Below are 50,025 nucleotides of genomic sequence, written 5' to 3'. Positions count from 1 at the left end.
GGGTTTAGAGGGTGCAGTTGATGAGGACTGGCTCGGGGTGCAGGGTTACGCCGAAGCGGGCGTGGACCTGGTCGCGGATGGTGCGGGCCAGGGTGAGCAGGTCAGCGGTGTGGGCGGTGCCGCTGCGGTTGGTCAGCGCCAGGGTGTGCTTGCTGGAGATGGCCACCCCACCCTCGCCGGGGTGACCCTTGGTGAAGCCGGCCTTGTCGATCAGCCAGGCGGCGCTCACCTTCACCAGGCCGTCCGCCCCGGGCCAGGCGGGCGGGTCGCCCAGCTCGGTGGAGCGTTCCAGGAGTTGTTCGTACGTCGCACGGTCGAGCACCGGGTTGGTGAAGAACGAGCCGACCGAGCGAGTGTCCGGGTCGTTGGCGTCGAGCACCATCCCCTTGCCGGCACGCAGCCGCAGCACCACTGCTCGGGCGTCCGCCAGCGGCACCTGGTCGCCCACCTCGACACCGAGGGCTCTGGCCAGCTCCGCGTAGCGCACCGGCCCGGAGAGTGGGGACCTGGTGAGCCGGAAGTCGACCGAGAGCACCACCCAGCGGTCCACGTACTTGAAGATGCTGCCGCGGTAGGCGAAGCCGCAGTCGGCGGCGGGGATGACCTGGCGGGTGCCCTCGATCCGGTCGTACACCTCGACGCCGGTGATCGTCTCGGCGACCTCCTGGCCGTACGCGCCGACGTTCTGGATGGGGGTGGCACCGGTCGAGCCGGGGATGCCGGAGAGGCACTCCAGCCCGGCCCAGCCGTTGGCGACCGTGGTGGCGACCAGCTCGTCCCACGGCTCGCCGGCGTCGACTCGTACGGTGACCGAGGTGGTGTCTTCGGCGATGACCCGCAGGCCACGGGAGCGCACCAGGACGACGGTGCCGGGGAAGCCGGCGTCGCCGATCACCACGTTGCTGCCTCCGGCCAGGATCAGGACCGGCTCCGCCGCGGCCTGGACCGCCCGGACGATCTCGTCGGCATTGCCGGCGGCCACGATCCGCTCTGCCGGCCCACCCGTTCGTAGAGTGGTGTAGCCGGCGAGTGGACCGGGGGTGGCACGATCGGCGTCGGTTGTCGGCTGGGCGGAGGCGTCTGGCACGCCCTTCACCTTAGGCTGACAATTAGCCGTGGCACCCACTGGTCGCCCGGCACCCCCGGGAGGATGGCGATGAGCAGACTGCAGGGCAGCAAGGATTTCTGGATCGGGGCCCTTCGGACGGAGGGTCCGGCTTTCGCTGCGGCGGTGGCCGAGGCACCGCCGGAGACACCGGTGCTGTCCTGTCCGGGCTGGACGGTCAACGACCTCACGCTGCACATGGCCGGCATCTACCACTGGGTTTCGTCGTTCGCCGGAGCGGGCCAGACCAGTCGACCGCCTCGCCGGGAGAAGCTGGAGGCCGACCCGGGCGTGAACGCCCTCCAGTTGTGGCAGCAGGGTTACGACCGGGTGATGACGGTCTTTGACGGGCTCGATCCGGAGGCGCCGGCGTGGAACTGGGCCCCGCAGCCGAAGAAAGCCGGTTTCTGGCCGCGTCGGATGGCGCACGAGACGGCTGTGCACCGTTGGGACGCGCAGCTCGCCATCGCTGCTGGTGACCCGGTGGAGGCGAAGCTCGCGGCCGACGGGGTGAGCGAGGTGCTGGACACCTGGCTTCCGGCGGGCCGGCGGCAGGTGCCGGGTAGTTGGCACGGGGTGGTGCAGCTCTGCGCTACCGACGCGGCTCAGGAGTGGTATCTGCGGCTGCGCGGCGAGGGGGTGGCGCTGCTCGACACCGCGACCATCTTCGACCACGACGATCACCACGCCCGCGCCCAGGTCAGCGGCACCGCTAGCGATCTGCTCCTGGCACTGTGGGGGCGGGTGAGCTTCGAGACGTTGGATGTCGTGGGCGACAGCGCCCTGCTGGACGGTCTGCGCATCGACTGACGGACGTGCCACGAACGAGGGCGTCACCCCGGTAGGGGTGGCGCCCTCGTCGGCTTCGGGGTGGAGGTCGGAACGGCGAGAGAGCGCTCTCTTGACAGCGGGTCGAGGACCCACCACCCTGTCGTGAGAGCGCTCTCAGAATCATCTGCCACCACCCGCCCGCCTTGAGAGAGGTCGAAACCCATGGCTGTCCTCCCGCGCCGCCGCCTCGCCGCGGTGGCCCTCGCCGCCACCACCGCCCTACTCGTCACCGCTGGCTGCGGCGGCGGCGACGAGCCGGGCGACGGACCGGTCACCCTGACCGTCGACGTCTTCGGCCAGTTCGGCTACGAGCAGCTCTACCAGGAGTACATGGCCGCGAACCCCGGCGTGAAGATCGTCGAACGCGGCACCGGCACCAACCTCGACGAGTACTCGCCGAAGCTGACCCAGTGGCTCGCCGCCGGTCGGGGCGCCGGTGACGTGGTGGCCATCGAGGAAGGGCTGATGGTCGAGTACAAGGCCAACCCCGGCAACTTCGTCAACCTGCTGGACCACGGGGCCGCCGACCTCAAGGGCAACTTCCTCGAATGGAAGTGGAACGCCGGCCTGACCGCCGACGGCAAGCAGCTCATCGGCCTCGGCACCGACGTCGGCGGCATCGCCATGTGCTACCGCAAGGACCTCTTCGAAAAGGCCGGCCTGCCCACCGAACGCGACGAGGTCTCCAAGCTCTGGCCGACCTGGCCGGACTACATCGCCACCGGCGAGAAGTTCGTCGCAGCCAAGACCGGGGCGTCCTTCCTCGACGCGGCCACCAACACGTTCAACACCATCCTGTTGCAGACCGCCGGCAACAGCGACGGCTACAGCTACTACGACACCAGCGAGAAGCTGGTCGTCGACAGCAACCCGGCGGTACGGCAGGCGTGGGACACCACCATGGACATCATCGATTCCGGCCTCTCCGGCAAGTACGGGTCGTGGTCGGAAGAGTGGGTCTCCGCCTTCAAGCAGTCGAAGTTCGCGACCATCGCCTGCCCCGCCTGGATGACCGGCGTCATCGAGGCCAACGCGGGCACGGCCGCCCAGGGCAAGTGGGACATCGCCCGGGTGCCCGGCAACGGCGGCAACTGGGGTGGATCGCACCTCGCCGTGCCCAAGCAGAGCAAGCACCAGGCCGAGGCCATCGAGCTGGCCAAGTTCCTGACCAGTGCCAAGGGCCAGATCGGCGCGTTCAAGGCCAAGGGCCCGCTGCCCTCGTCGCCGCAGGCGCTCGACGACCCGGCGATCACTGGCGCGACCAACGCGTACTTTTCCGGGGCACCGGTCGGCTCGATCTTCGGCAGCGGCGCGAAGAGCCTGAAGCCGGTCTACATGGGCCCGAAGAACCAGGCCGTCCGGACCGAGGTGGAGAACGCCGTACGGACCGTGGAGCTGGGTCAGCGCAGCCCCGCGCAGGGCTGGACGGACGCGGTGACCAACGCCAAGAAGGCCGCCGCCAAGTAGCCCGAGCGAACGTGCGGGCGGGCCCCGGTCACCGGTACCCCGCCCGCACGGCGAAAGGAGTTCCCGGGCATGACCGTCCAGCTCGACGCCCGCCCGCCGGTCGCACCGAAGGCCGACAACCCTCGCCCCTCCTGGGGTCGGCTCAGCCGGCTCGACACCCGGTTCTCGCCGTACCTCTACATCGCCCCCTTCTTTCTGATCTTCGGCGTCTTCGGGGCGTACCCGCTGGCGTACACCTTCTGGGTTTCGCTGCACGACTGGGACCTGCTCGGCACCAACCACCCGTTCGTCGGGGCGGAGAACTACACCCGACTGCTGGCCGACACGGACTTCTGGCACGCGCTGGTGAACACGCTGGGCATCTTCGTGATCTCCACGGTGCCGCAACTGCTCGCCGCGCTCTGGCTGGCCAACCTCCTCAACCGGGGCCTGCGGGCCCGCACCGGCTGGCGGATGGCGGTGCTCGTCCCCAACGTGACCTCCACGGCCGCGGTGGCGATCGTCTTCGGGGTGCTCTTCGGCCGCGAGTTCGGGATGATCAACTGGCTGCTCGACCTGGTCGGGGTGGACGCGATCGGCTGGAAATCCAACCGGTTCGCCTCCTGGGTGGCCATCTCCGCCATGGTCGACTGGCGGTGGACCGGCTACAACGCGCTGATCCTCCTGGCCGCGATGCAGGCCATCCCCCGAGACCTGTACGAGGCCGCGGCGATCGACGGCGCCAGCCGGGTCCGACAGTTCTGGTCGGTCACCGTGCCACTGCTCAAGCCGACGATCATCTTCTGCACCATCATCGCCACCATCGGCGGGTTGCAGCTCTTCACCGAGCCCCGGATGTTCCACTCCGGCACCAACCCGATCCGCGGCGGACCGCTGCGTGAGTCGCAGACCCTGACCATGTACATGTTCGAGAACGCGTTCGCCCCGCACTACAACTTCGGGTACGGCTCCGCGGTGGCCTGGCTGCTCTTCGCACTCATCGCGATCGTCGCGGTGCTCAACGTGCTGATCCTGCGCCGGCTCGGCGGCGGCTCGGGGCCCAACGGACGGAAGGGAGCGGCGCGATGAGCCGGCTCTGGCGGGCCAGCCCGCTCACCTACCTGGCCCTGATCGTCGCGGCCGGCCTGTCGATCTTTCCGATCTGGTGGATGCTCGTCGTCGCCAGCCGCTCCAACGATGCTATGGGTCAACTGCCGCCCCCGATCACCCCCGGCGGCAACCTGGGCGCGAACATCGCCCGACTGTTCGACAACACCGACGCGTACTTCGCGACCGGTCTGATCAACTCGGTGATCGTCGCCAGCACGGTCACCATCTCCGTGGTGTTCTTCTCCAGCCTGGCCGGGTTCGCCTTCGCCAAGCTGCGGTTCCGTGGCCGCAACGCCCTGCTGCTGGTGATCATCGCGACCATGATGGTGCCGACCCAGCTCGGCGTGATCCCGCTCTACCTGCTCATGACCAAGCTGCACTGGAACGACCGGCTGCCCGCGGTGATCGTGCCGGTGCTGGTCACCGGGTTCGGGGTGTTCATGATGCGGCAGTACGCGGGCCAGGCCATCAGCGACGAACTGATCGAGGCCGCCCGGATGGACGGCTGTGGCACCGCCCGGATCTGGTGGCACGTGGTGCTGCCCGCGCTGCGCCCCGCCGCCGCCGTACTCGGCCTGCTCACGTTCATGACCACCTGGAACGACTTCCTGTGGCCGTACGCTGTACTGAACGATCCGGCGAACCCCACTGTGCAGCTCTCCCTGCGGGCGCTGTCAGACGGGTACTACCAGGACATGTCGCAGGTGTTCACCGGGACAGCGATCGCGACGCTGCCCCTCCTACTGGTCTTCGTGTTGTTCGGTCGGCAGATCATCGGCGGGATCATGGAAGGTGCGGTCAAGGCGTGAAAGAACTCCGGTTTCCCGAGCACTTCCTGTGGGGGGCGGCCACCGCCGCGTACCAGATCGAGGGCGCGGCCCGCGACGACGGCCGCGCTCCGTCCATCTGGGACACCTTCAGCCGCACGCCGGGCAAGGTGTACCAGGGCCACACCGGCGACGTCGCCTGCGACCACTATTACCGGTACGCCGACGATGTGGCGCTGATGGCCGAGCTGGGCCTGCGGGCGTACCGGTTCTCGGTCGCCTGGCCCCGGATCCAGCCCGACGGCACCGGTCCCGCCAACCCCCGTGGGCTGGACTTCTACGACCGACTCACGGACACCCTGCTCGATCGGGGCATCGACCCGATCGTCACGCTCTACCACTGGGACCTGCCCCAGGCCCTCGGTGACCGGGGCGGCTGGACCAACCGGGACACCGCCGAACACTTCGCCACCTACGCCACCGCCGTGTACGCCCGCCTCGGCGACCGGATCGACGTGTGGACCACGCTCAACGAGCCGTGGTGCTCGGCCTACCTCGGTTACGCCAACGGCGTGCACGCTCCGGGTGAGCGGGATGCGGCGGCGGCCTTCACCGCCGTACACCATCTGCTGTTGGGGCACGGCCTGGCGGCGCGGGCGTTGCGGGCGGCCGGCGCGCGCAGCGTGGGCGTCACTCTCAACCCCGCGGACGTGCGCCCGGCCGACCCGCAGAGCGCGGCCGACGCCGCCGCGGTCCGCCTGGTCGACGGCCTGCACAACCGGATCTTCCTCGACCCGCTGCTGGCCGGCGGTTATCCGGACGATGTCCGCGAGCACGTGTCCAGGATCGTCGAGCCGACGTTCATCCGCGACGGCGACGAGAAACTGATCGCCGCCCCGATCGACCTGCTCGGCATCAACTACTACGCCCCGAGTTACGTGGCCGGTCGCCCCGACGGCGCCGGTAACGACGCGTACCCGGGCACCGAGGGCGCTGTGCACTTCCTGCCGCCGGCCGGGCCGCTCACCGACATGGGTTGGATGATCGAGCCGGCCGGTCTCACCCGGCTGCTGGAGCGGATCGCCGCCGACTACCCCGGGGTGCCGCTGCTGATCACCGAGAACGGTGCGGCGTTCCCCGACAAGGCCGGCGCCGACTCGCCCGACGGTCCGGCACAGGTGATCGACACCGATCGCATCGCCTACCTCGACGGGCACCTCCGTGCGGCGCACGAGGCGATCTCCCGGGGCGTGGACCTGCGTGGTTATCTCGTATGGTCATTCCTGGACAACTTCGAGTGGGCGGAAGGTTACCGCAAACGGTTCGGAATCGTGCACGTCGATTACCTGACCCAGCGGCGCACACCGAAGGCCAGCGCCCGGTGGTACCAGGAGGTGATCTCCCGGAACGGGCTGTGACGAGCGGGGGGAAAGGCGCGATGACGACGGCGCAGCGGCCGACGCTCGAAGCGGTGGCAGCCCGGGCCGGGGTTTCCCGCGCCACCGTGTCCCGGGTGGTCAACGGCTCCACGACCGTCGCCGAGCCGATCCGCGAGGCGGTCACCCGGGCGGTCGCCGAGTTGGGGTACGTCCCCAACCTCGCCGCGCGCAGCCTGGTCACCCAGCGCACCGACTCGATCGCCCTGGTCATGCCGGAGGCGGCCACCCGGGTCTTCTCCGACGACCAGGTCTTCCCCGGCATCATCCGGGGCGTCAGCCAGGAGCTGGAGGCGGCCGACAAGCAACTGGTGCTGATGCTCGCCGGCTCGCCGGCCGGGCACCAGCGGGTCGAGCGGTACACCACCGGTCGGCACGTCGACGGCGTGCTCTTCGCGTCGCTGCACGGTGCCGACCCGCTGCCCGGCACGCTGGCCCGACTCGGCATCCCGGTGGTGGTCAGCGGCCGGCCACTCGGCGACGTGCCAGTTCCGTACGTCGACGTCGACCACGTGGCCGGGGTGACCGCAGCCGTCCGGCACATGATCGACAGCGGTCGTCGACGGATCGCGACCATCGCCGGACCACAGGACATGGTCGCCGGGATCGAACGGCTCAGCGGCTACCGCAGCACTGTCGCCGACGCGGGTCTGCCCGAGCTGATCGCCATCGGTGACTTCACCCGGGAATCCGGGTCGGCGGCGATGCGCCACCTGCTCACCGAGCATCCCGACCTCGACGGCGTCTTCGCCGCCTCCGACCTGATGGCGCACGCCGCCCTGCGGACGCTGCGCGAGGCTGGTCGGCGGGTGCCGGAGGACGTGGCGGTGGTCGGCTTCGACGACATCGAGACCGCCGCCTACACCGAGCCGCCGCTGACCACCGTCCGGCAGCCGATCGTGGAGCTCGGCCGCCGGATGACCCGCCAACTGCTCCGGCTGGCCGCCGGGGAGACCATCGAGCAGGCGGTCATGCTCCCCACCGAGCTGATCCGCCGCGCCTCCGCCTGACCGCGCCGGGCGGTTAATGCGTCGCTCGGGCGGGCGATCATGGTTAGCCTCGCCGACATGCCGGATCCTGTCGCGCTGCTGCACGTCCCCGCCCTTTCCGACGCAGCCGAGTACGCGTACGCGGCCACCGTCGAGTCACCTGCCCGGTTGGTGTTCACCGCCGGGGCGTGCCCGCTCGACGCCGAGGGGCGCACGGTTGCGCCGGGCGATCACGCTGCGCAGGCCCGGCAGGTGATGACGAACCTGGCGACCGCTCTCGACGCGGCCGGTGCGCGGCTGACCGACGTCGTCAAGACCACGGTCTACGTGGCGTCGTCGCGACAGGCTGATCTGGTGACCGCCTGGGAGGTGGTACGGGACTTCTTCGGCGACCACGACCCGCCCAGCACCCTGCTCGGGGTGTCCGTGCTCGGCTACACCGACCAACTCGTCGAGGTCGAGGCCATCGCCGCCGTACGGATGGGGGCCTGACATGCGGATCCGAGTGGCGCAGCCGGATGACGCCCCGGGCGTGGTGGCCCTGCGGGCGATGGTCTACCCGTACCAGGTGCGCGGGGTCGAGTCGACCAGAAAAATGATCGCTGAGCCAATACCGGGAAGGGACTGGGTCGCCTTCGTGGCCGAGGTCGATGCCCAGGTCGTCGGATGGGTGACGGCCCAACGAAACACCTCGACCTCGGCGGCCGGGTTCGGTGACATCAACCTCCTGCACGTCCACCCGGAGCACCGGCGGCGCGGCATCGGCGCCGCGCTGCTGACGACCGCGACAGGTCACCTCGTTCCGCTGGGCGTCCACCGGCTCCGCGCCTTCGCCCAGCCGAACGCGCTGCCGTTCGCCCGTCGGCACGGCTACGAGCCCAGTCGTGAGCTGCGCTTCTCAGCGCTCGACCTGAATCCGGCACCCGCGCTGCCGGAGCCGCCCCCAGGCGTACGACTGCGCCAGATCGCGGAACTGGACCCGCACCGCCTCTACGCGGCGGACGTGGCCGCGGCGCTGGACGAGCCGGGCGACGTACCGGTCGACTCGATCAGCTACGAGAGCTGGCTGTACGACGTCTGGGACAACCTGGGCCTGGACAAGGATGCCAGCACCGCCGTCGAAGTCGACGGGGAGGTGGCCGCGTTCAGCCTGGTGAAGCGGGACGGGGACCGGATGTGGTCGGACTTCACCGGCAGCCTCCCGGCGTACCGCGGCCGAGGGCTGGCCCGGCTCGCCAAGGCGGCGGCGCTGCACCGGGCCGCCGCGAACGGCGTGCGCGTCGCGTACACCTCGAACGACGAGGCGAACGGACCGATGCTCGCCATCAACACCCGGCTGGGCTACCGCCCGGTGGCAGCCGAGTGGTCCTGCCTGGCCGACCTGACCTGATCACGAATCACCCTGCCCGGCCGATCGGCGGGCCAGGGACAGCCACCCGAGGAAGCGGGTGTGCAGCACGGCGGGATCCGGGCGACCACCCAGGGCGAACATGTCGTCGACGGCCTCTTGCATCGACGAGGCCAGGTAGAACGCCAGAGCGATCGAGTGACCGTAGAACTCGACAATGAGGTCGAGTTGAGCCGGACCGCAGGGCCAAGGCGCAGCGCAGTTGCGACACAGCCACGCGGGGCGCATCGGCAGGTGCGGCCGAGGGCGGGCGGTCATCCGACCCTCACCGGTCCACGGCGTACCTGCTGGCGGGCCGTCGGCCGGGCGGCTGGCAGCGGAGGGTCCTGCCAGATCAGCCCCGCCGTCTGCACGAACAGCGACCGCCGTACGACCGCCTCGCCCTTCGGGCCCAGCTCGTAGCCCTCAATCCAGAGCCAGCCGTCATACGTCACCCAGTCGGGAAGCCGGATCACGCGGACGAAGATCGGCCGGAGGAACTGCACACTCGCCGCGCGGGTCAGGTGCAACACGTCGCCCGACTTCACCTCCCGCGCAGATCCCCTCACCCGGCCACCCATCGATGCCTTCCTCTCTGATCGTTAGGAGGGGCCACACTGAGTTCTCGCCCAAGTGGCGGCCCTGGGTGGCTAGCACCGCCGCCGGGCGTCGCCTCCACCAGCGGTACTGCTCAACTGCACGGTCTCAGCGCGTATCGGACGCCTGCACCGTCCGTGTGCGACCATCGGGGACGTCTAGGAAAGGTCCCCTTACGATGACGCGAAACGACACCCTCGGACACGCTCTACGATCGACGGGCCTGACCGTTGCTGACCTCGCTGAGAAGTGCGGGGTGGACCCGAAGACGGTTGAGCGGTGGATCAGCAGAGGCCGCACTCCTCACCCTCGCTCCCGGATGCGGGCTGCGGGGGTGTTGGGTCAGGATGTAGAGGTGCTATGGCCCGAAGTCGTCCGCCGCGCTGTCAAGGTCGGTTCAGACCGTGAGTTGGTCGGCATGTACGCGCGCCGATCGGACCTTCCGCGTTCGCTGTTCCGCGAATTGATCGACAAAGCGGGTACCAGGTTGTGGTTCGGCGGATACACGAGTTACTTCGTATGGCTTGAGGTCCCCAACGCCGCCACCACGCTCAGCGCGAAGGCACAGAACGGCGCCGACGTGCGTTTCCTCCTCGGCGACCCTGGCGGCGAGGTCACTACGGCGCGAGAGCGTATCGAGGCAACTCCCCTCACACTCGCGACCCGCATCGCCATGACCCAGGCAGAGATCGCGAAGTCTCCGGAACCCCTTGCCGCCCGAATGTCAGAACGGCACGTTGCCATGTCCGTCTGGGTCTTCGATGACGAGGCGATTGTCGCTACGCACATCGGCGCGGGACTGGGGCAGGACTCGGTAACGATGCACTTCCGACGCCGGGAAGCCGGCGGTCCGTTTGATCGTTACGTGGAGCACTTCGAGTCCCTGTGGGATGACGCACGGGCGGCGTAGGCGCACCGTCCCGCAGTCACGATGACCTGATCGGTATTCCGGGATTTCGTTAGCGATCTCCCCCGGCGTGCGCCGATCTTGCAGTTCCTGTCGCCGGAATGCGCGAAATGCCCCCTATCTCGCAACAGAAAGTGCAAGATCGCGGAGCGGGCGCAGCCCAACCTCGTCGATCATGGCGTTATGGTGCCTTTTTTGGTGCGACACGGGCTTTTTGTTACCCACCACAACTCCATGATCGACGCGGCAGCGCGGGTGTTGGACTACTCAGCATCAAGTGATCACGGCGAAGGCAAGTGATCACGGGGAGGGTCGCTCCCCGATCACCTGGCGCGCGGTGGCATAGGCGTCAGGGCCGAAGAGCACCAGACGGGCCTCGGTGACGGCCGCTGGGGTGGCCGCGCGCAGCACCGCCAGCGCCTGACCGACCGCGTCGTCGACCGGCCAGCCGTAGATGCCGGCGGAGATCAGTGGAAACGCCACGGTGGTAGCGCCCAGCTCGTCGGCGACCGCGAGACTGTTGGCGTAACAGTCGCGCAGCAGCGCCGACCGGTCCTTAGTGGCCGACCAGACCGGCCCAACGGTGTGGATCACCCAGCGGGCCGGTAGTTCCCCTGCGGTGGTCGCCACCGCCTGACCGGTGGGCAGGCCCTTGCCGTAGCGGGACGCCCGCAGCGCCCGGCACTCGGCCAGGATGGCGGGCCCGCCGCGCCGGTGGATGGCGCCGTCGACCCCGCCGCCGCCGAGCAGGGACGAGTTCGCGGCGTTCACGATGGCGTCCACCCGCTGGGTGGTGATGTCCCCCTCGACCAGGGTGACCTCCATGTCAGCTCCCCTCGATCGACTGGCCCAACGAGCGGCGGGCCAGCAGGGTGGCACCGGCGACCGCGGCCGGCATGATCAGCACGGCGCCGAGCGGAATCAGGAAGCAGAGGAAGACCGCCACTCCGAAGCCGAGCGCGGTGGGCCGGTCGGCCTTCAGGATCGTCCGGCGCTGCGGCAGCCGCATCCCGCGCCGGTAGAACGGCGCACCGACCAGCTCCACGGCGAGGAACCAGCCGCCCACGGCCGCCCCGATCACCGGGACGACGGTCTGGCCGACCACCGGGATGAAACCGGCCAGGAAGAGAGGGATGCCGACCAGCGCCGTGAGCGCCACCAGGCGTACCGAGTCGGCGAGGCTGCGACGCAGCGACGACCAGAAGGGCACGTCCACCGCGCCCTGCGTGCCGCCGTACCGCTGCTCGACCTGCTCGGAGATCTTCTCGTAGAACGGGTCGCCGATGACCAGGGTGACAGCGGTGAAGGTGAGCACGCCGAGCAGGCCACCGAGCCCCAGGAAGGCCAGCCCGGCGATCACCCGGACCAGGCTGCGCGCGGTCTTCGACCAGTCGTCGGCGAACGGGGTGACCAGCGCGGCGAAATCGTCCACGAAGTACACCAGCGTGCCGAGCGCGGCCAGGAAGAGCGCGCCGGAGATCAGCGCCGGCACGATGCCGAGCAGCATCAGCCCCGGGCTGCGGACGTAGAGGCCCAACCCGCGCAGGAGCAGCCCAGCCCCGGCGAGGAAACGTCCGACGACCCCGGTCACCGGGCTGGCGATTCTGCTGACGTCCACGATCGAGCAGCCTAACGAGCGGTCATCGAATCCGCCGGGCGGAGCGTTAGCAGCGACTCCTCACGTTGCGCATCAACCGGTTGACGGATGAATGTGATCAACCGGGTCCGCCGGTGATCATCGCCGACCGGTCGATTCGCCGCCGGGCCACCTCGACAACCCTTGAGGGGTACGAGGCCAGCGACGGAAGGCGGCACCATGCCGGTCATCGAGGTGACCAAACTGCACAAGCGATACGGCGACCTGGTGGCGGTGGACGACGTGTCGTTCGCGGTCGAGGCCGGGGAGATCTTCGGTGTCCTCGGCCCGAACGGCGCCGGCAAGACCACCACCGTGGAGTGTGTCGCCGGGCTGCGCGTCCCCGACGGGGGCGGGGTGTCGGTCCTCGGGCTCGACCCCCGCCGGGACGCGGCCCAGCTACGCCAGCGGGTCGGGGTGCAACTCCAGGAGAGCCAATTGCCGGACCGGCTGCGGGTGGCCGAGGCGTTGGAGTTGTACGCGTCGTTCTACCGCAACCCGGCCGACCCGGCCACATTGATCGACAAGCTGGGTCTCGGCGACAAGCGGAACACCGCGTACAAGTTGCTCTCCGGCGGTCAGAAGCAGCGGCTCTCCATCGCGCTGGCCCTGGTGGGCAACCCGGAGATCGCCATCCTGGACGAGCTGACCACCGGGCTGGACCCGCAGGCCCGCCGGGACACCTGGGGCCTCATCGAACAGGTCCGCGACAGCGGGGTGACGATCGTGCTGGTCACCCACTTCATGGAGGAGGCCGAGCGGCTCTGCGACCGGGTCGCGGTGATCGACCGGGGTCGGGTGGTCGCCCTGGACAGCCCGGCGGGCATGGTGTCGACGGTGGCTCCGCAGCAGCGGATCCGGTTCCGGCCCTCGGCTCCGGTCGACGACCGGCTCCTCACCGACCTGCCCGAGGTGTCCGCTGTGCAGCGAACCGGCAGCCAGGTGGTGGTGACCGGCACCGGTGAGTTGCTGCACGCGGTCACCTCGGTGCTCGCCCGTCACCAGATCGTCGCTGCGGACCTGCGGCTGGAGCAGTCCACCCTCGACGACGCCTTCGTCGAGCTGACCGGGCACCGGCCCGCCAACTGAGAGGGAGCCAGCATGCACGCCTTCCGCAACATCCTGAGGATCGAGGCGCGGCTCTACCTGCGGGACCTGCCGACGCTGCTCACCACCGTCGGGCTACCCACCCTGATCCTGGTGGTGCTGGGGCTGGTCCCCGCGCTCCGCAAGCCCGATCCGACCTTCGACGGGCAGACCTTCGTCAGCTACTTCGCCCCGTCGCTGTTGGTGGTCACCCTCGCCATGGTCGGGGTGAACATGCTGCCCTCCGTGCTGGCCACCTACCGGGAACGCGGGGTGCTGCGCCGGCTGGCGACCACCCCGGCGCACCCGGCCGCGCTGCTCGCCGCCCAACTGGTGTTGGCCCTGGCCGGGATCCTGGCCAGCGCGCTGCTGCTCATCCTGGTCGCCCGGCTGGCGTTCGGGGTGCCGTTCCCGCGGCACCCGCTCGGCTTCACGCTGGCGTTCATCCTCGGCACGGCGGCGCTGCTGGCACTCGGCCTACTGGTCGCCGCCGTCGCCAGGACAGCGAAGGCAGCGCAGGCCCTGGCTGTGCCGCTGTTCCTGGTCGTCATGTTCTTCGGCGGGGTCTACCTCCCCCGGTTCCTGCTCCCGGACTTCGTGGCGCGGATCGGTGACTACACACCACCCGGGGTGCAGGCGCTCCTCGATGCCTGGACCGGCACCCCGCCGCAGCCGCTACACCTGGGGATAATGGCGGTGATCGCCGTGGCGGCCGGCGCCGGCGCGGCGAAACTGTTCCGTTGGGAGTGAGCGGGGATCCGATGACCAGCAGCGGTGGGCACGACCGTCTGACCACGTGGCGGGCGCGCGAGGCGAGCCTCTATCGCGTACTGCCCTATGGCGGGCTGGCTCTGGGCACCCTGCTGGCCGTCGTCGCACAGCCACCCGGCAGCCTTGCGACGCTGCCCACACTGGCCATCGCCGCGGCGGCCGGATGCTGGGTTGCCTGGTTCGTCACAGTGCACCCCGGCTGGCAGAGCCGCCTCAAACTGATGGCCGTCTACTACGCCGGCCTGCTCACGTTCGCCGCCGTGCTGGTCGTAGCCAATCCGTGGTACGGCTTCTTCGCCTGGATCGGTTACCTGCACGCCTTTCCGGTGCTGCCCGGGCGCTTGCGGATCGCCGGGGTGGTCGCCACGGCCGTCCTCGTGGCCACCTCTCAGGGCGGTGGTCTGGCAGTAGCGATCTCGCACTGGCCACTCTGGCTGCTGCTGGCGCTCTTCAACCTGGTGGTGGCCGGCTCGGTGACCTGGTTCGCGATGGTCGCCGAGCAGGAGGACGCCAAACGCAAGCGGTTGGTGGCGGAACTCGGCGAGGCCAACCGCCAACTCACCGAGACGGTCAGTGAGAACGCTGGGCTGCACGCCCAACTGCTGACCCAGGCACGGGAGGCCGGCGTGCTGGACGAGCGGCAACGGATGGCACGGGAGATCCACGACACCCTGGCCCAGGGGTTGACCGGCATCATCACCCAACTGGAAGCGGCCGAGCAGACCCGCGACCGGTCCGCCGACTGGCGCCGGCACGTCGACAACGCGCTCGCGCTGGCCCGGGAGAGCCTCACCGAGGCCCGCCGCTCGGTACAGGCGGTCCGTCCGGAACCGTTGGAGACGGCCCGGCTACCGGACGCCCTCGTCGAGCTGGGTGGGCGCTGGTCGGCCCTGAACGGGGTACGGGCCAAGGTGGCCACCACCGGCAACCCCCGCCCGCTGCACCCGGAGATCGAGGTGACCCTGCTGCGGGCCGCCCAGGAGGCGCTGGCCAACGTGGCCCGGCACGCCGCCGCCTCACGGGTCGGGCTGACCCTGTCGTACATGGCGGACGTGGTCACCCTGGACGTACGCGACGACGGGGCCGGCTTCGAGGTCACCGGCCAGCCGGCACCCCGCGAGCCGGGCAGCGGGTACGGGCTGACCGCCATGCGGCAGCGGGTGACCCGGGTCGGTGGCGAGTTGGCAGTCGAATCCGAGCCGGGCAGCGGCACCGCCATCTCGGCGTCCGTCCCCGCGCTACCCGGAGGTGCCGGTTGACCGCCCCGGTACGACTGCTGATCGTCGACGATCACCCGGTGGTGCGGGACGGGCTGCGGGGGATGTTCACCGGCGACAGCGATTTCGAGGTGGTCGGTGAGGCGGCGGACGGCTCGGAGGCGTTGGCGCTGGTCGCGACGCTGCGGCCGGACGTGGTGCTGATGGACCTGCGGATGCCCGGCATGGACGGGGTGACAGCCATCGGCAGGCTGGCTCGCGCCGGCAGCGCCGCCCGGGTGCTGGTGCTGACCACCTACGACACGGACGCGGACGTGCTGCCCGCGATCGAGGCCGGTGCGACTGGTTACCTGCTCAAGGACACACCCCGGGAGGATCTGGTGCGCGCGGTACGGGCGGCGGCCCGGGGTGAGTCGGTGCTCGCGCCGAGCGTCGCCGGCCGGCTGATGGGCCGGCTGCGCGCTCCCGCCGAGGAGCCGCTCAGTCAACGGGAGCTTGAAGTGCTCACCCTGGTGGCCCGGGGCGCCTCCAACCGGGAGGCGGCGGCCCGCCTGTTCATCAGCGAGGCCACCGTCAAGACGCACCTGCTGCACCTGTACGCCAAGCTCGGGGTCAATGACCGGGCTGCCGCCGTGGCCACCGCGTACGACAGGGGGTTGCTGACGCCCGGCGGGCGGTGAGCGGCACCGGGCAGGATGGGCGGGTGCGTGCGTCCCGACTGATCTCGTTGCTGTTGCTGTTGCAGTCGCGCGGATCCATGACCGCGAGCGAGCTGGCTCGGGAGCTGGAGGTCTCCGAGCGGACCGTCTATCGGGACGTGCTGGCGCTCTCCGCGGCGGGCGTGCCGGTCTACGCCGACCGGGGGCGGGCCGGCGGTTACCGCCTGCTCGGCGGCTACCGCACCCGGTTGACCGGGCTGACCAGGGACGAGGCGGAAGCGCTGTTCCTCGCCGGGCTGCCCGGGCCGGCCGGCGAGATGGGGCTCGCCGACGCTGTCGCGTCCGCCGAACTGAAGGTGCTCGCCGCGCTGCCACCCGCCCTGCGCGACGCGCCGGCCCGCGCCGGGCAGCGGTTCCACCTGGACGCGCCGGGCTGGTTCCGGGAGACCGCACCACCGCTCTGGCTGTCGGCGCTGGCCCGAGCGGTCTGGGGCGACCGGGTGGTGGAGTTGCGCTACCGACGCGGCGACCGGGAGGTGACCCGCCGGGTCCAGCCGTACGGCCTGGTTCTCAAGAGCGGTGTCTGGTATCTGGTCGGCCGGGTCGGCGACGATGTGCGCACCTACCGGGTGGACCGGGTCACCGGGGTCGAGGTGGGCGACGAGCACTTCGACCGCGACGAGGGCTTCGACCTGGCCGGGCACTGGCGCGAGCAGGCCGGGTCGTTCCTGCGGACCATGCTGCGGGCCGAGGTCACCGTCCGGCTGAGCCCCGCCGGCCTGCGCCGGCTCCGGCACCTGGTCGATGCCCCCTTCGTGTACGACGACCTGGTCGCCGCCGCCAGCGAACCCGACGGGCAGGGCTGGGTGGTGGCGCGGCTGCCCGTCGAGTCGGTCCCGGTGGCGTACCAGCAACTGCTGGGGCTCGGCCCCGAGGTGGAGGTCCTCGACCCACCCGAGCTGCGGCAGTTGTTGGCCGAGGCGGCCGACCGCCTCGGGGCGCTCTACCGGTAGCCGGTCACGTCCGCCGGTTTGCCCGCGTCGACCACCTCGGTGATGTAGCGGAACCCCTCGGGTTGGCTGCCGTCGAGGTCGGTGAACCCGTACACCTTGGACAGCGTGCCGGCATCGACGGATTTTCCGCTCCAGCGGGCCTTCTCCTCGTCGGCGGCGAGCGCGGCCACCGCCCGGCCGACGAAGGCCGGGGTCTCCGAGATGAGGAAGTTCGGGTCGGTGGCAGCACCGTCGCGCCAGTTCTCCTCGGTCACGCCGAAGTGCTCCAGCATCGCCTCGGAGCGGATCCAGCCGGGGGTGAGCGCCACCGCCGTGCAGCCGTGCGGTTTCAGCTCGTGGGCCTGGCTGAAGGCGAGCCGGTTGACCGAGACCTTGGCCAGGTCGTAGAAGACCGACAGTCGGTAGTTCTCGTCGTTGTACGCCTTGGTGCCGTCGCCCATCTCCACCACCAGTCCGCCCGGCTTGCGGATCAGCAGCGGCAGGGCGAAGTGGCTGGTGATGATGTGCGTGTCGACGGCCAGTCGCAGGGTACGGAAGCCGGCGTCGAGCGGCTGCTCCCAGACCGGCTTGTCCCAGGTGACCAGTGGGTCGCCGCCCCAGATGTCGTTCACCAGCACGTCGAGTTGCCCCTGCTCGGCGTCGATCCGGGCGACCAGGTCGCGGACCTGCTCGGGCACCAGGTGGTCGACCTGAACGGCGATGCCGGTGCCGCCGGCCGCGCTGACCAGCTCGGCGGTCTCCTCGATGGTCTCCGGTCGGTCCATCTCGGAACGGCCGGCCCGGGTGCTGCGACCGGTGGCGTAGACAGTGGCACCGGCCGCGCCGAGCTGAACGGCGATCTGTCGGCCGGCACCACGGGTGGCACCGGCGACGAGCGCGATCTTTCCTGTGAGCGGTTGCGTCATGCCTGCGACGTTGTCAGGAATACCTGACAACCGACGTCCGAATTCGGGACTCGATCTAGTCGACCAGTCGGACCCGGACCCGGCGGTTGGCGCGACCCTTGCTCTCCACCTTGACCACCTGCACCTTCCCGATCTGGGCGGTGGAGGCGACGTGGGTGCCGCCGTCGGCCTGCACGTCCAGCCCGACGATGTCGACGATCCGGACCTCCTGCTCATCCGGCGGGATGAGATTGGACTGGGTGCGGATGATGTCCGGCAGGGCCAGCGCCTCGGTGCGCGGCAGCACCCGGGTGGCGACCGAGCGGTCGGCGGCCACCTCGGCGTTGACCAGCTCCTCGATGCGGGCCTTGAAGTCCGGGGGCACCTCGGGGAGGTTGAAGTCCATCCGGGCCTCGCCCGGCTCCATGTTGCCGCCGGTGACGAGCGCGCCGAAGTCGCGGAACACCACACCGCAGAGCACGTGCAACCCGGAGTGGGTACGCATCAACCGGGTGCGGCGCTCGTCCTCCACCGCTCCGACGACAGCGGTGCCGACCGGCGGCAGCGGGTCACCCTCGGCGGGAACCAGGTAGGGGTCGTCGCCCTTGCGGGTGCCGACGATCCGGGTCTGCACGCCCTGCCAGAGCAGCACGCCGTGGTCAGGTGGTTGACCACCGCCGCCCGGGTAGAACGCCGAACGGTCGAGCACGATGCCCTGCTCCGCATCGGAGTGCAGGACCGTGCACGTCCATTCGCGCAGTGTCGGGTCGGCAAGGTCCAGCCGGTGCGTCCGGCCGTGCTGTGTGACGCCCATGACAGGGCAGGTTACTCGTTCAGGAAGCCGGAGATGCGGTCCCGCAGATCGGCGCGTTCCGACCAGAGCACGCCGGGCCGGTCGTACACGTGCAGGGTGGCCTGGGGCAGGGCTGCCGCGAGCCGCTCGGCGATGTCGACCGGGTGCAGGTCGTCGCCCGCGCAACCGATCACCAGCGCTGGCGCGGTGACCGCCGCCAGGTCACCGATCTGGCGCAGCGGTGTCTGATCGGTGAGCGTGGCCAGACCGTCGGCCAGACCGTCGCGGAGCAGTTGGTCGAGCCGTTGCCGCAGGTAGGCCCAGCCGGCCGGGGTGTTGCGCACCGCCGGGGGCAACTCCAGTGTGACGATGTCGGCGACCGCCGAGGCGTCCCCGCTCTCCACCGCCTCCAGCAGGTCGGTGACGCGTTCCCGGGCGGCCGGCCCGCGCGGCTGGTCGAGGACCGCCGGCAGGAAGAAGACCAGCTTGTCGAAACGCTCCGGGCTTTCCGCGACGAGTCGGCAGAGGGCACCCGCGCCGAGGCTCGCGCCGAACGCCCGGCTGGCGCCCCCGAGATCGGCGATCGCCCGCAGATCCCGGGCCAGGTCCAGGTAGTCCCACGGCCCGTCCGGGGCTTCGGAACGGCCGTGCCCGCGGAACTGGAAGAACACCTTGCGGCCGTTCACCCCACTGCCGAACGGGCGGGTGGTGGCGATGCCGTTGCCCAGCCCGTGGGCGAAGACGGTGACCGGATCACCGGTGCCGGTGACCAGCCGCTCCAGCTGTACGCCGTGCGGGGTGGTGACCAGCTCGGTCTCCGGCTCCGGCAGCGCCGGCCGGCCGGTACGTGGCCCACCCGGGCCGGGCCCCCACGTGCGGGGCCCACTGTCGGGTGGGGGCGGCCAGCGAAAACCTCTCACCAGAACCCTTTGCCGTCACTCAGGTCGCGCAGACCGACCCGGACGTCGAGCAGGTAGATCAGACCGGCGGCGATGCCGACCAGTCCGAAGAGGCTGATCGGACCGAAGCCGAGAAGCGTGAGCACGAGGCAGACCGCCAGGATGGCGATCCAGCCACCCTTGGGCAGCGTGCCGATGGCGGGGAAGGCATCAGAGCGCTGCGTGATCGCGTGCACCAGGGCGACGCCCTGGATGATCAGTGCGAAGACGAGCAGGATCAGCTCGATCACTTCACGGACGGCAAAGGCGAAGAGCGGCGCGGCGTTGGCCATGTCGGCAAGTTTATGTCCACGACCCCGGCTGCGTCCGACAAGGACGCCGCCGGGGTCGTCGACCGAGGAGCTACTCGGCGGCCGGGCGGGTCCGCTTGGTGGCCCGGGGCAGCTTCGCGGACGGGGTCTCGGCCTGCTTGACGGCCTTGGGCGCGCGGGCGACCTTCTTGACCGCGGCCGGCTTGGCCTCGGCCAGCTCGGCCACGTCGGCCGGGGTCGGCATGTCGACGGGGGCCGCGGCCGACGTGGCCGGGGTGGTGGTGGCCGGCGTCACGGCCTCGGTGGCCTCGATGTCGGCGTTGACGGTCTCGGCGGCCTCCAGCACGCCGGTGCCGACGACCCGCTCGCCTCGGGCGACCAGCGCGCCGTACGCGGCGAACGCGCGCTCCTGGGCGACCTGGGCGCCCGCGACCACCAGGGCGGCGTTGCGGGTCGCGGCGGCGCGCAGCTTGTCGATGTCGGTCACCTCGCGCAGCTTCGCCAGGTCGGCGGTCTCGTTGGCGGTACGCAGCGTCTCGGTGGCCTTCTGCTTCAGCTCGAAGCCGGTCAGCACGGCCCGACCGCCCAGGTCGGCGACGACCCGGGTGCTGAGCACGCCGACCATGGCAGGCAGCTTCCGCAACTGCTCGATGGCCAGCTCACCGGCGCCGGCTGCGGCGTAGATCGGGGCGGGGATGCGGTTGGTCTTCGGCTCGCTCATGACGTCTCCTCTTCGGCCGCGTCGGCGGCCTTCTTCTTCTGGGGGATGCTGGTGCTGCCCGGGGCGGGGGCGGTGCCCGCCTCGGTGACGGCGACCGACTCGAGCACGGCCTCGGTCGGGGTGCCGCCCACGGTGGTGGGGCCGGTGGCGGCCACATTGGCCAGGTCGGCGGCCTGACTGGCCGGCTGGTCCGCGGCTTGAGCTGCCCCGGCTTCGGCCTGGGCCGCCTCGGCTTCGGCCTGCGCCTCGGCCAGCCGGGTGTTCTCCCGGCGGAACGTCTCGTAGATCTGACTGAGCGACTGCTTCTGCGCCATCGTCAGGTCGGCGTCCACGGCGATGGCGGCGAGCACCCCGTGGCCTTCCTTGTCGTCGAGCAGACCGGCGCGCAGGTACATCGCCGGTGTGGAGACCCGTAGCGCGCTCGCCAGTTGCTGGAGCACCTCGGCGCTGGGCTTGCGCAGGCCGCGCTCGATCTGGCTGAGGTAAGGGTTGCTGACCCCCGCCTGCTCGGCGAGCTGCCGTAGCGAGATCTTGGCGTTGCGCCGCAGATCGCGGATGAACCCGCCGACGTCGGGAAGGTCCTTGGGTGTGGCCATGGCAGCGACGCTAATCGCTGGCGCTAACTCCTGCAAGCAAAACGCTAGCCATAGTTAGCAAGGTCTCAGCATCCCGTTTGCGCGCCGCTCGACCGATCCGTACGGTCCGTTCGTGCACAAGATCACAGTCAATGGAGCAAGCATCGCGTACGACGAGGCCGGCACCGGCTCACCCGTCGTCCTGCTGCACGCCGGCATCGCCGACCGGCGGATGTGGCGGGGGCAGTTGTCCGCGCTCGCCACCCGGCACCGGGTGATCGTCCCTGACCTGCGCGGCTACGGCGACTCGGAGCTCCCCCCGGCCCCGTTCACGCACCACGACGACGTGGCCGGGCTGCTGGACGCGCTCGACCTTCCCCGGGCCGCCCTGGTCGGCTGCTCCTTCGGCGGGGCGGTCGCCATCGACACCGCGCTGGCCCACCCCGACCGGGTGAGCGCGCTCGCGCTGTTCGACACGGCTGTCTCCGGCAACGAGTGGTCCGACGAGGCGAACGACCTCTGGGACGACCTGGTCGGAGAGGTCGACCCCGACGACTTCGTCGCGGGCGCGGCCGGAGAGGTGCGGTTCTGGGTGGTCGGCCCTCGACGCCAGCCGCAGGACGTCGACCCCGAGCTGGTCGCGTTCGCCCAGGAGATGGACCAGCGTGCCCTCGCCGCCGAGCTGGCGCTCGGCGCGGTCGAGGTGGGCGAGCTGACGCCACCGGCGATCGGCCGACTCGGCGAGCTGAAGATCCCCGTCCTGGTCACCGCCGGTGCCGCGGACGTGCCGGACATCAGTCGACTCGCCGACCGGATCGCCGCCGAGGTCCCGGGCGCGGTACGACTGCCCGACGTGCCGGACGCCGCGCACCTGCTCCCACTGGAGCGTCCGGAGCCGGTCAACGCCGCACTGCTCGACTTCCTGAGCTAGCCCGCGCGACGGGGCTGACGCCGCGACGAGCGCTATACCTCACAGTCATATTCACACCCGTGAGGTATAGCGCTCGATCAGACGTCGGCCGCCGAGTAGGGCCGCCGCACCGAAGACCGGCGGGCCGGTGGCATCACCAGAGGGGGCGGACCGCCCCGACCGGCAACCCGCCGCCGAAGAGCGGCACCTCTTCGTACTCGGCCAGCACCGGGGCGTCCACGCCGAGCCGACGCAGCGCGGAGACCAGTACCGGCATCCGCGCCCGGTCGGCGCCGTCGTCGATCTTCAGCGCGACAGCGCCGACACCCGGCAGCGCCACGGCGATCACACCCTCGGCACCGACCTTGGCCAGCAACCCAGGAACACCACGCATCAGCCGGGTGTCGTCGGCCTGGGTGCCACCCACGATCTCCGGGTACGCCCGCATCGCGTCGGCCACCCTGCGCGGCACCGAGCCGGGCTCGGCGTCAACCAACCGGAGGTACGCCCCGGCCAGGCCGGTCAGCGACACCGCGAGCACCGGGGCACCACAGCCGTCGACCCCCACCGCGGCCGCCTGCTCGCCGGTGAACTCCTCGATGGCGGCCCGCAACCGCTGCTGCAGCGGGTGCTCCGGCCGCCAGTAACCCTCCCGTGGCCAACCGGCGGCTTCGCAGGTCAGCAGCATTCCGCTGTGCTTGCCGGAGCAGTTCATCTGCACCCGGCTCGGACCGCCACCGGCACGCAGCACCGCCTCCCGGGCCGCAGCGCCCACCGGCAGGTCAGGCGGGCAGTGCAGCGCCGACGCGTCCAGCCCGGCGCGCTCCAGCAGGGCACCGACCCGGGCCAGGTGGAACTCCTCACCGGCGTGACTCGCCGAGACCAGCGCCACGTCGGCCGGGTCGGTCAGCGCCAGGCCCGCCCGGAGCATCCCGATCGCCTGCATCGGCTTGCTGGCCGAGCGGGGAAAGATCGGCGAGGCCACGTCCCCGGCGGACGCCACCGCGACACCGTCGGAGTCCAGCACCACCACCGAACCGCGGTGCGCACCCTCCACGAACCCGGACCGGACCACCTCGGCGAGCGGCGCGCCGCCCTCGTACGTCTTCGTCACGCGCTGGACGGTACCGACGGTCCGGGGGTGCCCGGCACCGGGGTGACCAGGAGATCCATCGCCCGGGTGACAGGAGCGCGGGACAGACCCGGCCTTACAGCCCGAGCAGCTCGCGGGCCTCGGTGGTGGTCAGCGGCGGGCGCTGGGCGAGCTGGGCGAAACCCACCGCGCGGGCGACCAACTGCATGTTGGACTCCACCGGGCGGCCCTTCGCGTACGTCACGGTGTCCTCCATGCCGACCCGCAGGTGCCCGCCCGCCGACAGCGAGGCCAACAGCACCGGAAGAGTGCTCCGACCGACGCCGGTGGCCGAGAAGGTGGTGCCCTCGGGCAGGTCCCGCAGCATCCGGTGGGCGGCGACCAGGGTTTCCGTGGTGCCCGGCATGCCGCCCGGCACGCCCATCACGAAGTCGACGTGCACGTGCCCGCCAGCCGGCAGCCCGTACTTGCCGAGCAACCGCTGCAACGCGGACAGGTGGCCCAGGTCGAAGATCTCGTACTCCGGCACGATCCCGCGTTCCTGCATCCGGGTGTGCAGGTCGACGATGAACTCCCAGCGGTTGAGGAAGACGTCGTCGCCGAAGTTGACAGTGCCCATGGTGCAGGAGGCCATGTCCGGACGGGCATCGAGGACGGCGAGCCGGGCGGCCTCCGGGTCGGTCACCGCGCCGCCGGACGAGAGCTGCACGATCAGATCGGTGCTCTCCCGCAGCGCCGCCACCGTGTCGGCCAGCCGCACCGGGTCGAGCGTCGGCCGGGCCTCGTCGTCGCGGATGTGGACGTGGATCACGGCGGCGCCGAGCGCCTCGCACTCCTTGGCGGTGAGCAGCAACTCGTCGAGGGTCACCGGCAGCGCCGGCACCTCCGCCTTGGCCGACTCAGCGCCGGTCGGGGCCACCGTGATCAACGTCCCTGTCGTCATGCCGGCGATCCTAGACGGCCCGCTCAGGACGGGTCGATCGCCGCCGCTGTCTCGCCGATCAGCAACGCGGCGTCGTCCGGGACGTTCCGCTTCAGCACCGCGAGGGCGACCTGACCCAGCTCGTGGTGCAGCACGGCGGTGCCGACGAAGCCGACCGCCCGGCCATCGAGGGTCACCGGCGTACCGGCCACCGGCGGCTGATCGGTGGTCACCCCGTCCAGGTGCAGCAGTACGAGCCGACGCGGCGGCCGGCCCATGTTGTGCACCCGCGCCACCGTCTCCTGGCCCCGGTAGCAACCCTTGTCCAGATGCACCGCCGGGGCGATCAGATCGACCTCGGCCGGAATGGTCCGGTGGTCGGTGTCCACCCCGACCCGAGGCTGCCGGGCGGCCACCCGGATCGCCTCGTACGCCCAGAGCCCCGCCACCGGCACGCCGGCACCGCGCAACTCCGCCACCACCTGGTCCATCGCCGACCGGGGCACCAGTAGGTCCACCCCGAGCAGGCCACGTCGGGCCCAGCCGCCGATCGGCAGCGGTTTCACGTCGTACTGAACGCTCGCCCGCTGTGGCACGGCACCGTGCGCGAACTTCGGACCGGGCACCGCGACCACGTCCGGTGCGGCCAGCCCGGTCACGCCGAGCGTACCGAGCGCCTCCATGGCCCCCGGCCCGACCAGCGACAACAGCGCCCGTTCGGCCGTCGCGTCGCGTGGTTCGACCTTGCTGAAGAACCGCATCTTCTCCAGGTAGGTCAGCAGCCCCTGGGTAGCACCGGGCTCGGTGTCCAGCCAGGCGGTCTCGCCGTCCTCGGCGACCATGGCGTGCTGCTCGACGTGGCCGTGCGGCGACAGCACCAGCAACTCGGTGCCCTCGCCTGCGGAGAGGGTGTTCAGGTGCTGCGAGGTGATCGTGTGCAGCCAGCCGGCCCGGTCCTCCCCGGGCACCGCGATGACCCCTCGATGCGACCGGTCGACCAGACCGACCTCCGTGTCGAGGGTGCGCTGCTCACGAAGCGGGTCGCCGTAGTGCGCGGCCACCCCCCGCACGCCGGCCGCGACGTGCGCCGGATCCGGCTGGTCGCGGCTGGCCTCGTCGATGCTCTCGACGGCCACCGCACCCGCGATGTCGATCATTTTTCGTCCCCGTTCTCGCAGCGTACGCAGACGCCGAAGAGTGACACGTGCCCGATGTCCACCCGGAACCCGCGCTGCGCGGCCAACTGGTCGGCGAGGGGGCGGAGCAGCTCCGGATCGATTTCGTCGATCGCGCCACACTCCCGGCAGACCAGATGGACGTGTTGGTGTTCACCGGCGGCGTGATAGGTCGGTGAACCGTGCGACAGGTGCGTGTGGGTGACCAGACCGAGCCGTTCCAGCAGCTCAAGCGTGCGGTAGATGGTGGTGATGTTGACGCCGGCGGCGACCTCCCGGACCGCGGTGTGCACCTGCTCCGGTGTGGCGTGGCCCAAATCGAGCACCGCCTGGAGGACAAGCTGCCGCTGGGCCGTCAGCCGCAGCCCACGGGCCCGCAGCATTTCCGCGAGGGAGGATTCGGACACGGTCCGATCATAGTTCGGCATTCGCACCGACCCCGTGCGAGCGACCGGTCGCCGCTACGCTCGGCGGTCATGGTGACGTCGTCCGCCGGCAATGCCCCGGCTTCTCCGGGCACACGGATCGCCGTGCTGGGGCGGGGGCTCATCGCGGCCGACGAGCCCGTGCTCCGCGGCGACGACCTGGGCGTCCTGCGCGGCGACGGGCTCTTCGAGTCCATGCATCTGCGCGAGGGCCGGCCGTGGCTGCGCGACGAGCACCTGGCCCGCATGGCCACGGCGGCGGCCGCCGTCGACCTGGACCTGCCTCCCACCGACGCGCTGATCGACCTCCTCGACACGGCGCGCGCGGGCTGGTCGGCAGAGGTGGAGGGCGCGCTACGGCTGGTCTGCACCCGAGGTTCCGAGGCCGGCGGCCCGCCTACGGTCTACGCCACACTGACCGAGGTGCCCGCGTCGTCGCGGGCTGCCCGCCGCACCGGGATCACCGTGGCGATCCTGCCGCTGGGGGTGCCCGCCGACGCGCGGACCGGGCTCGACTGGTTGCCCGCCGGCATCAAATCCACCTCGTACGCGGTCAACAGCGCCGCCCGCCGCTGGGCCCACCGGGCCGGGGTGGACGACGTGCTCTGGGTCTCCTCGGACGGGTACGCCCTGGAGGGGCCGATCGCGAACGTGGTGTGGCTCACCGGAGACACCCTCTGCACCGTGCCGGCCGCCAGCACCGGCATCCTGCCCGGCACGACAGTGGCCTGGCTGCTCGCCCACGCCCACGAGCTCGGCCTGAGCGCCGCCGAACGGATGGTCACGCCCGCCGAGCTGCACGACGCCGACGGGGTCTGGTTCAGCTCCTCGGTACGCGGGCTCGTCGAGGTCCGGATGCTGGACGGGGTGCGCCGGGACCACTGCCCGCGCACCCCCGCCCTGCAAGCCCTGCTGGGTTTCCCCGGCTAGTCAGCCGCCCGTCGAGGTCAGCCCCCGACCCGGACCAGCCGGGCCGAGAGGTGCGGGCTGAGCCCGTGCCCCATGGCGGCCATCTCCTGGGCGTAGAGCAGCGCACCCTCGACGATGCCGAAGAGCCGGTGCCCACCGGTGACCTCCTTGGCGGTCGGAGTCCGGATCACCACGTCGGTGGCGAACTCGACCTGCGTGCCGGTGCGCTTGCCCAGGTGCAGCTCCATCACCCCGGACGGGGTGGTCAGCAGCGCCTCCAACTCGTCGGTCGCCCGCCCATCGACCAGCACCGGCCGCCACCAGCCGACCTCGCGACCGGCCGGACGGACCGGCTTGCTCTGCTCGTCGAGGATCCAGGCACGCGACTCGTAATGCAGGAACGGCCGGCCGTCGTGGCTGATCCGGATCTCCTGCGCGTAGTCGAAATCCTCGATGGTGGGGAAGCCGCCCTTGCCCCGACCACGCCACAGACCGATGTACGGCAACAGGGCATCCAGCGCGGGGTGCAGCTTCGGCCCGACCCGCAGGTCGTGGCTCTCCTCGAACGGGTACTCCTCGACCGGCGGCGCGTTCAGCCACGGCGGCTGCAGCGGGTTCTCGCTCACAGGCGTCACCAGCGTCCTCTCGAAATCCTTACGGCAAGGTAGACGAGGCCACCGGCGAGCCCGCCCAGGCCAGCGACCAGCAGGCTGACAAACCCGATCTCGGTAACCATCCCGGCCATCCTATGCTGGGCCACATGGCCCGCACTCTCGTCGTCAAGGTCACCGCTGGGGCGGACGCCCCGGAGCGGTGCGCGCAGGCATTCACCGTCGCCGCGACGGCGGTGGCGGCCGGGGTGGACGTCTCGCTCTGGCTGACCGGTGAGTCGACCTGGTTCGCCCTGCCGGGTCGCGCCCAGCAGTTCGACCTGCCGCACTCCGCACCGTTGGCCGAGTTGTTGCACGTGATCCTGACCAGTGGCCGGGTGACCGCCTGCACGCAGTGCGCGGCCCGACGGGAGATCGGCCCGGACGACGTACTCCCCGGGGTCCGGATCGCCGGTGCCGCGGTCTTCGTCGAGGAGGCGTTGGCCGAGGGCGCGCAGGCGCTCGTCTACTGACCGCACGGCGGCGGTGGGTCGATCCGAGCGAGGTGTCGATACCGACCCGACATCTCGGACGACTGCCTACGATTCGGGTGTGACCGAGGCGGCGGAGAGGTTCTTCGAAGCACTGCCGTCCCGCGCCCCGGAGGTCCTGGGTGGCCTGGCCGACGGCACCCTCCAGATCGACCTCGGCGACGACCACCGGACCGAACACTGGCTGGTCCGGATGCGACCCGGGTCGGTGCGGGTCAGCCGCGAGCGCGGCCCGGCCGACGCCATCTGGTACAGCAGCGCCGCCCTCTTCGACCGGCTGATCACCGGCGAGGCCCAAGGGGTCGCGGCGGTGCTGCGCAACGAGAGCACGTTCAGCGGAAACGTGGTGCTCTTCCTCGCCTTCCGGCGGTTCTTTCCGGACCCGCCCGGCACCCGTGACCCCCGCGAGACGGCCCGTCGAGCAGCCGGGCGACTGCGATGAGGGACCTCGTCAGCATTCTGGACGGCAACACCTTCCTGGTCAGCGACCGGCGTGGGGACATCGAGCCGTCCTACGACTTCCCTACCGGGCTGTTCTCGTTCGACACCCGCTTCCTGTCCACCTGGGTGCTCACCCTGGACGGCCAACGGCTGCACGCCCTCTCCGTCGACGATGCCGAGTCGTACCGCACCACGTTCTTCCTCGCCCCCGGGGAACCCACGCACTACCTGGACGCGAAGGCGTCGGTGATCCGCAGCCGGGCGATAGTGGGCAGCTTCGAGGAGGAGCTGACCGTGCTGAACCACCTCGGCGCGGAGGTCGAGTGCACCCTCCGAATCGAGATCGGGGCAGACTTCGCCGACCTGTTCGAGATCAAGAATGCTCGGCGGAAGCGGGGCCGGACCACCGTCACGGTCGCCGAGAACGAGCTGCGGGCGGCCTACCGGCGGGAGGCGTTCCACCGGGAGATGGTGGTCAACACCACCGAGCCGGCAATTGTCGACGACACCGGGATGACCTTCCGGATCCGGATAGCCCGCAACGGCAGGTGGGCCACCCGGCTGCACGTGTCCAGCATCGTCTACGGGGCCCGCAGCGAGGACATCCGGGCCACCCTCCCGTACGGCGGCAGCCGCAGCGCCGACGCCATCCGGTCCGAGCAGCAGGAGCTGATCGACCGGGCGCCGAAGCTCGGCTGCGACTGCGAGCCGCTGGCCGGGGCGTACCGGCGCAGCCTCAACGATCTGGCCGCACTGCGCTACGAATCGATCGCCCTGGGCGTGCGGCTGATCGCCGCGGGGCTGCCCTGGTTCATGACCCTGTTCGGCCGGGACAGCATCATCACCTCGTTGCAGGTGCTGCCTTTCCTGCCGGAGCTGGTCCCGCCGACCATCCTGATGCTGGCCGGGCTACAGGGTCACCGGGTGGACGACTTCCGGGACGAGGAACCCGGCAAGATCCTGCACGAGCTGCGGTACGGCGAGACCGCCGGCTTCGAGGAGCAGCCCCACTCGCCGTACTACGGATCGGCCGACGCGACACCCCTGTTCATCATCCTGATCGACGAGTATGAACTGTGGACCGGTGACGCCGCACTCGTCCGCCGGCTGGAATCGCAGGTCCGCGCGGCGTTGAAGTGGATCGACACCTACGGTGACCTGCTCGGCACCGGCTACCTCTGGTACCAGACCCGCAACCCCGAGACCGGCCTGCAGAACCAGTGTTGGAAGGACTCCTGGGACGCCATCTCGTACGCCGACGGCCAGCTGCCCGGCTTCCCCCGGGCCACCTGTGAGTTGCAGGGCTACGCGTACGACGCGAAGATCCGGGCCGCCCGGCTGGCCCGGAAGTTCTGGAACGACCCGGAGTTCGCCGACAGGCTGGAGCGGGAGGCCGCCGACCTGAAACGGCGGTTCGACCGCGACTTCTGGATCCCCGAGCGGGAGCACTACGCGCTCGCGCTGGACGCCGACGGCCGGCAGGTGGACGCGCTGACCTCGAACATCGGGCACCTGCTGTGGAGCGGCATCGTGGACGAGTCGCGCGCCGGCAAGGTGGTCGAGCACCTGCTCGGGCCACGACTGTTCTCCGGCTGGGGGGTGCGGACGCTCGCCGCGGACGAGGGTCGGTACAACCCGATCGGCTATCACGTGGGCACGGTCTGGCCGTTCGACAACTCGATCATCGCCTGGGGGTTGTGGCGGTACGGCTTCCGGGAGGAGGCCGGGTTGCTCTGCGACACGATGCTGGCCGCGTCCCGGTACTTCGAGGGGCGGCTGCCGGAGGCTTTCGCCGGCTACGCCCGTGACCTCACCGACTACCCGGTGGAGTACCCGACCGCGTGCAGCCCGCAAGCCTGGTCGACCGGCACCCCACTGCTGCTGCTCCGGGTGATGCTGGGGTTGGAGCCGCAGGGCGAGCACCTGATCATCGACCCGGCCGTGCCACCGGGGATGGGCCGGGTCGAGCTGCTGGACATCCCTGGCCGGTGGGGCATGGTCGACGCGTTGGGCCGCAGCCGTGGCCCCGAGGATCAGCCGGGCGGCGGCTGACCCGGGCCCCCTGCCCGGCTCAGTCCGGGCAGCCGACGGTGGCGGCCAGTCGGGTGGCGTCCGGGCCGATCTCGGCCAGCACCGTGACGGCACCGGTGCGGTACGCGTACACCGGGGGTTGGTCCAGCAGTGGGGCGTTGCCGGCCAGCGGGGCGAGTGCGGCCGTCGAGGCCCCCGGGTCGAGACCGTTCGCGGACCGCGTGGTGCGGGCGAACCCGCCGCCCGGGCAGGGCGCGGTGACCAGCTCCGGCGCGGCGTCGGCCGGCCGGTCGAGTGCCCGCAGCGCGGCGCTCAGCGCTTCGGCCTCCGGGCCTACTGTGGTGGCCGGGGTCGACCGGTAGCCGGTGCCGACCGGCCGGCAACCGGTGTCGACGATCAGCCGCACCCGGCCGTCAGCGGTCGGCCGCCCCTCGACCGCCACGAATTCTCCGGCGTCGGCCCGCAGCTCGGGGCCGTCCACCCCGGGCCCGACCCCGGCCCGCCAGCTCGCCGGTAGCCGCTCGGCGATGCCGGCCAGCACGGCCCGCTCGTCACCGGTGGCCACGAGTACACCGACCTCGCGCCGCAGCCTCGCCCCGTCGTCGAACGGGGTGACCCGGCAGCCGGACGCGACCCGCGCGGGGCCCAGCTCCAGCAGACCGGCAGCACCGGCCGCAAGGGCCAGCTCGCCGACCGCCCGGTCGACCACCGGGCCGGCCTGATCCAGGGACCGCTGTTCGCGCACGGTCGGCGGGTCGTCCCGCACCGACATCCAGGTGAGCCCGGCCAGCAACAGGACCCAGGCCACGGTCGCGGCCAGCAGCCAACGCCGCCGCGACCCGGCCGGCGCCGGCGCGGCGGGGCCGGCCGAAGAGGCCCAACCCGTCTGGACAGCACCGCTCACCCGGTCATGGTGTCACGCGCCCGCCGCCGGGTCGGCGGCGGAGCCGGTCGGCAGGGCAGGGCGACGGTGGGTCAGTGCTCCTTCAGCCGGGGCGACCGGTCGAGTCGATAGCCGATCCCCCGCACGGTGTGCACCTGTGGCCCGCCCGGCAGGCCCCGCAACCTGCGGCGAAGCCGTTTGATCGTGGACCGCAGAGCCGCGGTGTCCGCGCCACCGAGCGCTGAGGCGCAGAGCTGTTCGTAGCTCCACACCACCAGCGGCGGGCCGATGAGCAGGGTGAGCAGCTCCCGTTCGACGGGGGCCAGCGGGAGCGGGTCGCCGCGCCAGGTGACCCGGTTTCCGACCCGGTCGACGGCCAGTCCACCCCACTCGACCAGACCCTGCGCGGCGGTGGGCGGAGGGACTGTGGGACCGACCGACGTCAGGCCCATCGGTGACGCCAGCAGTTCGCGCAGCTCGGCCAGGTCGGCGCAGCTGAGCACCAGGGCGAGCCCGTCGAGTTCGCTCAGCACCCGCTCCCGCATCGACATGTCCGTGCCCACACAGAGGACGATGGGGATCCCTTCGTCGGACACGCCACTTTCATCCCTGAATTCCACCTGTAGATAGTTACGCATGCCGATGAATTCGGCACCTCCCCCGGCGCGTCGCCCCTGCGGGGAAACGACCGGGGCCGGTCACCCCAGGAGGGTGACCGGCCCCGGTCAATCAGAGCAGTGGGTCAGGCGACGGTGACGGCAACCTCGTTGACACCTCGGCCGGCAGTGACCGGGGTGTCGCCGTTGCCGTGCCGGGACAACGCCCGCAGCGTCCAGGAGCCCGGCGCGGCGAAGAACCGGAACTGCCCAGCGGCCGAGGTGACCACCTCGGCGGTGAACTCACCGGTCGAGTCGAGCAGCCGGACGTACGCGCCCGGCACCGGCTCGTCGTCGGCGGAGCGGACGATGCCGGTGATGACGGTCTCCTTCTCCAGATCCAGGCCGGCCGGCAGTGGCGCGGCCTGATCCGGTGCGGCGCAACCCGCAGCGACGGGGAGAGTCATGATCAGGCCTCCCCGGGTTCGTCACCGAGCGCGACCGGCACACCGACCAGCGAGCCGTACTCGGTCCAGGAGCCGTCGTAGTTCTTGACGTTGCGGTGACCCAGCAGCTCCTGGAGCACGAACCAGGTGTGCGACGAGCGCTCACCGATCCGGCAGTACGCGATGGTCTCCTTGCCGTCGTCGAGCCCCGCGTCGCCGTAGATCTTGCGCAGGTCGTCGTCGGACCGGAAGGTGCCGTCCTCGTTGGCCGCCTTGGACCACGGCACGCTGATCGCGGTGGGGATGTGGCCGGCCCGCTGGGCCTGCTCCTGCGGCAGGTGGGCGGGGGCGAGCAGGCGACCGGCGAACTCGTCAGGGCTGCGCACGTCGACCAGGTTCTTGGTGCCGATCGCGGCGACGACCTCGTCACGGAAGGCCCGGATGGAGGTGTCCGGCTCCTGCGCGACGTACTGCGTCGCCGGGCGGGACACCTGGTCGGTGACGAGCGGGCGGGCGTCCAGCTCCCACTTCTTGCGGCCGCCGTCGAGCAGCTTCACGTCGCCGTGGCCGTAGAGCTTGAAGTACCAGTAGGCGTACGCGGCGAACCAGTTGTTGTTGCCGCCGTACAGGATCACGGTGTCGTCGTTGCTGATGCCCCGCTCGGAGAGCAGCGCCTCGAACTGCGTCTTGTTGACGAAGTCCCGGCGGACCTGGTCCTGAAGGTCGGTCTTCCAGTCGATCTTGATAGCGCCGGCGATGTGGCCGGTGTCGTAGGCCGAGGTGTCCTCGTCGACCTCGACGAAGACGACGCCCGGGGCGTCGAGGTTCTTCTCGGCCCACTCGGCCGAAACGAGTGCGGTGTCGCGACTCATCGAATCACTCCCTGGTGAGGATGGATGGTGAGCCAACGCGCGCGAATCGATGGACGTATCTGTCGCACCACGCGCGGGACCCAGCGGAAGGACGGGATCACGGGTTTGTGCGACGGCGCCGCTGCCGGGCGTTCGGTGGGATAACCGGAGGGTGCGAGAACCCTGTGCCGGTGGCCGCCGTCAGGCGGCCGAAGACAGCCCCGCCGTCAGATGACGGGGCGACACAGGCAGGTGGCCACGCGACACAGGTCGACCGCGCGCCGTTTGGTGAGGTGGGTCCCCATGGCCACGGAGCCTACCAGCCATTGACCGTGCTGCCACTGCGCCGACCACCATCCGGGAATCGCCAGGGCTGCCAAGGATTTCGGCATCCCACCGCGCCCGCGACCTCAGCCTGCGGAGTTGATCGGCACGTTCTTCGCGTCGGCGGTGACCGCCAGCCCTTCCGGCAGTGGACGGACCTCCCGGACGGCAAGCTGGAACGGCAGTTCCGGAAGAGGCACGTCGATGGAGATGCTCTTGGCGTAATTGCTCAGGAAGGCACGGGCCAGCGGCAGGTTCGGCAGGCCGGCGGCGTCCAGGTCGTTGAATCGCAGGGCGACGGCACCGTTGTCGGCGACGGTGACGTCGGCGGTGCCGGTGATGGTGAGCTTCTGACCGAGGATGTCGGCCGGGGCCGTGACGGCGAGCTTGCCGTTCTGCTCGCCGAGGGTGAGCCCCGGGCGGTTCAGCAGCGCGGCCAGGCTCTCGTAGCTGATCGTGCCGGCACCGTTCACCGTGTCCGCCACGACGTCACCCTGGCCGGTGCGAAGGGTGTCCAGCGAGGCCCGCACGTTGCGGGCGGTCACGTCCAGCACTGGCAGCCGGACGGCGTCGCCCTGGACCGGGGCCTGCACGTCCCGCAGGTTGATGGTGATCCGCTGGTAACGACCATCCAGCACCTGGGTGAGGAACGGAACTCCGGCCACCTCCACCTCAGGAGCGGCGGATTGCGCGCCCTGCTTGGCGATCTCCTGTCGTACGCGGTCGGCGATGGTCCGTTCGGCGACTCCGACCGCCACCCGGTCGGCGACCACCAGCAACCCGGCCAGCAGCAGGAGCAGAACGAACAGCCCGATGAGCAGCTTGCGGCCACGCCGTCGGGGTCGCGCCTCGTCCACCGGATAGTCCCGCGCCACGCCGCCTCCTGTCTCCGCCCGTCGCGCCGCGACGGGGCGTTCGTACCAACGCCGCAGGGCGGCGCAACCGTAGGTACCCGACCGGCTGCGCGCTCAACCGTGACTCAGAGGAAGAGCATGCACATGGCGTACGCGGCGGGCGCCGCCAGCGCGAAGCCACCGAGCGGACCCTGCATGTGCCGGGCCACCCACATCGTGGGCGGTTCACCGGCCATCAACCGGCCTGCCTCCGCGTACCCCACGGCGAGGTCGGAGAGGACGGCGGTGACCGCCGCGACCAGGCCGATCACGGCGGCCCGGGTCGGCGTGAAGGGAGTCACCAGGTAGCTGCCGAGGAGGGCGCTGGTCAACGTGCCGACCATCGCGCCGGCCACCACGCCGGCGGCGCCCCGGGGCACCTGCGGGGCCAGCCGTGGCCACGGCAGCACGGCGTCGGTGAGCCGGGCGACGGTGAGCGCGACACCGCTCGCGGTCAGGCAGACGGTGATCGCCTGGGTGCCGGCCGGGATCCGGCTGAGCACGATCAGGGTGCCGAAGGCCACCACCCCCACCACGATGAGCAGGGTCGCGCCGAGTGAGTCGGTGACCCGAACCCGGTCGACCCGACGAACCAGTTGGCCGAGCACCGCGGCGAGGAACCCGCCGGCGGCCAGGTAGCCCAGCGGCGCCAGGCCGGCGACGTCGGTCTGCACCGCGGCGATGTCGGCCAGCGCCGCGACCGCGGCGCTGATCCCCGCGACCACCAGCAACGCGGGCGGACGCATGGCCATGGTCCAGGCGAGCACGAACAGCAGTTGGACGCCGAAGACGATGGCGGCGAACGGCAGCCGGTGGCCGGGGCCCGACGTCTGCGCGCCGAGCACCAGACCGACACCGAGCAGCGCGGCGAAGCCGGCGATGGTCAGCGCCAGCTGGCGGTGCACCTCGACCGGGGGTATGACCTCCTCTTCCGGCTCGTCGATCTCGTCTTCGGATCGGCGGGCCGGCTCACCGGCGCGACGGGCCCGGCGAGGCCCACCCCGTTCGCGGCGATCGCCATCGGTGGTGGCCGGGCCGGTACGGGGCGCGGGCGGTTGGCCGCGCGTCGGCGCGGCGGCCGGGCCCGGTTGGGAGCCTGCGGGCCACGATTCGCGGCCGGCCTCGGGCGAGGTGGAGGGAAACACGACCCGATCGTGCCAGACCGACCGCCCGACGCGGTGGTCATGGGTTTCAGCGACGTTAAAATCCGCGCCACGATCAAGGGCAAGATAGACAAACAGGATATGGCCTGGGGGCGCGGCCGAGGCGATCAGTTACGCTCAACGCGTTACCCGCCCGTCAGCGACGCCGGGACCACGCAATTTCTCAGCGCACTCCTTGATGAGTGCGACTGGTCGCGTGCGGCCTCGCGCCGCCGGGACGGAGGTGATCGTGGAGATCCTGCTGCTGGTGACCGCGCGCGCAGGGGAACCGTCGGCTGTGCTGCCGGCACTCGACCTGCTGCCGCACTCGGTCCGCACCGCGCCGCGCGACGTTCGCACCCTGGTCGCGGGCCCCAGCCCGGACGCGGTGATGGTGGACGCCCGATCGGAGCTGAGCGAGGCCCGGGCGACCTGCCGAATGTTGCACGCCACCGGGCTCGGCGTGCCGCTGGTCGCGGTGGTGACCGAGGCCGGTCTGATCGCGCTCAACGCTGACTGGGGCGTCGACGACGTCATCCTCGCCTCGGCCGGCCCCGCCGAGGTCGAGGCACGGCTGCGGCTGGCGGTGGGCCGGCTCAGCAACGCGACCGCTGGTGCGGGTGGCTCGATCCGGGCCGGCGAGCTGACCATCGACCCGGACACCTACGCGGCCAAGCTCAAGGGTCGTCCGCTCGACCTCACCTACAAGGAGTTCGAGCTGCTGAAGTTCCTGGCCCAGCACCCGGGCCGGGTGTTCACCCGGGACCAGCTCCTGCGCGAGGTCTGGGGCTACGACTACTTCGGCGGCACCCGCACGGTGGACGTGCACGTCCGGCGGCTGCGCGCCAAGCTCGGCTCGGAGTACGAGTCGATGATCGGCACCGTCCGCCAGGTCGGCTACAAGTTCGTCGTTCCGCCATCACGGTCACTTCCCGAGGCGGAGCACGCGCCGCTGCCGGTCTGATTCGCGGACCGCCCCGGACGATTTCCCATATGCCCTATTTGCGCAGCTTGGCGGCTCTATTCTGACTGCCGGGTTTGTCGGAGAAAGGGGCGATGGTGCGCGCACTGAACACGGGGGCGACGGGCCGGCGTGACCGGCGAGCCGGGCGGAAGTCGTGACGCGGGGCAGTTCCACCGCGCGGGCCGCGGGGATCGTGACGTTGGTGGTGGCGGGGCTGCTCGGCTCCGCGTACGTGCTCGGCCGCAGCCTCGTCCCCGACCAGGCGCCCCCGCACTCCACCGGCCTCGCCACCAGCGCCGACGGGCCGCACTACGCCGACCAACCCAGCGTTGGTGAGCCGGGCGGAACGCCGAGCGCCAGCGCCGGCCCGATCGTGACGGGCCAGGACGGGTCCGGACAAGACGCCGGGGGCGACAAACTGTTCGGCGCGCACGCCACCACCGGCACCCCGCGGCTCGCGCTGACCTTCGACGACGGGCCGGACCCGCGCTACACCCCGCAGGTCCTCGCCCTCCTGCGCGAATACAACGTGCACGCCACGTTCTGCGTGGTCGGCGAGAACGCGCAGGACCACCCCGACCTGGTCCAGTCGATCGTGGACGCCGGGCACACCCTGTGCAACCACTCCTGGCACCACGACGTCAGCCTGGGCGCCCGGTCGGCCGACGCGATCCGCTCCGACCTCCTGCGCACCAACGCGGCGATCCGGGCGGCGGTGCCGAACGCCCCGATCGTCTGGTACCGCCAGCCGGGCGGGGCCTGGACGTACCCGGTGGTGTCGGTGGCCCGGCAGCTCGGCATGACCCCGCTGCACTGGTCGGTGGACCCGTCGGACTGGGACCTGCCCGGAGCCGGCAAGATCACCGCGACGGTGCTGGACCAGGCCGAACCGGGCTCGGTGGTGCTGCTGCACGACGCCGGTGGGGACCGGCAGGGCACGGTGGAGGCGCTGGGCCAGATCCTGCCCGACCTGACCGCCCGATTCGAGCTGGAGGCACTCCCCACCGACCCGACGTGAGCCGCGGCTTTACGGCGACGGTCCGGGCGTCACGACAGGCAGCGGATACGGTGGCGGAATGAGCAGCGCGGAGCCGACCAGCGACCAGGTGACCCGAACCGACCGACTGGCCTCGGCGGAGATCGCCGACGTACTGGCCCTCGCCAGTTCCGCGGGCGACACCGACGGCGCGGACCCGCTCGACGAACACGTCCTGCTCCGGCTGCGCGATCCCGACGCCCCCGCCGTGCACCTGATCGCCCGCGCCGACGACGGCACCCTTACCGGTTACGCGCACCTGGACACCACCGACCCGGTCGACGGGATCGGGGTCGAGCTGGTGGTGCACCCCGCGTACCGGCGACGGGGCACCGGTCGGGCGCTGGCCCGGGGCGTACTCGCCTCGGCCACCGGGCCGCTGCGGGCGTGGGCGCACGGCGACCACCCGTCGGCCGCCGCGCTCGCCGTCGACCTCGGCTTCAGCCGCGCCCGGGTGCTCTGGCAGTTGCGCCGGCCGTTGGCTGCCCCGCTGGGTGAGCTGCGTCTGCCCGACGGGGTGGCGCTGCGCGCGTTCCGGCCCGGCGCGGACGACGCGGCCTGGCTGGCCCTCAACGCGCGGGCGTTCGCCGAGCACCCCGAGCAGGGCCGGTGGACGTCAGACGACCTGCGGGTCCGCCTCTCCGAGCCGTGGTTCGACCCGGCGGGCTTCCTGCTCGCCGAGGAGACCGCCACCGGCCGGCTGCTCGGTTTCCACTGGACCAAGGTGCACGAGCGGCCGGGGTCGGCCCGGATCGGCGAGGTGTACGTCCTGGGAGTGGAGCCGACCGCGCACGGCGGCGGGCTCGGCCGGGCCCTGACCACCGCTGGGCTGGCGCACCTGCGGGACAAGCGCGGCCTGGACCGGGTGATGCTCTATGTGGACGACTCGAACACCGGGGCCGTCGCGCTCTACGAACGGCTGGGCTTCGCCCGCTGGTCCGCGCACATCAACTACCACCTGGGCTGACCGTCGGCGGTCGCCCCGAGCGGGTCACCGGTGGGTAACGGCCGGGCGTCGGCAGCATAACGACGAACCGGAAATATACCCATACTTCCGACAGATGTACCCGGGTTCACTTAACGGACAACTCACCCTCAGAGAGCGGTCACCTCAGCGGCCGTACGTGTTCACCTTGCGTTCACTTGTGACCGGCGAATCGGCTACCTGGCACTTCTAGCTTTCGTGTCAGCCGGTCAGTGCCGGTCCTCGGCCCCCGGGATCGGGGCGCCAAGTCAGACGCGAAGGGAAACCCCTCAGGTGAAGCTCCAGCGGTACGGCACTATTGCCTGCCTCGCTCTTGCCGCGACGCTCGGCCTCAGTGCATGCGGCTCGGACAACAACGAGCCCGCCTCCGGCGCAACTGCTTCGGGCTCGACCGCCGCGGTCGACTGCGCTACCGGAACGCTCAACGCCCAGGGCTCGACGGCGCAGAAGAACGCCATGGCCGAGTGGATCAAGGCGTACCAGCAGAAGTGCCAGGGCACCACGATCAACTACGAGGGTACTGGCTCGGGCGCCGGCATCCAGGCGTTCATCGCCGGGACCGCCGACTTCGCCGGTTCCGACTCCGCACTCAAGCCGGAGGAGCAGCCGCAGGCGGACGCCAAGTGCGTCGGCGGTAAGGCCATCCACCTGCCGATGGTGATCGGCCCGGTGGCCGTCGCCTACAACGTCAGCGGCGTGGACAACCTCCAGCTCAAGCCGGCCACCCTGGCGAAGATCTTCGCTGGCACGGTCACCAAGTGGGACGACGCCGCGATCAAGGCCGACAACCCGGACGCCAAGCTCCCGGCGACCACGATCCAGACCGTCCACCGTTCGGACGAGTCGGGCACCACCGACAACTTCACCAAGTACCTCTCGAAGACTGCCGAGACTGACTGGACCTTCAGCAACGCCAAGGCCTGGAAGGCCCCGGGCGGCACCGGCGCCAAGGGCTCGGACGGCGTGGCCAGCTCGGTCAAGGGCGCGGACGGCTCCATCGGCTACATGGAGTGGTCGTTCGCCGAGAACGCCGGCCTGAAGATGTCGAAGATCGGCAACGGCAACGGCGAGTTCACCGCGCTGACCGCCGAGGCCGCTGGCAAGACCATCGCCGGCGCTGCCATCGAGGGTCAGGGCGACGACCTCAAGCTGAAGATCGACTACAACACCAAGGAGGCCGGGGCGTACCCGATCGTCCTGGCGACGTACGAGATCGTCTGCAGCAAGGGCCTCGCGGCCGACAAGCTGAAGCTGGTCAAGGGCCTGCTGGGCCACGCCGCCAGCGCCGAGGGCCAGGCCTCTCTCACCGAGCTGGGCTACGCCCCGCTGCCGGAGACGGTCCGCACCAAGGTCGAGACCGCGGTCAAGAACCTCTCCTGACCCGACCCACCACCTCCGCAACCGAATCGAGCGAGCAGATGGGTGAAACCCCTCACCGCTCGGCCGACGCCGGCACCGGCGGGACGCGCGTGACCCAGAGTCACGAGTGGCCCGCCGGTGCCTCGGCGCGTGTGGCCGAGGCACCAGTCAGCACCCGTTCCCCGGGCGGCACCGGGCTGGGCGGCGGCGGCGCGCTGCCGCGCAGTCGCAAGTTCGGCGCCGAGCGGGCCTTCCGCGGCCTCACACTGGCCGCTGGAACCGCCGTTCTGGTCATCATCGCCGCCATCGCGATCTTCCTGATCGCCAAGGCGGTGCCGGCCCTGCGCGCCAACACCGAGAACTTCTGGACCTACGAGGGTTGGTCGCCCAACGAGACGGAGCCGAAGTTCGGTATCGGCACACTCGCCTTCGGTACCGTCCTCAGCGCGGCGCTGGCGCTGCTCATGGCGGTGCCGGTGGCGCTGGGCATCGCGCTCTACCTGTCGCACTACGCGCCCCGCCGCCTGGGCACCGCGCTCGGCTTCCTGATCGATCTGCTCGCCGCCGTGCCGAGTGTGGTCTTCGGCCTCTGGGGGCGGGACATCTTCATCAACCCGGTCCGGGACTTCTCGGTGTGGTTGAACAAGTACTTCAGCTGGCTGCCGATCTTCGGCGGCGACGGCCCCTTCGGTAAGTCGATCATGTTGGGCGCCCTGGTACTCGCGATCATGGTGTTGCCGATCATCACCTCGCTCTCCCGCGAGGTGTTCCTCCAGACGCCCACCGCGAACGAGGAAGCCGCCCTGGCCCTGGGCGCCACCCGCTGGGAGATGCTCCGCACCGCGGTGCTGCCCTACGGACGCCCCGGCATCATCGCCGCGATGATGCTCGGCCTCGGCCGGGCGCTCGGCGAAACCATCGCCCTGGCGATGACCCTCGGCATCACCTTCGGTGTCTCGTTCAACCTGATCCAGAGCGGCGGGAACACCATCGCCGCCAACATCGCCAACGCGTTCGGCGAGGCGAACGAGACCGGCCGGGGCGCGCTCATCGCCTCAGGTCTGGTGCTGTTCACCATCACGCTGATCGTCAACATCACGGCGCGGGCGATCATCCACCGCCGCCGGGAGTTCACGGAGTCGGCCGCATGACCACAACCGTCACCTCCCACCGCACCCGGCCGCCGGCCCAGCCCGACTCGCTGCGGGCCAAGCGGCTGCCCTGGTACGCCGCCCCGGCCATCGCCGTGGCGGCCCTGGCGCTCTCCGCCGTGATCGTCTACGGAACCGGCGTCGGCGGCCTGGTCCTCGTGGTCGTCCTCGGTGCGATCCTCTACCTGGTCGGGCTCTTCGCCGCCGCCAACGCGGTCGAGGGGCGCCGGTCGGCGCGCAACCGCACCTGGAGCGCGCTGATCCACTCCGCCTTCGTGCTGGCGGTGCTGCCGCTCGTCTCGGTGGTCTGGACGCTGGTCAGCAAGGGCGCCGAGCGGTTCGACGCCAACTTCTTCCAGACCTCGATGAACAACATCGGGGCCCGGGACGCCAACGGCGGCGCGTACCACGCCATCGTCGGCACCCTGGAGCAGGTCGGCATCGCCACAGTGATCACCGTCCCGCTCGGCGTTCTCTGCGCGATCTACATCGTCGAGTACGGCCGGGGCAAGTTCGCCTTCGCGATCCGGTTCTTCGTGGACGTGATGACGGGCATCCCGTCGATCGTCTCCGGCCTCTTCGTGCTGGCGTTCTGGGTGCTGGTCGTGTCGCCGTGGTTCAACGACGGCCGGCCGAGCTTCTCCGGCTTCGCCGCCGCGCTCGCGCTGAGCGTGCTCATGCTGCCCACCATCGTCCGGTCCACCGAGGAGATGCTCCGCCTCGTCCCGGCGCCACTGCGCGAAGGCGCGTACGCGCTCGGCGTACCCAAATGGAAGACCATCCTGCGCGTGGTGGTGCCGACGGCACTGCCCGGCATCGTCACCGGCGTCATGCTCGCCATCGCCCGCGCTGCCGGCGAAACCGCGCCGGTGCTGCTGGTCGCCGGCGGCGGCGCCGCGATCAACACGAACCCCTTCGAGAACAACCAGTCGTCGCTGTCCCTCTTCGTCTACCAGCAGGCCGGTGACGCGTCGAAGTACGCACCGGCACGGGCGTGGACCGCGGCACTCACCCTGGTCGCCCTCGTTCTCATCCTGACGATCGCGGCGAAGCTGCTGGCCCGTCGCAACCGGCTCAGCCGATGAACCCCGGAGGTACCACCATGGCCAAGCGCGTCTCAGCCTCGAACGTCACCGCGTACTACGGCGGATTCAAGGCGATCGAGAACATCAACCTGACCGTCGAGCCGAAGACGGTCACCGCCCTCATCGGGCCGTCCGGTTGCGGCAAGTCCACGTTCCTGCGGTCGATCAACCGCATGCACGAGGTGCTGCCGGGTGCCCGGGTCGAGGGCAGCCTGACCATCGACGACCAGGACATCTACGACCGGGACGTGGACGTCACAGCGGTCCGGCGCACGATCGGCATGGTCTTCCAGCGGCCGAACCCGTTCCCCACCATGAGCATCTTCGAGAACGTGGTGGCCGGGCTGAAGCTCAACGGGGTCCGCAAGAAGTCGATCCTGGAGGACGCGGCCGAGAAGGCGCTGCGCTCGGCGAACCTGTGGGACGAGGTCAAGGACCGGCTGGGTAAGCCCGGCGCGGGCCTCTCCGGCGGTCAGCAGCAGCGGCTCTGCATCGCCCGGACCATCGCGGTCGAGCCGCAGGTCGTGCTGATGGACGAGCCGTGCTCGGCCCTGGACCCGATCTCCACCCTGGCGATCGAGGACCTGATGTTCCAGCTCAAGGACAAGTTCACGATCATCATCGTGACGCACAACATGCAGCAGGCCGCGCGGGTGTCGGACCGGACCGCCTTCTTCTCGATCGAGAAGACCGGCGACCCGGGCCGGCTGATCGAGTACGACAACACCCAGAAGATCTTCAGCAACCCGAGCATGAAGAAGACCGAGGACTACATCACCGGCCGCTTCGGCTGAACCGAACACGTCCGGTCACCGGCGCCCCGCCTTCCCGGCGTGGGCGCCGGTGCCATCTCCGGCACCGACGACTGCGGCCGGCGGCGGGCAGGTCATCCCAGGACGAAGCGGGGTTCGCCGTCCGGCGGCAGGTCCAGGCGCGGGGTGACCGGGGTGGCGGCGTCCCGATCGGCCGCCGCCCGCGCCACCCCGGCCAGGTCACCGGCAGCCGCCACCTGGGCCAGCGTGACCAGGGTCGGCGGCAGCATGGTCAGCTCGCCGGCCTGCGCCCGGGCCAGCGCGTCCGCCGGCCGGATCCACAGGGTGTGGTCGGCCTCGCCGGAGACGTCGCGGGTCCGTTGTCCCGCCGGCAACAGGGCGATGAAGAAGTACGTGTCGAAGCGCCGCGGCTCGAACTCCGGAGTGATCCACCGGCTCCAGGGCAGCAGCAGGTCCGACCGGAGGGTGAGCTGACGGTCGGCGAGCAGCGCGGCGAAGCCCAGCCGTCGCCCCTCCAGGTCCTGTCGGGCCGCCTCCCAGTCGTCCCCGCTGACGTCGCCCACCACGGTCTCCCGGTTCGGGCCGGCGAGCAGTACGCCCGCCTCCTCGAAGACCTCCCGCGCGGCGGCGCAGACCACCGCCTGGGCGGCCTCCGGGGCCACGCCGAGCCGGTCCGCCCACTCGCCCGGTGTCGGGCCGGCCCAGTCCAGGTGCGCCTCGGAGTCGGAGCGGTCCACCCCGCCGCCGGGGAAGGTCGGTTGCTCGGCATCGGTGTCGCTGAACTCATGGACCGGTGGGTTCGTGGCCACCGTGAAGGTGACCGCCGGCTCCGCCGGAACGAGCGGCTGGAACGTCAGCCTCACGCTTCCGAGTGGTGCGAGCGTCACCAACACCTGGAGCGCGACGGCCAGTGGCTCCACCGGCGCGGTGCGCTTCACCAACGTGGACTACAACGGCCGGCTCGTCGCCGGTCAGGTCACCGAGTTCGGCTTCCAGGGCACGGGCAGTGGGGCCGGCATGACGCCCATCTGCGCCGCCTCCTGAGTCTTACTGACTGACCGCACTCGTCGGCCGGTGTGCGGGACCGATCCTGGCCCCGCACACCGGCCGACCTCGTGTGGTGACGAGCAGATCGGTCAGGAGTACGGAAGCCGCAGCACCGACTGGTTACCGATGCCCACAGTGCTCGGGTTGTTGCCGATCGCCGACCACACCTCCACCCGGACCGTGCCGTTGCTCAGCGTGCCCAACGTGCCGGTGGCCGAGGAGAGGCCGGCGTTCTGGGTGTAGTGCTCGTAGCCGGGGACCGGGTCGGTGGCGAAGTAGCGCAGCGTCTCCACCCGCTCCCAACTGCCGTTGCCGGTGAGGTCGTAGGAGATCCGCACCTGCACGCCGTTGCCGACCGCCGTTCCGGCGTCCACGAACAGGTCGAACGCCGTCTGCCCGCCGGCGTAGGCGAGGTTGAGGCCGGTCGCCGTGAAGACCTGGGCGTTGGTGGGCGTACCGTCGTGATTTCCGTTCGCCGCCGCGACCGTCGTCGTGGCCGCGCTACCGGCGGCGCCCAACCCACCTCCGGGCAGCAGGTACCGCGTGGGGTTACCCGGGGTCGGCGGCGGGGTGGTCGTCGGTGGGGGGTCCGTCGGCGTCGTCGGCGGGACGCCGCCGGCCGCGTTGCCGCCACTCCAGGTGTACGCCCCTGTGCTGGCCGTCTTGCCGGCTCCCACGGTGAGGGCCGTGCCGTTGGAGAACGTCACAGTGATCGGTGTCGCCGTCGGGTTCGACGCCACGTAGGTGCGGGCCCCGTTGCGGGAGAAGACCGCGGAGAGTGGATGGTTGCCCGTCACCGTCGTGTCGACGGTGCCCAGGGCCGCGAGGTTGCGGATCCAGTGGAAGGTGTGTGCCCGGCTCTCTCCCTCCTCCGGGGTGTAACCGGGGTTCGCGCGCAGGTTCGCCAACGCCGCGTCGCCGTCGCCGAGAGCCTGGAACTGCCAGAGGATGTCCTGCCACACCGTCGGTTGCCCGCCGTTGTTGCGGACCAGTTCGGCGTAGTTGGTCCGCACGTACGCCGGGTTGTTGCCCAGGTAGAGGTGGCCGCCGGTGACCGGCAGCAGGTTGATGCCCTGGATCATCTCCGGCTCGGCGCTGAACCAGGTGGCGTACGCGCCGCCGTCGCCCCAGACCATGCCGACCGTCGAGTGACCGAACGCGCTGGGGAAGTTCTGGTCGCTGACGTCGAACCAGTACTCCTGGATGGCCGCGGCCTGGGTGGTGTAGAGGAAGACGCCCGCGTCGCGGACGGCGGTGTCGCCGGTCGTCTGCCCCCACTGGATCAGGGCACTGGCGAAGTTCATCCCCTCCGACGAGGACTCCTGGTTGTTGCCCGAGCCGAAGGAGCCGTGCCCGGACGCCCAGTCGTGGCCGGCGTAGATGTCGAAGTCACGCAGGTACGGGAATCGGGTGTCGTCGCGGCGGTAGTTGTTGGCGTCGCGGATCAGCAGGTCGACCATGCCGCCGTAACGGCTGGTGGCCGCCCAGGTCGGGTCGAACTTCGCCAGGGTCGCGGCGGCGGCGATGTAGTAGCCGTAGTGGAAGTGGTGGTCGTTGAGCTCCTGGTCTGACCCGTAGGACGCCGGGTAGCCGATCAGGGTGCCCCAGTTGTTGTCGTAGTAGAACACCCGGCTGGTCTTGCCGCTGGAGGCGGTGAACCAGTCGGTGAGCGTGCTGCGGATCGCGTTCAGCGCGCTGTCGCGCGTCGTGATGTCGTTGACCTGGTCGGCGATCTCGGCGATCCGCGCGGCTCGGCCGAGCCCCTTGCCGGTCCAGTAGGTGTCGTTGCCGCGTTGGTCCATCGGGTTGGCGCGGGTGGCGGCCAGGTGCCCGGTGAGCGTCGACAGGTCAGCACCGCCGCCGTCGCCGACGGCCGGCAACTCCGGCAGGATGCCCTGGAACTTCATGGCGGTGCGGAACTGGTTGACGCCGGTGAGCACCTTCATCCGACCGCGCGCCGACGGGTAGGTCGGCGTGATCGCGGTGGAGCCGCTCAGCGACTTCCACTGGTGCGGGTAGAGGCTGACCACTGTCTGCGTGGCGGTGCCCTCCCGGGCGGTCGTGGTGAACGCGTACGTGGTGGTCAGGCCACTGGTCGCGGGGTTGTACGCGTACGACACCTGGGTGCCGGTCACGTGGGCGTGCGCGTACCGGCCGTAGGTGGCGGCCAGTTCGGCACGCTCGGTGGTGCTCGACGTCGGCGGCAGGAGGGCGACGGAGAAGTAGCCTCGACCGGCCAGGGTGGACGAGATCCGGCCGGACGCCACGGTCCAGCTGGCGCCGCTGGGCGCGAATCCGACGTAGTCGTGGCCGTTGACCCGGAAGCCGATGGTGGCGCCGCTGTTGGACCAGACGTCGGGGGTCCCGGCGGTGGTGATCTGCGCGTTTCCGCCGGTGGTCTGGAAGTACCCGAACGGCAGACCGTGGCCGATGGTCGCCCGCATGGTGCGTGTGCCGTCGCTCCAGTGCGGGCTGACCGTCCAGTCCGTCCAGCCGTCGACCTTGACCAGGGGTGCGGCGAGCCCGGCGACACCGACCCGAATGTCCTGCACATACGGGTAGTGGAATTCGCCGACGCCGGTGGCGGTGCCGCTGATGGCGGGCGTGGAGTTGGCGGAGAAGCCGAGTCCGTCGCCGAAGGTGTCGTACGAGATCGGGTGGGCGTGCAGCGGCTCGCTGAAGGAGCAGTCGGTGCGCTTCCACAGCAGCGAGGACCACCAGTCGTTGGTGGGTATCGGCCCGGTGGGCGCGTTGGCGGTGGCGAACTGCCGGGGGTTGCTGGACATCGCGCCGCAGCCGCTGGGGAGCGGGCCGACCGGGGTGGTCGTGTAGCTGCCGGCGCCGACGGGCGCGGCCTCGGCCGCGTCGGTGACTCCGATGGCGAGGCCGCCGACGGCCAGGGCCAGCGCGGTGGCGGCGGCCAGGACCCATCGGCGGTGGGGGACGGGAGGTTTCATCGTGCCTCCATCGCGCGCGCCGGTTGCGGCCTCGCCGGGTCCAGCGCGTTGCGTCTGAATTGGGGGGAAGGTCAGGTGAGAGAGCGCTCTCTCGGCAACGGTAATGGAGTACTGAGATCCACGTCAATGTGTCCAACCCGTTGCGTGCTGATGTCGCTATTTGCCGGCGCCCGCGGCGTCGCTCAGCAACGAGTCCGGTACGCGCATCCGCCACGCGTCGGTCACCAGCTCGGTCAGCCGGTCCAGGTCGACCGCCGCCAGGCGCAGCAGCACCAGGGGCAGGCCGCCGTAGCCAGGTGTGGTGAAGAAGACCTCGGGCTCCCCGAGCAGGAGAGCCTGCTTCTCGGCCTCGTCGCCGACGAACAGCACCGCGATGTCGAGTCGGATCACCCGAGGCTTGCCCGGTATCCGCTCCGGATAGGACCAGACGAAGCCCTTGTCGGCCACCCGGAAGTCGAAACCGTCGCTGGCGATCTCCACCGTGTGCGGCAGGGCCAGCGCCACCCGACGTACGTCGTCAGCGTCAGCCACCGAAACCCCTCGCGCCGCCCACCATCCGCATGGGCCGAGATTACTCGGTGGGCAGCTCGACGGCCGTGGCACCGACGATGGCCCGATCCCCGTTCTCCTGGACGTAGCCGACCACGCTGGCGTTGCGCGGATCGAGACCAGGTGGTGTCGCCAGCTCCACCTGCCCCCGCTCAGCCTCCAGGCCCACCGACCTGAAGGCGCGTACGACGTTGTCCTGCCGCAGCGTCCGTCCGGCGTTCTCACCCCGGGCGATCTCGCTGTCCAGTCCCCGTTCCACGACAGCCACGTTCAGCACCGCGCGCCCCGGCGGCCGTTCGGTGCGGTAGTCCACCATCACCCGGTCCCCGCCGAGGTGGGCGATGGAGAGCGTCAGCGGGGTGGTGGCGGTCGAGGTCATGGCGGACATGATCGTGCTGGCCGCCCGACGTCGATCGGAACCGACGAACTCGTCGGTGCCGTTGACGACCATCTGCGGGGTGTACAGACCTCTGGTGCCGAACGCGCGGGCGTACGCCTCCTGTCGCGCGGTGTACGCCGGGTCCGCGAACTGGTCGGGCCACCCCAGGTTGTCCCAGTAGTCGACGTGGAACCCGAGGGCGAAGACGTTCTGTCCGTGCACCCGGGCGTCGCGTTCGATCTCGCTCAGCAACTCCTCGGCGGGAGGGCAACTGTTGCAGCCCTGGGACGTGAACATCTCGACCACCGCGAAGCCGCCGTCCGTCGATGCATTCGTCATGGTGGCGTGTCTCCTCCCACTGCCTGACCGGTGGCGTGGTGTTCCCGTTCCGGCCGTAACAATGCGGGCGGGGTCGCCTTCCCTGCCGGCCTCGCGCTGGGCGCCGTCGGCTCGGGTGGTTGGATGGTCGGGTGCAGTTCACCGTGACAGACGCGCCGACGCGGGAGCGTTTCGAGGCGCGTGACGAGTCGGGCGCGGTCGCCGGGTTCGTCACCTACCAGCTGACCGGATCGATCATCGCCTACACCCACACCGAGGTCGATCCGGCGTACGAGGGCAAGGGCGTCGGGTCGACGCTGGCGCGGGCCGTGATGGATGACGCGCGGAGCAAGCGTCGGACGGTCGTGCCGATCTGCCCGTTCCTCGCCGACTGGCTGGTCAAGCACCCGGAGTACGAGGGCATCGTGGTCCGGACCACCCGCAAGATCAAGTAAGCGGGCGTACTGCGGCGCCGTGTCCCGATTCAGGCGGGTGTCAGACGTCCGGTAGGAGATTGGCGGCCAGGGTGCGGGCGGTTGCGGTCAGCGTGTCGATGTCCAGCCCCGTGCGCCCCATGAACACCAGCCCCTGCTGTGCGGCGAGCAGCGCGCGGGCCGTCTCGACCGGGTCGAGGTCGCGCGACAGGTCACCCTCGCCCTGGGCTCGCGCGACGCACTCGGCGACCAGGGCGGTCGTCGACTCGTAGGTGCGCCGCGCCTCGGCGAGAACGTCAGGGTCGGTGGTGGCGAGCTCGTACGTGCTGTTGGCCATGAGGCAGCCGCGCCGGGCGGCGGCTCCACCCGGGTCGCCCACCGGCGCCATGACGAACGCGCGCAGCGCGTCCAGGGCGCGGGGAGTGGACGCGAGCATCTCGCGCAGGTAGCCGCCGCTGGTGTCGGTGTATTCCCGCAACGCGCGCAGGAACAACCGGTGTTTGTCGCCGAAGGCGCCGTAGAGGCTGCCCTTGCCCAGCCCGCTGACGCGTAGCAGGTCCTCCAGAGAGGTCGCCGCGTAGCCGGCGTCCCAGAACTGGTCTCGGACCGCGCGGATCACCTGCTCCTCGTCGAACTGCCGTGGTCTGGCCATGTGACCAGCATAGCAATTGTTGACCGAACGGTCCACCAAACGTATGGTGGACCGATCAGTCAATAACCAGGGTCACGTGGAGGACCAACTCATGACACAGCCCCTTGCCGGCAAGGTCGCCCTCGTCACCGGCGGTTCCCGCGGTCTCGGCGCGGCGACGGCCCGCGCTCTGGCCGACGCCGGAGCGGACGTCGCCATCACCTACGTCGGCTCCGCCGACAAGGCCGCCCGGGTAGCCGAGGAACTGGTGGGTCGGGGCGTACGCGCCCTCGCCCTGCAGAACGACCAGGCGGACAGCTCCCGCGCACCGCAGCTGATCAACGACGTCGTGACCCAGCTCGGCGGCCTGGACATCCTGGTCAACAACGCCGCGATCTCCCTGGAGCAGGGCAGGACGGTCGACGACCCGGACGTCGATGTGGCAATCCTGGACCGCATGCACGCCACCAACTACACCGGCGTCATCGCGATCATCCGAGCGGCGGCGAAGGTGCTGCGCGACAACGGTCGGATCGTCAACATCGGCTCGGGAATCGGCACCCGCGTCGGGGTCCCCGGTCTCGCCGACTACGCCGCGACCAAGGCCGGCCTGGTCGGCTACACCCGGGGCGTCGCCCACGACCTGGCACCGCGCGGCATCACCGTCAACATGGTGCAGGCCGGGCTCATGCTGACCGGGATGGAGCCGCCGCACCCGGAGATGCTCAAGGGCATGGTGTCCAACCTCGCGATCCAACGGGTCGGCGACCCCGCCGAGACCGCAGTGGCCATCGCGTTCCTGGTCAGCCCCGCAGCCTCGTACATCACCGGCGCTGTGCTTGACTCCAATGGCGGATACACCGCATGAGCCACGCCCCACCGCAGCCCCGTCGGGAGCACCAACGATGACAGTCTCCACCTTCCGTGCCCTCCATCACGACCGGGCAGCCGGCGACCCGCTCGTCCTGCCGGGCCCCTGGGACGCGGCCAGCGCCCAGGTGCTGGCCGACGCCGGCTACCCGGCGCTCGCGACAC

59 protein-coding genes (1 of these 59 cut by a window edge) are annotated in these 50,025 nt (G+C 70.7%); 30 read left to right on the top strand and 29 right to left on the bottom strand.

Annotation, left to right across the window (positions count from 1 at the left end; all coding sequences use genetic code 11):
- Positions 1–4: 4 nt before the first annotated feature.
- The gene (locus DLJ59_RS12590) at positions 5–1,087 is read right to left on the bottom strand and encodes a UDP-N-acetylmuramate dehydrogenase (protein WP_208648656.1); all 1,083 of its coding nucleotides are present in this window, start codon (positions 1,085–1,087) and stop codon (positions 5–7) included.
- 69 nt (positions 1,088–1,156) lie between these two features.
- Here DLJ59_RS12590 and DLJ59_RS12585 point away from each other — a divergent pair, with 69 nt between their 5' ends.
- The 8 genes from DLJ59_RS12585 to DLJ59_RS12550 all read left to right on the top strand — a co-directional run bounded on the left by DLJ59_RS12585 (position 1,157) and on the right by DLJ59_RS12550 (position 9,074).
- On the top strand, positions 1,157–1,915 hold the full coding sequence (locus tag DLJ59_RS12585; RefSeq protein WP_124772685.1) for a maleylpyruvate isomerase family mycothiol-dependent enzyme: 759 nt from the start codon (positions 1,157–1,159) through the stop codon (positions 1,913–1,915).
- 183 nt (positions 1,916–2,098) lie between these two features.
- Positions 2,099–3,403, top strand: a complete 1,305-nt coding sequence (locus DLJ59_RS12580; RefSeq protein ID WP_124772684.1) for an ABC transporter substrate-binding protein — start codon at positions 2,099–2,101, stop codon at positions 3,401–3,403.
- A 69-nt stretch (positions 3,404–3,472) separates the two neighbouring features.
- The gene (locus tag DLJ59_RS12575; RefSeq protein ID WP_124772683.1) at positions 3,473–4,471 is read left to right on the top strand and encodes a carbohydrate ABC transporter permease; all 999 of its coding nucleotides are present in this window, start codon (positions 3,473–3,475) and stop codon (positions 4,469–4,471) included.
- On the top strand, positions 4,468–5,301 hold the full coding sequence (locus tag DLJ59_RS12570; protein ID WP_124772682.1) for a carbohydrate ABC transporter permease: 834 nt from the start codon (positions 4,468–4,470) through the stop codon (positions 5,299–5,301). The genes DLJ59_RS12575 and DLJ59_RS12570 overlap by 4 nt, the downstream gene beginning before the upstream one ends.
- A complete protein-coding gene (locus DLJ59_RS12565) occupies positions 5,298–6,677 on the top strand; it encodes a GH1 family beta-glucosidase (protein WP_124772681.1) in 1,380 nt (459 codons plus the stop codon). Before DLJ59_RS12570 ends, DLJ59_RS12565 begins: the two co-directional genes overlap by 4 nt.
- Before the next feature lie 20 nt (positions 6,678–6,697).
- The gene (locus DLJ59_RS12560; protein ID WP_124772680.1) at positions 6,698–7,705 is read left to right on the top strand and encodes a LacI family DNA-binding transcriptional regulator; all 1,008 of its coding nucleotides are present in this window, start codon (positions 6,698–6,700) and stop codon (positions 7,703–7,705) included.
- 57 nt (positions 7,706–7,762) lie between these two features.
- Positions 7,763–8,176: a RidA family protein gene (locus DLJ59_RS12555; protein WP_124772679.1), complete on the top strand. Its 414-nt coding sequence runs from the start codon at positions 7,763–7,765 to the stop codon at positions 8,174–8,176.
- Position 8,177: 1 nt separating this feature from the next.
- Complete coding sequence (locus tag DLJ59_RS12550) at positions 8,178–9,074, top strand: GNAT family N-acetyltransferase (protein ID WP_124772678.1); 897 nt, start codon at positions 8,178–8,180, stop codon at positions 9,072–9,074.
- Here the strand turns inward: DLJ59_RS12550 and DLJ59_RS12545 are convergent, their stop codons facing one another.
- Together DLJ59_RS12545 and DLJ59_RS12540 are read right to left on the bottom strand one after the other, a co-directional pair.
- Positions 9,075–9,350: a hypothetical protein gene (locus tag DLJ59_RS12545; protein WP_124772677.1), complete on the bottom strand. Its 276-nt coding sequence runs from the start codon at positions 9,348–9,350 to the stop codon at positions 9,075–9,077.
- A complete protein-coding gene (locus tag DLJ59_RS12540) occupies positions 9,347–9,652 on the bottom strand; it encodes a hypothetical protein (RefSeq protein ID WP_124772676.1) in 306 nt (101 codons plus the stop codon). The genes DLJ59_RS12545 and DLJ59_RS12540 overlap by 4 nt, the downstream gene beginning before the upstream one ends.
- Before the next feature lie 371 nt (positions 9,653–10,023).
- Here DLJ59_RS12540 and DLJ59_RS12535 point away from each other — a divergent pair, with 371 nt between their 5' ends.
- The gene (locus DLJ59_RS12535; RefSeq protein ID WP_124772675.1) at positions 10,024–10,578 is read left to right on the top strand and encodes an XRE family transcriptional regulator; all 555 of its coding nucleotides are present in this window, start codon (positions 10,024–10,026) and stop codon (positions 10,576–10,578) included.
- Positions 10,579–10,875: 297 nt separating this feature from the next.
- Here DLJ59_RS12535 and DLJ59_RS12530 read toward each other — a convergent pair whose 3' ends face one another.
- Positions 10,876–11,400, bottom strand: coding sequence for an O-acetyl-ADP-ribose deacetylase (locus tag DLJ59_RS12530; RefSeq protein WP_124772674.1), 525 nt, complete (start codon positions 11,398–11,400; stop codon positions 10,876–10,878).
- A 1-nt stretch (position 11,401) separates the two neighbouring features.
- The gene (locus DLJ59_RS12525; protein WP_124772673.1) at positions 11,402–12,193 is read right to left on the bottom strand and encodes an EI24 domain-containing protein; all 792 of its coding nucleotides are present in this window, start codon (positions 12,191–12,193) and stop codon (positions 11,402–11,404) included.
- Positions 12,194–12,391: 198 nt separating this feature from the next.
- Here DLJ59_RS12525 and DLJ59_RS12520 point away from each other — a divergent pair, with 198 nt between their 5' ends.
- From DLJ59_RS12520 to DLJ59_RS12500, 5 genes are read left to right on the top strand one after another with little or no spacing between them, the layout of a single operon-like run.
- Positions 12,392–13,300, top strand: a complete 909-nt coding sequence (locus DLJ59_RS12520; protein WP_124772672.1) for an ABC transporter ATP-binding protein — start codon at positions 12,392–12,394, stop codon at positions 13,298–13,300.
- 12 nt (positions 13,301–13,312) lie between these two features.
- Positions 13,313–14,047: an ABC transporter permease gene (locus tag DLJ59_RS12515; RefSeq protein ID WP_124772671.1), complete on the top strand. Its 735-nt coding sequence runs from the start codon at positions 13,313–13,315 to the stop codon at positions 14,045–14,047.
- Between the two features lie 11 nt (positions 14,048–14,058).
- Entirely contained in the window at positions 14,059–15,327 is a 1,269-nt protein-coding gene (locus DLJ59_RS12510) for a sensor histidine kinase (RefSeq protein ID WP_167493846.1), read from the top strand.
- Complete coding sequence (locus DLJ59_RS12505) at positions 15,324–15,965, top strand: response regulator (protein ID WP_124772669.1); 642 nt, start codon at positions 15,324–15,326, stop codon at positions 15,963–15,965. Before DLJ59_RS12510 ends, DLJ59_RS12505 begins: the two co-directional genes overlap by 4 nt.
- A 23-nt stretch (positions 15,966–15,988) precedes the next feature.
- Positions 15,989–16,957 (top strand): helix-turn-helix transcriptional regulator, encoded by a 969-nt coding sequence (locus DLJ59_RS12500; protein WP_124772668.1) that lies wholly within the window; start codon positions 15,989–15,991, stop codon positions 16,955–16,957.
- Here DLJ59_RS12500 and DLJ59_RS12495 read toward each other — a convergent pair.
- From DLJ59_RS12495 to DLJ59_RS12470, 6 genes are all read right to left on the bottom strand, one after another.
- A complete protein-coding gene (locus tag DLJ59_RS12495; RefSeq protein ID WP_112639996.1) occupies positions 16,948–17,862 on the bottom strand; it encodes an SDR family oxidoreductase in 915 nt (304 codons plus the stop codon). The two genes, DLJ59_RS12500 and DLJ59_RS12495, sit on opposite strands and share 10 nt — an antisense overlap.
- A 55-nt stretch (positions 17,863–17,917) precedes the next feature.
- Entirely contained in the window at positions 17,918–18,655 is a 738-nt protein-coding gene (locus DLJ59_RS12490) for an alanyl-tRNA editing protein (protein ID WP_124772667.1), read from the bottom strand.
- Positions 18,656–18,666: 11 nt separating this feature from the next.
- Positions 18,667–19,554 (bottom strand): alpha/beta fold hydrolase, encoded by an 888-nt coding sequence (locus DLJ59_RS12485; RefSeq protein WP_124772666.1) that lies wholly within the window; start codon positions 19,552–19,554, stop codon positions 18,667–18,669.
- On the bottom strand, positions 19,551–19,865 hold the full coding sequence (locus tag DLJ59_RS12480; protein ID WP_124772665.1) for a DUF2516 family protein: 315 nt from the start codon (positions 19,863–19,865) through the stop codon (positions 19,551–19,553). Before DLJ59_RS12480 ends, DLJ59_RS12485 begins: the two co-directional genes overlap by 4 nt.
- Positions 19,866–19,935: 70 nt before the next feature.
- Entirely contained in the window at positions 19,936–20,565 is a 630-nt protein-coding gene (locus DLJ59_RS12475) for a hypothetical protein (protein WP_124772664.1), read from the bottom strand.
- Positions 20,562–21,161 carry a helix-turn-helix domain-containing protein gene (locus DLJ59_RS12470; RefSeq protein ID WP_124772663.1) on the bottom strand — a complete coding sequence of 200 codons (600 nt, stop codon included), beginning with the start codon at positions 21,159–21,161 and terminating at the stop codon, positions 20,562–20,564. The genes DLJ59_RS12475 and DLJ59_RS12470 overlap by 4 nt, the downstream gene beginning before the upstream one ends.
- Before the next feature lie 112 nt (positions 21,162–21,273).
- On the opposite strand from DLJ59_RS12470, the gene DLJ59_RS12465 reads away from it, so the two are divergent.
- Entirely contained in the window at positions 21,274–22,071 is a 798-nt protein-coding gene (locus DLJ59_RS12465) for an alpha/beta fold hydrolase (RefSeq protein ID WP_208648655.1), read from the top strand.
- A 133-nt stretch (positions 22,072–22,204) separates the two neighbouring features.
- Here DLJ59_RS12465 and DLJ59_RS12460 read toward each other — a convergent pair whose 3' ends face one another.
- The 4 genes from DLJ59_RS12460 to DLJ59_RS12445 form a co-directional block, all read right to left on the bottom strand.
- Positions 22,205–23,164 (bottom strand): asparaginase, encoded by a 960-nt coding sequence (locus DLJ59_RS12460; RefSeq protein WP_124772661.1) that lies wholly within the window; start codon positions 23,162–23,164, stop codon positions 22,205–22,207.
- A gap of 94 nt (positions 23,165–23,258) precedes the next feature.
- Complete coding sequence (locus DLJ59_RS12455) at positions 23,259–24,086, bottom strand: beta-keto acid cleavage family enzyme (RefSeq protein WP_124772660.1); 828 nt, start codon at positions 24,084–24,086, stop codon at positions 23,259–23,261.
- Between the two features lie 23 nt (positions 24,087–24,109).
- Positions 24,110–25,222, bottom strand: a complete 1,113-nt coding sequence (gene ygfZ / locus DLJ59_RS12450; protein WP_124772659.1) for a CAF17-like 4Fe-4S cluster assembly/insertion protein YgfZ — start codon at positions 25,220–25,222, stop codon at positions 24,110–24,112.
- Positions 25,219–25,647: a Fur family transcriptional regulator gene (locus DLJ59_RS12445; protein WP_091402843.1), complete on the bottom strand. Its 429-nt coding sequence runs from the start codon at positions 25,645–25,647 to the stop codon at positions 25,219–25,221. Before DLJ59_RS12445 ends, ygfZ begins: the two co-directional genes overlap by 4 nt.
- A gap of 69 nt (positions 25,648–25,716) precedes the next feature.
- Here DLJ59_RS12445 and DLJ59_RS12440 point away from each other — a divergent pair, with 69 nt between their 5' ends.
- Positions 25,717–26,595 (top strand): aminotransferase class IV, encoded by an 879-nt coding sequence (locus DLJ59_RS12440; RefSeq protein WP_124772658.1) that lies wholly within the window; start codon positions 25,717–25,719, stop codon positions 26,593–26,595.
- A 17-nt stretch (positions 26,596–26,612) separates the two neighbouring features.
- Here the strand turns inward: DLJ59_RS12440 and DLJ59_RS12435 are convergent, their stop codons facing one another.
- Positions 26,613–27,200 carry a heme-binding beta-barrel domain-containing protein gene (locus DLJ59_RS12435; RefSeq protein ID WP_279635746.1) on the bottom strand — a complete coding sequence of 196 codons (588 nt, stop codon included), beginning with the start codon at positions 27,198–27,200 and terminating at the stop codon, positions 26,613–26,615.
- Between the two features lie 5 nt (positions 27,201–27,205).
- The gene (gene mtfM, locus DLJ59_RS37880; protein ID WP_030327764.1) at positions 27,206–27,310 is read right to left on the bottom strand and encodes a small membrane protein MtfM; all 105 of its coding nucleotides are present in this window, start codon (positions 27,308–27,310) and stop codon (positions 27,206–27,208) included.
- Positions 27,311–27,322: 12 nt separating this feature from the next.
- On the opposite strand from mtfM, the gene DLJ59_RS12430 reads away from it, so the two are divergent.
- The 3 genes from DLJ59_RS12430 to DLJ59_RS12420 all read left to right on the top strand — a co-directional run bounded on the left by DLJ59_RS12430 (position 27,323) and on the right by DLJ59_RS12420 (position 30,208).
- Positions 27,323–27,697, top strand: a complete 375-nt coding sequence (locus DLJ59_RS12430) for a DsrE family protein (RefSeq protein WP_124772656.1) — start codon at positions 27,323–27,325, stop codon at positions 27,695–27,697.
- 79 nt (positions 27,698–27,776) lie between these two features.
- Positions 27,777–28,157: an SCP2 sterol-binding domain-containing protein gene (locus DLJ59_RS12425; protein ID WP_124772655.1), complete on the top strand. Its 381-nt coding sequence runs from the start codon at positions 27,777–27,779 to the stop codon at positions 28,155–28,157.
- On the top strand, positions 28,154–30,208 hold the full coding sequence (locus DLJ59_RS12420) for an amylo-alpha-1,6-glucosidase (protein ID WP_124772654.1): 2,055 nt from the start codon (positions 28,154–28,156) through the stop codon (positions 30,206–30,208). Before DLJ59_RS12425 ends, DLJ59_RS12420 begins: the two co-directional genes overlap by 4 nt.
- A gap of 19 nt (positions 30,209–30,227) precedes the next feature.
- Here the strand turns inward: DLJ59_RS12420 and DLJ59_RS12415 are convergent, their stop codons facing one another.
- The 7 genes from DLJ59_RS12415 to DLJ59_RS12390 form a co-directional block, all read right to left on the bottom strand.
- Positions 30,228–31,091, bottom strand: a complete 864-nt coding sequence (locus DLJ59_RS12415) for a hypothetical protein (RefSeq protein WP_244235983.1) — start codon at positions 31,089–31,091, stop codon at positions 30,228–30,230.
- Between the two features lie 71 nt (positions 31,092–31,162).
- Positions 31,163–31,621: a winged helix-turn-helix domain-containing protein gene (locus DLJ59_RS12410; RefSeq protein WP_124772695.1), complete on the bottom strand. Its 459-nt coding sequence runs from the start codon at positions 31,619–31,621 to the stop codon at positions 31,163–31,165.
- A 191-nt stretch (positions 31,622–31,812) separates the two neighbouring features.
- Positions 31,813–32,133 carry a DUF1416 domain-containing protein gene (locus tag DLJ59_RS12405; protein ID WP_124772653.1) on the bottom strand — a complete coding sequence of 107 codons (321 nt, stop codon included), beginning with the start codon at positions 32,131–32,133 and terminating at the stop codon, positions 31,813–31,815.
- A gap of 2 nt (positions 32,134–32,135) precedes the next feature.
- The gene (locus tag DLJ59_RS12400) at positions 32,136–32,984 is read right to left on the bottom strand and encodes a sulfurtransferase (protein ID WP_124772652.1); all 849 of its coding nucleotides are present in this window, start codon (positions 32,982–32,984) and stop codon (positions 32,136–32,138) included.
- 206 nt (positions 32,985–33,190) lie between these two features.
- On the bottom strand, positions 33,191–33,268 hold the full coding sequence (locus DLJ59_RS38070; protein ID WP_310503780.1) for an Ms5788A family Cys-rich leader peptide: 78 nt from the start codon (positions 33,266–33,268) through the stop codon (positions 33,191–33,193).
- 105 nt (positions 33,269–33,373) lie between these two features.
- Positions 33,374–34,162, bottom strand: coding sequence for an LmeA family phospholipid-binding protein (locus tag DLJ59_RS12395; protein WP_124772651.1), 789 nt, complete (start codon positions 34,160–34,162; stop codon positions 33,374–33,376).
- Positions 34,163–34,266: 104 nt separating this feature from the next.
- A complete protein-coding gene (locus tag DLJ59_RS12390; protein WP_124772650.1) occupies positions 34,267–35,325 on the bottom strand; it encodes a hypothetical protein in 1,059 nt (352 codons plus the stop codon).
- A gap of 241 nt (positions 35,326–35,566) precedes the next feature.
- On the opposite strand from DLJ59_RS12390, the gene DLJ59_RS12385 reads away from it, so the two are divergent.
- The 7 genes from DLJ59_RS12385 to pstB all read left to right on the top strand — a co-directional run bounded on the left by DLJ59_RS12385 (position 35,567) and on the right by pstB (position 42,696).
- Positions 35,567–36,286, top strand: coding sequence for a winged helix-turn-helix transcriptional regulator (locus DLJ59_RS12385; RefSeq protein WP_181518701.1), 720 nt, complete (start codon positions 35,567–35,569; stop codon positions 36,284–36,286).
- Between the two features lie 154 nt (positions 36,287–36,440).
- Positions 36,441–37,304 (top strand): polysaccharide deacetylase family protein, encoded by an 864-nt coding sequence (locus DLJ59_RS12380; RefSeq protein WP_124772649.1) that lies wholly within the window; start codon positions 36,441–36,443, stop codon positions 37,302–37,304.
- 58 nt (positions 37,305–37,362) lie between these two features.
- Positions 37,363–38,289, top strand: coding sequence for a mycothiol synthase (mshD, locus tag DLJ59_RS12375; RefSeq protein WP_124772648.1), 927 nt, complete (start codon positions 37,363–37,365; stop codon positions 38,287–38,289).
- A gap of 291 nt (positions 38,290–38,580) precedes the next feature.
- Entirely contained in the window at positions 38,581–39,687 is a 1,107-nt protein-coding gene (gene pstS, locus DLJ59_RS12370) for a phosphate ABC transporter substrate-binding protein PstS (protein ID WP_124772647.1), read from the top strand.
- 38 nt (positions 39,688–39,725) lie between these two features.
- Positions 39,726–40,817: a phosphate ABC transporter permease subunit PstC gene (gene pstC / locus DLJ59_RS12365; protein ID WP_124772646.1), complete on the top strand. Its 1,092-nt coding sequence runs from the start codon at positions 39,726–39,728 to the stop codon at positions 40,815–40,817.
- Positions 40,814–41,902 (top strand): phosphate ABC transporter permease PstA, encoded by a 1,089-nt coding sequence (pstA, locus tag DLJ59_RS12360; RefSeq protein ID WP_124772645.1) that lies wholly within the window; start codon positions 40,814–40,816, stop codon positions 41,900–41,902. Before pstC ends, pstA begins: the two co-directional genes overlap by 4 nt.
- A gap of 17 nt (positions 41,903–41,919) precedes the next feature.
- Positions 41,920–42,696 carry a phosphate ABC transporter ATP-binding protein PstB gene (pstB, locus tag DLJ59_RS12355; protein WP_124772644.1) on the top strand — a complete coding sequence of 259 codons (777 nt, stop codon included), beginning with the start codon at positions 41,920–41,922 and terminating at the stop codon, positions 42,694–42,696.
- 92 nt (positions 42,697–42,788) lie between these two features.
- On the opposite strand, the gene DLJ59_RS37365 is transcribed toward pstB, so the two are convergent.
- Positions 42,789–43,568 (bottom strand): NUDIX hydrolase, encoded by a 780-nt coding sequence (locus tag DLJ59_RS37365; RefSeq protein WP_425271415.1) that lies wholly within the window; start codon positions 43,566–43,568, stop codon positions 42,789–42,791.
- Between DLJ59_RS37365 and DLJ59_RS37360 the strand changes: the two genes are divergently transcribed.
- Positions 43,477–43,719, top strand: coding sequence for a cellulose binding domain-containing protein (locus DLJ59_RS37360; RefSeq protein WP_425271414.1), 243 nt, complete (start codon positions 43,477–43,479; stop codon positions 43,717–43,719). The two genes, DLJ59_RS37365 and DLJ59_RS37360, sit on opposite strands and share 92 nt — an antisense overlap.
- Before the next feature lie 92 nt (positions 43,720–43,811).
- Here DLJ59_RS37360 and DLJ59_RS12345 read toward each other — a convergent pair whose 3' ends face one another.
- From DLJ59_RS12345 to DLJ59_RS12335, 3 genes are all read right to left on the bottom strand, one after another.
- Positions 43,812–46,679 (bottom strand): glycosyl hydrolase, encoded by a 2,868-nt coding sequence (locus DLJ59_RS12345; RefSeq protein WP_124772642.1) that lies wholly within the window; start codon positions 46,677–46,679, stop codon positions 43,812–43,814.
- A 156-nt stretch (positions 46,680–46,835) separates the two neighbouring features.
- Positions 46,836–47,210 (bottom strand): MmcQ/YjbR family DNA-binding protein, encoded by a 375-nt coding sequence (locus DLJ59_RS12340; RefSeq protein WP_124772641.1) that lies wholly within the window; start codon positions 47,208–47,210, stop codon positions 46,836–46,838.
- Positions 47,211–47,250: 40 nt separating this feature from the next.
- On the bottom strand, positions 47,251–47,946 hold the full coding sequence (locus tag DLJ59_RS12335) for a DUF1223 domain-containing protein (protein ID WP_124772640.1): 696 nt from the start codon (positions 47,944–47,946) through the stop codon (positions 47,251–47,253).
- A gap of 131 nt (positions 47,947–48,077) precedes the next feature.
- Here DLJ59_RS12335 and DLJ59_RS12330 point away from each other — a divergent pair, with 131 nt between their 5' ends.
- The gene (locus tag DLJ59_RS12330) at positions 48,078–48,380 is read left to right on the top strand and encodes a GNAT family N-acetyltransferase (protein WP_124772639.1); all 303 of its coding nucleotides are present in this window, start codon (positions 48,078–48,080) and stop codon (positions 48,378–48,380) included.
- A gap of 40 nt (positions 48,381–48,420) precedes the next feature.
- Here the strand turns inward: DLJ59_RS12330 and DLJ59_RS12325 are convergent, their stop codons facing one another.
- The gene (locus tag DLJ59_RS12325) at positions 48,421–49,011 is read right to left on the bottom strand and encodes a TetR/AcrR family transcriptional regulator (RefSeq protein ID WP_124772638.1); all 591 of its coding nucleotides are present in this window, start codon (positions 49,009–49,011) and stop codon (positions 48,421–48,423) included.
- Between the two features lie 91 nt (positions 49,012–49,102).
- Here DLJ59_RS12325 and DLJ59_RS12320 point away from each other — a divergent pair, with 91 nt between their 5' ends.
- On the top strand, positions 49,103–49,858 hold the full coding sequence (locus tag DLJ59_RS12320) for an SDR family NAD(P)-dependent oxidoreductase (protein WP_124772637.1): 756 nt from the start codon (positions 49,103–49,105) through the stop codon (positions 49,856–49,858).
- A 37-nt stretch (positions 49,859–49,895) separates the two neighbouring features.
- Positions 49,896–50,025, top strand: partial view of an isocitrate lyase/PEP mutase family protein gene (locus tag DLJ59_RS12315; protein WP_124772636.1) — the 5' end (the start) only. 587 nt of this gene lie beyond the right edge of the window; the window shows 130 of its 717 coding nt (coding positions 1–130); its start codon is at positions 49,896–49,898; its stop codon lies off the right edge, out of view.

The sequence above is a fragment of the Micromonospora inaquosa genome (assembly GCF_003857055.1).
Taxonomy (GTDB): domain Bacteria; phylum Actinomycetota; class Actinomycetes; order Mycobacteriales; family Micromonosporaceae; genus Micromonospora; species Micromonospora inaquosa.
Note: the sequence above shows the minus strand (reverse complement) of the source record. Positions and strands in the feature narration are given on the sequence as shown.

What these genes read in the sequence shown, in the direction of transcription:
- pstC (WP_124772646.1), top strand. Translation starts at nt 39,726, where the DNA reads ATGGGTGAAACCCCTCACCGCTCGGCCGACGCCGGCACCGGCGGGACG.
- DLJ59_RS12400 (WP_124772652.1), bottom strand. Translation starts at nt 32,984, where the DNA reads ATGAGTCGCGACACCGCACTCGTTTCGGCCGAGTGGGCCGAGAAGAAC.
- DLJ59_RS12555 (WP_124772679.1), top strand. Translation starts at nt 7,763, where the DNA reads ATGCCGGATCCTGTCGCGCTGCTGCACGTCCCCGCCCTTTCCGACGCA.
- DLJ59_RS12455 (WP_124772660.1), bottom strand. Translation starts at nt 24,086, where the DNA reads ATGACGACAGGGACGTTGATCACGGTGGCCCCGACCGGCGCTGAGTCG.
- DLJ59_RS12420 (WP_124772654.1), top strand. Translation starts at nt 28,154, where the DNA reads ATGAGGGACCTCGTCAGCATTCTGGACGGCAACACCTTCCTGGTCAGC.
- DLJ59_RS12490 (WP_124772667.1), bottom strand. Translation starts at nt 18,655, where the DNA reads ATGGGCGTCACACAGCACGGCCGGACGCACCGGCTGGACCTTGCCGAC.
- DLJ59_RS12320 (WP_124772637.1), top strand. Translation starts at nt 49,103, where the DNA reads ATGACACAGCCCCTTGCCGGCAAGGTCGCCCTCGTCACCGGCGGTTCC.
- DLJ59_RS12580 (WP_124772684.1), top strand. Translation starts at nt 2,099, where the DNA reads ATGGCTGTCCTCCCGCGCCGCCGCCTCGCCGCGGTGGCCCTCGCCGCC.
- DLJ59_RS12430 (WP_124772656.1), top strand. Translation starts at nt 27,323, where the DNA reads ATGCTGGGCCACATGGCCCGCACTCTCGTCGTCAAGGTCACCGCTGGG.
- DLJ59_RS12530 (WP_124772674.1), bottom strand. Translation starts at nt 11,400, where the DNA reads ATGGAGGTCACCCTGGTCGAGGGGGACATCACCACCCAGCGGGTGGAC.
- DLJ59_RS12570 (WP_124772682.1), top strand. Translation starts at nt 4,468, where the DNA reads ATGAGCCGGCTCTGGCGGGCCAGCCCGCTCACCTACCTGGCCCTGATC.
- DLJ59_RS12470 (WP_124772663.1), bottom strand. Translation starts at nt 21,161, where the DNA reads ATGGCCACACCCAAGGACCTTCCCGACGTCGGCGGGTTCATCCGCGAT.
- pstA (WP_124772645.1), top strand. Translation starts at nt 40,814, where the DNA reads ATGACCACAACCGTCACCTCCCACCGCACCCGGCCGCCGGCCCAGCCC.
- DLJ59_RS12510 (WP_167493846.1), top strand. Translation starts at nt 14,059, where the DNA reads ATGACCAGCAGCGGTGGGCACGACCGTCTGACCACGTGGCGGGCGCGC.
- DLJ59_RS12560 (WP_124772680.1), top strand. Translation starts at nt 6,698, where the DNA reads ATGACGACGGCGCAGCGGCCGACGCTCGAAGCGGTGGCAGCCCGGGCC.
- mshD (WP_124772648.1), top strand. Translation starts at nt 37,363, where the DNA reads ATGAGCAGCGCGGAGCCGACCAGCGACCAGGTGACCCGAACCGACCGA.
- DLJ59_RS12475 (WP_124772664.1), bottom strand. Translation starts at nt 20,565, where the DNA reads ATGAGCGAGCCGAAGACCAACCGCATCCCCGCCCCGATCTACGCCGCA.
- DLJ59_RS12405 (WP_124772653.1), bottom strand. Translation starts at nt 32,133, where the DNA reads ATGACTCTCCCCGTCGCTGCGGGTTGCGCCGCACCGGATCAGGCCGCG.
- DLJ59_RS12515 (WP_124772671.1), top strand. Translation starts at nt 13,313, where the DNA reads ATGCACGCCTTCCGCAACATCCTGAGGATCGAGGCGCGGCTCTACCTG.
- DLJ59_RS12345 (WP_124772642.1), bottom strand. Translation starts at nt 46,679, where the DNA reads ATGAAACCTCCCGTCCCCCACCGCCGATGGGTCCTGGCCGCCGCCACC.
- DLJ59_RS12325 (WP_124772638.1), bottom strand. Translation starts at nt 49,011, where the DNA reads ATGGCCAGACCACGGCAGTTCGACGAGGAGCAGGTGATCCGCGCGGTC.
- pstB (WP_124772644.1), top strand. Translation starts at nt 41,920, where the DNA reads ATGGCCAAGCGCGTCTCAGCCTCGAACGTCACCGCGTACTACGGCGGA.
- DLJ59_RS12545 (WP_124772677.1), bottom strand. Translation starts at nt 9,350, where the DNA reads ATGACCGCCCGCCCTCGGCCGCACCTGCCGATGCGCCCCGCGTGGCTG.
- DLJ59_RS12520 (WP_124772672.1), top strand. Translation starts at nt 12,392, where the DNA reads ATGCCGGTCATCGAGGTGACCAAACTGCACAAGCGATACGGCGACCTG.
- DLJ59_RS12440 (WP_124772658.1), top strand. Translation starts at nt 25,717, where the DNA reads ATGGTGACGTCGTCCGCCGGCAATGCCCCGGCTTCTCCGGGCACACGG.
- DLJ59_RS12550 (WP_124772678.1), top strand. Translation starts at nt 8,178, where the DNA reads ATGCGGATCCGAGTGGCGCAGCCGGATGACGCCCCGGGCGTGGTGGCC.
- DLJ59_RS12335 (WP_124772640.1), bottom strand. Translation starts at nt 47,946, where the DNA reads ATGACGAATGCATCGACGGACGGCGGCTTCGCGGTGGTCGAGATGTTC.
- DLJ59_RS12575 (WP_124772683.1), top strand. Translation starts at nt 3,473, where the DNA reads ATGACCGTCCAGCTCGACGCCCGCCCGCCGGTCGCACCGAAGGCCGAC.
- DLJ59_RS12480 (WP_124772665.1), bottom strand. Translation starts at nt 19,865, where the DNA reads ATGGCCAACGCCGCGCCGCTCTTCGCCTTTGCCGTCCGTGAAGTGATC.
- mtfM (WP_030327764.1), bottom strand. Translation starts at nt 27,310, where the DNA reads ATGGTTACCGAGATCGGGTTTGTCAGCCTGCTGGTCGCTGGCCTGGGC.
- DLJ59_RS38070 (WP_310503780.1), bottom strand. Translation starts at nt 33,268, where the DNA reads ATGGGGACCCACCTCACCAAACGGCGCGCGGTCGACCTGTGTCGCGTG.
- DLJ59_RS12410 (WP_124772695.1), bottom strand. Translation starts at nt 31,621, where the DNA reads ATGTCGATGCGGGAGCGGGTGCTGAGCGAACTCGACGGGCTCGCCCTG.
- DLJ59_RS12495 (WP_112639996.1), bottom strand. Translation starts at nt 17,862, where the DNA reads ATGACGCAACCGCTCACAGGAAAGATCGCGCTCGTCGCCGGTGCCACC.
- DLJ59_RS12540 (WP_124772676.1), bottom strand. Translation starts at nt 9,652, where the DNA reads ATGGGTGGCCGGGTGAGGGGATCTGCGCGGGAGGTGAAGTCGGGCGAC.
- ygfZ (WP_124772659.1), bottom strand. Translation starts at nt 25,222, where the DNA reads ATGATCGACATCGCGGGTGCGGTGGCCGTCGAGAGCATCGACGAGGCC.
- DLJ59_RS12585 (WP_124772685.1), top strand. Translation starts at nt 1,157, where the DNA reads ATGAGCAGACTGCAGGGCAGCAAGGATTTCTGGATCGGGGCCCTTCGG.